Genomic DNA, 55255 nt, shown 5'->3' with positions numbered 1-55255 from the left:
TGATCCGGCGCTGGTACCACTTCGGCGCGTAGGCGCCCTCCGCGTACAGCCGCTCGTAACGGCGCACCAGGTGCGGGTGGTGGGCGGACAGCCAGGACATGAACCACTCACGGGCCCCGGGCCGCAGGTGCAGCACCAGCGGGGTGACGGAGGTGGCCCCGGCGGCCGCGATCGCCCGCACGGTGGCCCGCAGCTGGTCGGGATGGTCGCCGAGGAACGGGATCACCGGCGCCATCAGCACCCCGCAGCCGATGCCGTGCTCGCCGAGGGCCCGTACGACGTCCAGGCGGCGCTCGGGCGCGGGCGTGCCCGGCTCCACGGTCCGCCACAGGTCCTGGTCGGTGAAGCCGACGGAGACCGAGATGCCGACGTCCGTGACCCGCGCGGCCCGGGTGAGCAGGTCGAGGTCGCGCAGGATCAGCGTGCCCTTGGTCAGGATCGAGAAGGGGTTCGCGCGGTCGGTGAGGGCGGAGATGATCCCCGGCATCAGGCGGTAGCGGCCCTCGGCGCGCTGGTAGCAGTCGACGTTCGTGCCCATCGCGACGTGCTCGCCCTGCCAGCGGGGCGAGGCCAGCTGGTGGCGCAGCACCTCGGGGGCGTTCACCTTGACCACGATCTGGGTGTCGAAGCCGATGCCCGTGTCGAGGTCCAGGTAGCTGTGCGTCTTGCGGGCGAAGCAGTACACGCACGCGTGCGTGCAGCCCCGGTAGGGGTTCACCGTCCACTCGAAGGGCATGCGGGAGGCGCCCGGCACCCGGTTGAGGATGGAGCGGGCCCGGACCTCGTGGAAGGTGATCCCGGCGAACTCGGGCGTGTCGAACGTCCGCGTGGTGACCGCCTCGGCATCGAAGAGTGCGGTGTCGGCCCGGCCGTGCTCGGACTCGGCTGTGAGGTTCTCCCAGCGCATCAGGCCTCCTCGGTAGCGCTGAGCCCAGAATAGAACACCTGTTCCCATGATCGTGCAAGGGTGGTTTCCGACCGCGTGAAGACCGCATGACAACCGAGGGCAATCGATGACAACCGCATCGGACAGCCGCGGGCACCCCGATTTGGGTGGCCGGGGACCGGGGTGGTTGGCTTGCCCCGACCCCGAGAAACCCCGAGCACAGCAGGTCCTGGAGGAACGCAATGGCGCAGGTCGAGGCCACCACGGAGCGGATCGTCGCAGCGGACGCGGAGAAGGTGTTCGACGCCCTCGCCGACTACACCGGCACGCGCGAGCGACTGCTGCCCGAGCACTTCAGCGAGTACGAGGTCCGCGAGGGCGGCGACGGCGAGGGCACCCTCGTCCACTGGAAGCTCCAGGCCACCAGCAAGCGCGTGCGCGACTGCCTCCTCGAGGTCGGCGAGCCCACCGACGGTGAGCTGGTCGAGAAGGACCGCAACTCCTCCATGGTCACCACCTGGCGCGTCACCCCCGCCGGCGAGGGGAAGTCCCGGGTCGTCGTCACCACCGTCTGGAAGGGCGCCGGCGGCATCGGCGGCTTCTTCGAGAAGACCTTCGCCCCCAAGGGCCTCGCCCGCATCTACGACGCCCTCCTCGCCAAGCTCGCCGCCGAGGTCGAGAAGTGACCCGAGCCTGACTCACCGGTTCGAGTGGATGTCCACCCGGCCCGGTGCGGTGCCGTAACTCGTCGCGCTTGCTCGTAGTTGTCCCCGATGAGTGGTTACGCGGGGAATCGTGCGGCAGCGCGACGAGGGGAGCGGCACGTGGGCGGGACGATTCTGGTGCAGGACGAGCCGGCCGTGGCACCCGGCCGGCCGGCCGCCCCACCGCCCCCACCGGCCACCGCGCTCAGCCCCCGACGGGTGCGGCTGGTCTTCGCCGGGCTGATGCTCGCCCTGCTCCTCGCCGCCCTGGAGCAGATGATCGTCGCCACCGCGCTGCCGAGGATCGTCGGCGAACTGCACGGCCTGGACCGCATGCCCTGGGCGATCACCGCCTACCTGCTCACCTCCACCGTGGGACTGCCCGTCTACGGCAAGCTCGGCGACCTCCTCGGCCGCAAGGGCGTCTTCCAGTGCGCGATCCTCGTCTTCGTCGCCGGCTCCGCCCTCGCCGGGCGGGCGCAGACCATGGACCAGCTGATCGCCTTCCGCGCCGTGCAGGGCATCGGCGCAGGCGGACTCATGACCGGCGTGCAGGCGATCATCGCGGACATCGTGCCGCCCCGCAGGCGCGGCCGCTTCCTCGGCCTGATCGGCGCCGCCTTCGGCCTCGCCTCCGTCGCCGGACCCCTGCTCGGCGGCTACTTCACCGACCACCTCTCCTGGCGCTGGTGCTTCTACGTCAACGTGCCCTTCGGCCTGCTCACCCTGGCCGTCGTCACCGCCGTGCTCAAGCTGCCCAAGCCGCCCTCCCGGGGCCGCTTCGACCTGCTCGGCACACTGCTGCTTACGGCGGCCTCCACCTGCCTGGTGCTGCTGACCAGCTGGGGCGGCACCGAGTACGCCTGGGACTCGCGCGTCGTCCTCGGCCTCGGCGCCGGCGCGGTGGCGGCCACCGCCCTCTTCGTCCTCGCCGAGCACCGCGCCGCCGAACCCCTCATCCCGCTGCGGCTGTTCCGCGACTCCGTCTTCACCGTCACCGGCCTGATCGGACTCGTCGTCGGCGTCGCGCTGTTCGGCGCCGCCTGCTACCTGCCGACCTTCCTCCAGATGGCCGACGGCGCCTCCGCCACCGAGTCCGGCCTGCTCATGCTGCCCATGATGGGCGGCATCGTCGGCGCCTCCGTCATCGCCGGGCAGCTCATCAGCCGCACCGGCCGCTACAAGATCTACCCCGTGCTCGGCGGCGCCCTCTCCGTGGCCGGCATGTGGCTGCTGTCCCGGCTCCAGACCGACACGCCCCGGCTGCACTACAGCATCTGGATGGCCGTCCTCGGCGCGGGCATCGGCATGGTGATGCCCGTCCTCGTCCTCGCCGCGCAGAACTCGGCGCGCCCCGCCGACCTGGGCACCGCCACCAGCGCCAGCAACTACTTCCGGCAGATCGGCGGCTGCGTCGGCGCCGCGGTCTTCGGCACCCTCCTCGCCGACCGGCTCACCGACGCCCTGCACCGGCGCCTCCCCCCGCGCGCGGGTGCCCGCCTCCCCGACCCGGAGTCGCTCACCCCACGGCTCGTGCACGCGCTGCCGCCCGCGCTGCGCGACGCCTGCGTCGCCGCCTACGCCGACGCGATGCCCCGGATCTTCCTCTACCTGGTCCCGGTGCTGGTCCTCGGCCTGCTGCTCGCCTTCTTCCTCAAGGAGAAACCACTGGTGTCCCACAACGCCTTCGTCACCGACCAGGAGACCGCGCCGGTGACCGCCCCGATCCCGCACGCACGTTCGCCGTACACCGCCTCGATCCCGGTCTGCGGTACGGTGCAGCACCACGACGGGACCGTGGTGCCACGTGCGGCCCTCACCCTGATCGACGTCGCCGGGCAACAGGTCGGCCGGGGCGCCAGCGGCGAGGACGGACGGTACGCGCTGGCCACGCCCGGCCCCGGCTCGTACGTACTGATCGCCGCCGCGGGCGGCCACCAGCCCCAGGCCGTCTCCGTCACCGTCGGCGAACGCCCCGTCGAACTCGACGTCGTCCTCGGCGGCGCCGGACGCCTCGCCGGTGCGGTGCTCACCGCCGACGGCACTCCCGTACGGGACGCCACCGTCACCCTCACCAACGTGCACGGCGAGGTCGTCGCGAGCACCCGCAGCGGACGCGAGGGCGGCTACGTCATCACCGAACTCGTGGCCGGCGAGTACACCCTCGCCGCCAGCGCCCCCGCCTTCCGGCCCGCCGCGCTCCCCGTCACCGTCCAGGCCTCCCGGGAGACCCGGCAGGACGTCGAACTCGCCGGCGGCGCCCTGCTGCGCGGCACCGTCCGGGCCGGCGGCGGACGCCCCGTCGAGGACGCCCGCGTCACCCTGCTCGACGCCGCCGGCAACGTCGTCGACACCCTCACCACGGGAGGCGACGGGACGTTCCGGTTCGTCGACCTCGCCTCCGGTGAGTACACCGTCATCGCGGCGGGGTACCCGCCGGTGGCCACCGTGCTCCAGGTGGCGGGCGGCGGCAGGACGGAACGGGATCTCCAACTGGGGCACGAGGACTGACGCCCGAGACCGCTCGTACCGGTGCATAGCGTGCGCCGGGGCGTCGCGCACGGCAATTCACCAATTGCCGCACACACGCCGTGCGGCGGCCGTACCGTGGAGTAGGCAGCACAGATCATGACGTGGATCGTGCGGTGCCGACGGGGAGCCCGCGCAATCGAGGGGGAGAGGGTCGGGGCCATGGACCGTGGCACGGAAGTGGGCGCAGACCCTGGGGAGGGCGCCGCGCAATGGCCTGCGGGGGCCGGCCGGATTCCGCTCGCGGTGGTCGTCGTCGACCGCGAGGGCCTGGTGTCGCACTGGAGCATGGGCGCCCGGCGGCTGTTCGGCGTCGAACGTGAGGAGGCCGTGGGCCGGCCCGCCGCCGACCTGCTGCCGGTCTCCGGTGCCCTGCCCGACGGCATCGGAACCGAACCACCGCTCGACTCCTACGGCCCCTACGAGGCGTACGACGGGCTGGGTCCCGACCTCGAGGCCTCCCTCGGCGGCCGGACCGACTACCCGACGGCGGGCCGGGCCCGGCTCTCCGCACAACACACCGACGGGCCGGAGCAGCCGGAGACCGGCGGCGAACGACTCGACATCCTGTGGTGGGCCTACCCCCTCGTCGGCCCCGGACCCGCCCGCCTCCTGGTGCTCGCCGCCGACGCCACCCGGCTGCACCTGGAACGCGGCTACGACGACGAGACCGCCGAACGCATCGCCCCCGGCTTCGCCCGCCACACCGAACTCCCCGCCTCCGGCGAACTCGCCCGGCGACTGCCCGAGATCCTGCCCAACATGGGCCCCGGTCTCAGCGGCCGCATCGTCTCCCAGGTCCTCGAACTGGGCTACCCGGTGCTGGAGTTCAGCCAGTACGACCGGGTGCCCGTGACACCCGACTGGGGAGTGCCGCGCCGCGCGGGACGCCGCCCCGCCGAGACCGGCACCACCCCGCAGGGGCGGCCGGTGGCCGTCGTCCCCGTCCCCGTCGGCGCCGAGCACGACCTGGAGTACGCGGCCGTCCGCGAGCGGCTGGAATTCCTCAACGAGGTCAGCTCCGGCATCGGTACCTCGCTCGACCTCGGCGAGACCATCCGGGAGGTCACCAGCGCCGCCGTGCCGCGCTTCGCCGACTTCGCCGGCACCCACCTGCGCGCCGCCGTCCTCGCCGGCGAAGGCTTCCCGGACGGCCCGCCGGACGCGCACACCGTGATGCACCGCGTCTGGGTCGAGCACAACGACGAACCCGGCCGCTGGGACGACACCGTGCCGGTCGGCGAGACCTTCGCCTTCCCCGAGCACACCCCCTTCTACAAGTGCATGGTCACCGGCGAACCGGTCCTGATCCCGAGGGTCACCGAGGAACTGGCGGGCCGCATCTCCGGCGAGTTCGAGAAGCGCGACCTGAGGCCGCTCATCACCCACCGCTCCCTGCTGATCGTGCCGCTCAAGGCCCGCAACGTCGTCCTCGGCTTCATGGTGCTGATGCGCCGCCCCGACCGCCCGGCGTTCGACGACATGGACCGCACCACCGGCGCCGAACTCGCCGCCCGCGCAGGCCTCGTACTCGACAACGCCCGCATGTACACCTACCAGGAGAACGTCGCCGACACCCTCCAGGACAGCATGCTGCCGCAGGTCGCCCCGCGCATGCCCGGCTGTGACGTCGCCACCCGCTACCTGCCCGGCACCCGGCTCGGCCGGATCGGCGGCGACTGGTTCGACACCATCAAGCTGCCCGGCTCACGCACCGCCCTCGTCGTCGGCGACGTCATGGGACACGGACTGAACTCGGCCGCCATGATGGGCCAGTTGCGCACAGCCGTACAGACCATGGCCGCCATGGAGACCCCGCCCGCCCAACTCCTGCGCAACCTCGACGACCTGGCCCGCCGGCTCGGCGAGAACTACCTCGCCACCTGCCTGTACGCCGTGTACGACCCGATCCGCGGCGAGGTGCACCTCGCCAACGCCGGGCACATCCCGCCCGTCCTGGTGCGCGCCGCGGACGGCCGCAGCGAACTGCTCGACCTGCCGACCGGCGCCCCCATCGGCGTGGGCGGCGTCCCCTTCGAGTCCACCGCCGTCCGGGTCTCGCCCGGCGACCGGCTGGTGCTGTGCACGGACGGCCTGGTCGAGGTACGCGGAGCCGACATCGGCGACGGCCTCGCCGCGCTCTGCGAGTCCGCCGCGCACCCCGCGGCCTCCATGGACGACGCCTGCGACACGATCATCCGCGCCCTGAACACCCGCGGCGGACGCAAGGACGACGTCGCACTGCTCATGGCGCGCCTCAACGGCGTCCCCGCCGGGCACGTCGCCGAATGGCACCTCGCCCGCGAGCCGCGCGAGGTGGCCCGCGCCCGCCGGCTGATCCGCGCCCGGCTCCTCGACTGGGGGCTCGCCGACGCGGTGGACACGGCGGAACTGCTGGTCAGTGAGGTCGTCAGCAACGCCGTACAGTACGGGGACGGTGACCGGATCGGGCTGCGTCTGGTCCGCACCGACGCACTGCTGTGCGAGGTCACCGACGACGAACCCGCCCTTCCCGCCCTGCTCAGCGCCGGCACCCACGACGAGTCCGGCCGCGGCCTGCGCGTGGTCAGCCGCCTGGCCCGCGAATGGGGTGCCAGCGCCGCCGGGCACCGCAAGACGGTGTGGTTCGAACAGGCACTGACACCACCCCGCCGCCGGGACTGAGGCGACGCCAGGGGCGCACGATCCGCCTGCGTGTACCCCCGGTGTGCGCCGGCTCGAACAACTCGTGAAAGGTGACCCCCGCCCCTTGTCCGGCACCCCGTGACCGCGATACTCCGATCACGGAACCGACCTGGGGAGGGCGCATGAAAGTCTCGGAGAACTACCGCGACAACTGGGAGAGTTACTGGCGGGAGACGTCCGACGCACGGGGCGAGGCCATCTGGGACGCCGATCCGTCACTGACCGCCGCACCGCACAGCGAGCTGCTCCTGCCGTACGCGGACACCACACGCACCATCGTCGACCTCGGCTGTGGCAACGGCACCCAGACGCGGTACCTCGCCACCCGGTTCGCCCGCGCCGTGGGCGTCGACCTCTCGCACGCCGCCATCGAACACGCCCGCCGCGCCACGGACGGCGACTCCGTCGAATTCCAGCAACTCGACCTGACCGACACCGAGGCGATCCGCGCCCTGCACACCCGTCTCGGCGACAGCAACGTGTACATGCGCGCCGTCATCCACCAGAGCGAACCGGAAGCCCGTCCCTCGGTGGCCGCCGCGGTCGCCGAGATCACCGGCTCGCTGGGGCGGGCGTTCGTCGTCGAACTCACCTCCGGCTCCCGGCAGGTCCTGCGCCGCGCCTGCGCCGACCCGGACGGGCCGCCGCCCAAGCTGCGCCGGGTCTTCCAGTACGGGCTCAAACCCGCCGACGCGGACGACGAGGAGATCCCGAAGCTGCTGAACGAGGCGGGTCTTCAGATCCTCGCCGACGGCGAGACGACCCTCCCGCAGACCGAGCACATGGCGGACGGCACGCTCATCGACCTCCCCGCCCGCTGGTTCGTCCTCGCCCGCCGGGGCACGGCCGGCTGAGGGCCGCGCGCCGGAGCCGGACGCCGGGGCCGGACGCCGGAGCCGGACGCCGAGGGGTGCCCGGTCCTGGCCCGGGGGTTCCGCGACGCGTAGCGTGACGTCGTATGAAGATCCTCATCAGTGCGGACATGGAGGGCGCCACGGGGGTCACCTGGCCGGCCGACGTCCTGCCGGGGACACCGCAGTGGGAACGCTGCCGCGCGATGTTCACCTCGGACGTGGCCGCCGCCGCGCTCGGCTTCTTCGACGGCGGCGCAGAGCGTGTACTTGTCAACGAGGCGCACTGGACCATGCGGAACCTGCTCCTCGAACAGCTCGACGAGCGGGTGCAGCTGCTCACCGGGCGGCACAAGTCGCTGTCCATGGTCGAGGGCGTGCAGCACGGCGACGTCGACGGCATCGCCTTCGTCGGCTACCACGCGGGCGCCGGCATGGAGGGCGTCCTCGCGCACACCTACCTGGCCAACTCCATCACCGGAGTGTGGCTGAACGGCGAGCGGGCGAGCGAGGGCCTGCTCAACGCGCACGTCGTCGCCGAGTTCGGGGTGCCCGTCGTCCTCGTCACCGGCGACGACGTGGCCTGCGAGGACGCGCTCGGGTACGCGCCCGAGGCGCTCAAGGTCGCCGTCAAGGACCATGTGTCGCGCTACGCGGCCGTGTGCCGCACTCCAGCCAGGACGGCCGCGGACATCCGCGCCGCGGCGAAGGAGGCGGCTGCCCTGGCGGTCCGTCAGAAGCCGGTGCACGGCGGCCCGTTCACTGTCACCCTGGAGTTCGACGCCGAGCACCTCGCCCTGGCCGCGACCGTCGTGCCGGGCGTGGACCGGATCGGGGAGCGGAAGGTGGCGTACACCAGCGACACCATGTACGAGGGGATCCGTACCTTCAAGGCGGTCACCACGATCGTCTCGGCCGCGGTGGAGGAGCAGTATGGCTGACGAGCGGGCACTGGACGAGGTCGTCCGGTTCACCTCCGACCTGATCCGGATCGACACCACCAACCGGGGCGGCGGCGACTGCCGGGAACGCCCCGCCGCCGAGTACGCGGCCGAGCACCTCGCCGGGGCGGGGCTGGAGCCGGTGCTGCTGGAGCGGACTCCGGGGCGGACGAACGTCGTCGCCCGGATCGAGGGCACCGACCCGTCCGCCGACGCGCTCCTCGTCCACGGTCACCTGGACGTGGTGCCCGCCGAGGCCCGCGACTGGAGCGTCCACCCCTTCTCCGGCGAGGTCCGCGACGGTGTGGTGTGGGGGCGCGGGGCCGTCGACATGAAGAACATGGACGCGATGATCCTCGCCGTGGTGCGTTCCTGGGCCCGGGAGGGCGTACGGCCCCGGCGGGACCTCGTGGTGGCCTTCACCGCCGACGAGGAGGCCAGCGCCGAGGACGGCGCCGGGTTCCTCGCCGACCGGCACCCCGGGCTGTTCGAGGGCTGCACGGAGGCCGTCGGCGAGTCGGGTGCGTTCACCTTCCACGACGGCGGCGGACGGCAGCTGTATCCCATCGCCGCCGGAGAACGCGGCACCGCCTGGCTGAAGCTCACCGCGCGGGGACGCGCCGGACACGGCTCCAAGGTCAACGGGGAGAACGCGGTGACCCGGCTCGCCGCCGCCGTCACCCGGATCGGCGAGCACGAGTGGCCGCTGCGGATGACCCCGACCGTCCGCGCGGCCCTCACCGAACTCGCCGCCCTCTACGGCATCGACGCGAGTCTTCAGGACGTGGACCGGCTGCTGGAGAAGCTCGGCCCGGCCGCGAAGCTCGTGGAGGCCACCGTCCGCAACAGCGCCAACCCGACGGTGCTGGAAGCCGGTTACAAGGTCAACGTGATTCCGGGCGAGGCGGTCGCCTATGTCGACGGACGGTATCTGTTCGGCGGCGAGGACGAGTTCCGCGCCACCCTCGACCGGCTGACCGGGCCGGACGTGGACTGGGAGTTCCAGCACCGCGAAGTCGCCCTCCAGGCGCCGGTGGACTCCCCGACATACGCCCGCATGCGGGCCGCCGTCGAGGAGTTCGCGCCCGACGGGCACGTGGTGCCGTACTGCATGTCCGGCGGCACGGACGCCAAGCAGTTCTCCCGGCTGGGCATCACCGGCTACGGCTTCGCGCCGCTCAAGCTCCCCGAAGACCTCGACTACCAGGCGCTGTTCCACGGCGTCGACGAGCGGGTCCCCGTCGAGGCCCTCCACTTCGGCGTCCGCGTCCTCGACCGCTTCCTGCGGTCGGCCTAGGCGAGGGGAGACGGTGTGCGGACGTTTGCCTACGGTTCCTGGCCCTCGCCCATCGACGCGGCACTGGCCGCCGCGCACGACGGGCAGCCCGACTGGGTCGGCTGTGTCGGCGACGAGACCTGGTGGACGGAGCCCCGGCCGGGCGAGGGCGGCCGCCGCACGCTGGTGCGGCGACGCAATGAAGAGGTGGGGCACGAAGTGCCTCCTTGGAAGGGCGGCGGCGGGAGACGGGCGGGCGGCACCGAGGAGTCGGTGCTGCCCGCGCCGTGGAACGTCCGCAGCCGGGTGATCGAATACGGTGGACAGCCGTGGGCCGGAGCGGTCGACGACGGACAACCCCTCGTGGTGTTCACCCACTTCGACGACCAGCGGCTCTACCGGTACGAACCCGGCGCCGAGCCGCGCCCGCTGACCCCCGTCTCACCGGTGGGCGGCGGACTGCGCTGGGCCGAGCCGCAGCTTCTGCTGGAGCGTGGCGAAGTCTGGTGCGTGCTGGAGGAGTTCACCGGGGAGGGACCCGGCGACGTGCGGCGCGTACTGGCCGCCGTGCCGCTCGACGGTTCCGCCGCCGCGGACCGGGACGCGGTCCGTGAACTCACCGGCGAACGGCACCGGTTCGTCACCGGGCCGCGGCTGTCCCCCGACGGACGGCACGCCGCCTGGCTGGCCTGGGACCATCCGCGGATGCCGTGGGACGGCACGGAGCTGGTGCGCGCCGAGGTCGGCGCCGACGGCATGCTGCACACCGTACGCACGGTGGCCGGTGGCCCGGAGGAATCCGTCGCGCAGTGCGAATGGTCGACGGACGGCGGTCTGCTGTATGCGAGCGACCGCAGCGGCTGGTGGAACCTGTACCGCGACGGCGTCCCGCTGTGCCCCCGCGAGGAGGAGTTCGCCGGCCCGCTGTGGCGGCTCGGGCAGCGCTGGTTCGCGCCGCTGGCGAGCGGGCTGATCGCCGTCGTCCACGGTCGCGGGTCGACCGCACTCGGGATACTGGATCCCGAGACCGGTGAGGTCGTCGACGCGGCCGGCCCCTGGACCGAGTTCGCGCCCACCCTCGCGGTCCACGGGGACCGGGTGACGGCCGTCGGAGCCAGTCCGCGCAGCGCCTACGAGGTCGTCGAACTGAACGCCCGGACCGGCCACGCCCGGGTGATCGGCGCTCCGCACAGCGACCCCGTCGACCCCGCCCACTACCCCGAACCGCAGATCCGCACCTTCACCGGCCCGGACGGCCGCGAGGTGCACGCCCGCATCTACCCGCCCCACCACCCCGGCTGCGTCGCACCCGGCGGCGAACTGCCGCCGTACATCGTGTGGGCGCACGGCGGCCCCACCAGCCGGGCACCGCTCGTGCTCGACCTGGGCATCGCCTACTTCACCTCGCGCGGCATCGGCGTCGCCGAGGTCGACTACGGCGGCTCGACCGGGTACGGCCGCGCGTACCGGGACCGGCTGCGCGAGCAGTGGGGCGTGGTCGACGTCGAGGACTGCGCGGCCGTCGCCCTCGCCCTCGCCGACGAGGGCACCGCCGACCGCGACCGGCTCGCGATCCGGGGCGGCAGCGCGGGCGGCTGGACCGCCGCCGCCTCGTTGACCACCACCGGCGTCTACGCCTGCGGAACGATCGTCTACCCCGTCCTCGACCTCACGACCTGGGCATCGGGGGAGACCCACGACTTCGAATCACGCTACCTGGAGACCCTGGTCGGACCGCTCGCCGAGGTGCCCGGACGGTACGCCGAACGGTCGCCGGCCGAGCACGCCGACAAGATCACCGTCCCCTTCCTGCTGCTCCAGGGCCTCGATGACGTCATCTGCCCGCCCGCCCAGTGCGAACGCCTCCTCGCCCGGATCCGAGGACGCGGCGTACCCCACGCCTACCTCGCCTTCGAGGGCGAGGGGCACGGCTTCCGGCGGGCTCAGACGCTGGTCAGGGCGCTGGAGGCGGAGCTGTCTCTGTACGCTCAGGTGTTCGGCCTGCGCCCGGCCGGTGTCCCGACCCTGGAGCTCCACACATGAAGCAGCTGGTCCGTCCCACCCGCCTCGCCCCCGGCGCCAGGGTGGCCGTCGTCGCCCCCAGCGGCCCGGTGCCCGAGGAACGGCTCCAGGCCGGGCTGGACGTGCTGCGCGGCTGGGACCTCGACCCGGTCGTCGCGCCGCACGTCCTCGACCGGCACCCGGAGTTCGGCTACCTCGCGGGCACGGACGCGGACCGCGCCGCCGACCTGCAGAACGCCTGGTGCGACCCGGCCGTGGACGCCGTGCTGTGCGCCCGCGGCGGATACGGAGTCCAGCGGATCGCCGACCTCATCGACTGGGAGGCGATGCGGGCCGCCGGACCGAAGGTGTTCGTCGGCTTCAGCGACATCACCGCACTGCACGAGGCCTTCGCCACCCGGCTCGGGCTCGCCACGCTGCACGGCCCGATGGCGGCCGGCGTCGACTTCATCAAGAACACGCGGGCGCAGGAGCATCTGAGGGCCACCCTCTTCGCCCCGGAGACCGTCCGCACGATCCGCTCCGGTGGCCGCGCCCTGGTCCCCGGCCGGGCCCGGGGCGTCACCCTCGGCGGCTGCCTGTGCCTGCTCGCCGCGGAGCGCGGCACCCCGCACGCCCGGCCCTCGGCGCGCGGCGGGCTGCTGTGCCTGGAGGACGTGGGCGAGGAGACGTACCGCCTCGACCGCTACCTCACCCAGCTGCTGCGCGCCGGCTGGCTCGACGGGGTGCACGGGGTGCTGCTCGGGTCCTGGGAACAGTGCGAGGCCTACGACGGTGTGCGCGCCCTGCTCGCCGACCGGCTCGGCGCCCTCGGCGGTGTCCCCGTCGTGGAGGAGTTCGGATTCGGCCACTGCGAGGGGGCGCTGACGATCCCGTTCGGGCTGGCCGCGGAACTCGACGCGGACGCGGGCACGTTGACGCTCGACGAACCCGCGCTGCGCTGACCGCGCGCGGGCTCCCCGTGTCCACGAGACGCCGGGCCGAGGGCGTCGTAGTCTGACGGGATGCCCCATGCCGCGTCCCGATACCTCGCCGAAGGCCCCCGCGTGGGCATACGTCACTTCACCTACGCGGACGGCCCCGAGTTCTCCGCCCGCGCCCGGGAGAGCAAGGACCTGCACCAACCCTGGCTGTTCCCGCCGACCACCGAAGAGGCGTACCAGGTGTACGCGGGGCGGCTGATCGAGGACCCGACGAAGGCCGGATTCCTGGTCTGCGAGAAGGACGACGGGGCCATCGCCGGGTTCATCAACATCAACAACATCGTCGGCGGCGGTTTCCAGTGCGGCGCCCTCGGCTACGGCGTCTTCGCCCACGCCGCCGGGCGCGGGCTGATGCGCGAGGGCCTCGGCCTGGTGGTGGGCCACGCGTTCGGGCCGATGCGGCTGCACCGGCTGGAGATCAACGCGCAGCCCCGCAACACCGCGTCCATCGCCCTCGCCCGAAGCGCCGGCTTCCGCCTGGAGGGCTTCGCACCGAACATGATCTACATCGACGGGGCCTGGCGGGACCACGAACGGTGGGCGATCACCGCCGAGATGCGGGCTTGAAGTTGACCTTCATGGTGTCGAGGTCCGTGACGGTCGACCTGAGGCCGGTGAAACCGTGGCCGAGACCGCGCAGCGTGGTCTCCGCCCTGTCCTCGGCGATCGCCGCCGCCATCTCCTCGCCGTCCGCCGCGTCCGAGACCACCACGTACCGCATGGAGAAATGCTTGAGCGGCGACGGCTCGTACGACAGCGAGCCCTCCTCGGTGAACCGCATGCTCGTCATCCCGTGGTCGGCAGCCTCCGCCAGCAGCCGCGCCCGCGACTCCTCGGTCAGCCCGTCCCAGGTGCCCCGGACGATGACCCGGTAGGTGTGCTGCTCGCTCATCCGCCGTCGTGTCCCTTCGTATACGTGTCGCGTGTATACGTCGCGTGTATGCGATCTGTGCATACGATCCGCGCCGAACGCCGACTGTATGCCGCAGACGACGCGTCGCACGCGGATTTTCGTCCCGGCGGGCTCGGGCACCGCTCAGCCCGCCTGGTCCACGTACTCGAACACCGCTCCGTCCGGATGCATCGCGATCAGATTGCGGCCCACCGGCGTCACGAGGGGGCCCGCGATGATCCGGGCGCCGAGGCCGGTGAGGACCCGGTGGGCCTCCTCGACGTCCTTCACGGCGATGGTCGCGGTCACCTTGCGCAGCAGCTCCAGTTCCGCCTCGGGCCCGCTCATCAGCAGGAAGGAACCGACGGCGGCGACCTGCACCCCGCCGCGGGCGAAACTCATCGCCGCAGCGCCGGTCAGGCGCTCGTAGAAGGGGATCGCGCTTTCGAGGTCGTCGACGTAGATGCGCAGTGCGGCGCCCTGAATCTCCATGGGGACGAGCCTAGTTGGCGGCGGCCGGGGGAGGAGATCCTTCACCCGATCCCCTCCGCCCGGCCGCACGTCCGGTCAGTCCATGGCCTTGCGCACGACGTCCCGGGTGCGGTCGATCACGGCCGCGACAGGGCCCACCACCGCGTTCTTCAGGGCGGTGTCGGTGCCCGGGTGCGGCCGGGTCGGTGCGAGTGCCTCGGCCGCCCGCACCGCGCGGGCCAGGGTCTGAAGTGTGCCGCGGTCGGCGACGCGGTCGAAGTGCGCGAACTCGTACCGCTCCTCGTTCTCGGCGTGCGCCAGCACGTCCTGGCGCAGCGCCGCGATCCGGTCGAGGAACTCCGCGAGTCGGGATCGATGTCGTCCAGGGCGGAGAGGACCTGCTTGGCCCTCTCCTCCTCAGCGATCCGGTCCTCGACGACCTGCTCGCCGCCGTCGAGATGCCGACGGGCGAAGGGATGGACGACCTCCTCCTCGGCGGTCTCGTGCACCGCGAGGAGACGGACGAGATCATGGAAGTTCTGCTTCCGCTCCTCGCCCTTCGTATGCGCCACCTCGGCGAACAGGTGCCGGATCTGAGCGTGCTGCTCCTTGAGCAGTTCCACCACATCGGTGCGTTCGGCGGTCATCCTCGTTTCTTCCTCCTGACGGACCTGGCAGAGGGGTGCGGGCCGGGCGGGTACCCGGCGGCCGAGGGCTCACGCGCCGGTGCGGCGGTGTCGCGGACCCTGTTATCCGTACGTGTGTGCGGGTACCCGCGGGCTATGGACCGCTTGGATCATTTGGAGCACCTGGACAAGGATCTGGTCGACGAGCTGGCGCAGGTGGCACGCGAAACCGTGCGCGACGAACTGCGCGAGCAGAGCCGCAAGCAGCGCCGCACGGCCATGCTGTACGCGGCGTCCGGCGCCGTCGCCCTGTACGCGGGCGGTGCGCTCGCGCTGGCCGTGGGCCTGGCCCTCGCCATCGGCCTGCCGGGCTGGGCGGCAGCGCTGATCACCGCCGTGATCCTGGGCGTCGTGGCCTACGCACTGCGCGGCGCGGCCCGCCCGAAGCACCCGGACCACTCGGCGGCCTCCGGTCACGCGGCCGGCGGCACCCCGCCCGTCGCACCTCCCGGCGGCCTCGGCATGCCGTACCCGCCGATGCCGCCCAACGCGCCGGGCGCACCGGCACCGGGCATGCGTGAGCCGGAGCCCCCGCGCCCCGGCGACACCGACCCCGGGGGACCGCACCACCGGGCCTGACCCGGCACCGCACCACCCCAACGGGCCCGACCGGCACCCGCCGGCCGGGCCCTTCCCGGCTCACCCTCCGCTTCCCCCTCGTCTTCGTGCTCCCGTCAGCTCCCCGTCAGCTGCGGCAGCACCTTCGTACGGTAGAAGTCGAAGAAGCCGCGCTGGTCGGGGCCGATCTGGTTGACGTACACCCGGTCGAACCCGGCGTCGGCGAACGCGGCCAGGGCGGAGACGTGTTCGTCGACGTCGTCGCCGCAGACCCGGCTCTCGCGGACCTTGTCCTCGGTGATCAGCGGCTGCAACTGCTCGAAGTGCCGCGGGGTGGGCAGGATCTGGCCCATCTCGCCGGGCAGCAGCTCGTTGGCCCACAGTTCGTGGGCCCGGCGGACGGCCTCGTCGCGGTCGGTGCCGTAGCAGACCTTCGTACCGCCGCTGACCAGTTTGGTGCTGCCACCGCCGCCCTTGCGGAACTGGGTGACCATTTCCTCCTCCGGCATCATCGTGATGTAGCCGTCGCCCACCCGGGCCGCGAGCTGGGTGGCCTTGGGACCGAAGCCGGAGATGTCGATCGGGACCGGTTCGTCGGGGACGGTGTAGAGACGGGCGTTCTCCACGGTGTAGTGCGTGCCGTGGTGGTTGACCTCCTCGCCGGTGAACAGCCGGCGCATGACCTGGATGGCCTCCTCCAGCATCTCCAGCCGGATGTGCAGCGGCGGCCAGGCGTCGCCGAGGATGTGCTCGTTGAGGGCCTCGCCGGTGCCCACGCCGAGCCGGAAGCGCCCGCCCGTCATCACCGCGCTGGTCGCCGCGGCCTGCGCCACCACCGCCGGATGGATCCGAACGGTGGGGCTGGTCACCGCCGTCTCGATCGGCAGAGACACCGCCTCCGACAGCGCGCCGATGACCGACCAGACGAACGGACTCTGGCCCTGCGCGCCGTTCCACGGGTGGTAGTGGTCCGAGATCCACAGCGCCTGGAAACCGGCCTGTTCGGCCATCCGGGCCTGCTCCACGAGCTCGGCGGGACCGTGTTCCTCGGTCGACAGGAAATAGCCGTACTCAGGCATGGGGGGTACCTCCGCGACACGAGCGGTCGTGTCTGCTGGGACGGGGTCGGGTGGGGGTCGCGGGCCGGGTAACCGGACGGGGTCGGGGCGAAACGCTCCGCCGCCGGGGCGTTTGGCGGCCCTGACCAGGGGGACGCGGTAGCCCTCGGACGAGCCACACTGCCGGAGGCGCACCGTGAGTCGACCCCGCATCGTGATCGTCGGCGCCGGCTTCGCCGGATACCGGGCTGCCCGCACCCTCTCCCGGCTGACCCGGCACCGCGCCCCCATCACCCTGCTGAACCCGACCGACTACTTCCTGTACCTGCCCCTGCTGCCCCAGGTCTCCGCCGGAATCCTGGAACCCCGACGCGTCGCCGTCTCCCTCTCCGGCACCCTGCCCGGGGTGCACCCGGTGCTCGGCGAGGCCGACGGCATCGACCTGGACGGGCGCGCCGTGCACTACACCGACCCCGAGGGCGGCACCGGCACGCTGTCCTACGACCGTCTCGTGCTGGCCGTCGGCAGCGTCAACAAGCTGCTGCCCATCCCCGGCGTCGCCGAGCACGCGCACGGCTTCCGCGGCCTGCCCGAGGCGCTGTACCTGCGCGACCACGTCACCCGGCAGGTGGAGCTCGCCGTCGGGTCCGACGACCCCAAGACCCGGGCCGCCCGGTGCACCTTCGTGGTGGTCGGCGCCGGGTACACCGGCACCGAAGTGGCCGCGCACATGCAGATGTTCACCGACCGGCTGGCCCGCACCCAGCCGCGGCGGCTGGGCCTGCGGCCCCGCTGGATGCTGCTGGACATCGCGCCGCGTGTGATGCCGGAGATGGACGAACGTCTGTCGCATACAGCCGACCGTGTACTGCGTGAGCGCGGTGTCGACGTGCGGATGGGCACCTCCGTGAAGGAGGCCACCCACGACGGCGTCCTGCTCACCGACGGCGAGTTCGTCGAGACCCGCAGCCTCGTCTGGTGCGTCGGCGTCCGGCCCGACCCGCTCGTGGAGAGCACCGGACAGCCCCTGGAACGGGGACGCCTCCTCGTCGACCCGTACCTCCAGGTCCCGGGCAGGCCCGAGGTGTTCGCGTGCGGGGACGCGGCCGCCGTGCCCGACCTCGGCGACCCGGGGAAGTACACGCCGATGACGGCCCAGCACGCCTGGCGGCACGGCAAGACCGCCGCGCACAACGTGGCCGCGTCGCTCGGCCTCGGTGAACGCCGCCCCTACCGCCACCGCGACCTCGGCTTCGTCGTCGACCTGGGCGGCGTCAAGGCCGCCGCCAACCCGTTCGGCGTATCGCTGTCCGGTCCGCCCGCCGGTGTCGTCACCCGCGGCTACCACCTCGCCGCGATGCCCGGCAACCGCGTCCGGGTCGCCGCCGACTGGCTCCTGGACGCCGTACTGCCGCGCCAGGGCGTCCAGTTGGGCCTCGTACGCTCCTGGTCCGTGCCGCTGGACACGGCCTCCCCGGAACTGGCGCGCGTACCCGGCGGACGCGAGCAGCCGGCCGGCACCGGACCGGGCGCGGCCCTGGCCGCGGACACCGGCGGCGAACCCGGCAAGAACCAGCCGGGCGGCGAACCCGGCAAGAAGCAGCCCGGCGGTGAACCCGCGAAGAACCAGCCGGGCGGCGAACCCGCCAAGAACCAGCCGGGCGGCGAACCCGCCGAGGACCGGCCCGGCTCCAGGCCCGCGGGCGACCACCCCGCCCCGGGCCCCGTCAAGCGACCCGACATCCCGTCGGAAGGAGACTCATGAACAGCGCCGAACTCGTCGAACTGGGGCAGCAGCTGCGCGTGGACAGCGTGCGGGCCGCCGCGGCCGCGGGATCAGGGCATCCGACGTCCTCGATGTCCGCCGCGGACCTGATGGCGGTGCTCCTCGCCCGCCACCTCCGCTACGACTTCGAGCGCCCCGACCACCCCGGCAACGACCGCTTCGTACTCTCCAAGGGGCACGCCTCGCCCCTGCTGTACGCCGCCTACAAGGCAGCCGGCGCGATCGAGGACGGCGAACTGGCGACCTTCCGCAAGCTCGGCAGCAGGCTGGAAGGCCACCCCACCCCGCGGCGGCTGCCCTGGGTGGAGACGGCCACCGGCTCGCTCGGCCAGGGCCTGCCCGTCGGCGTCGGCATCGCGCTCGCCGGCAAGCGCCTGGAACGCACCGGCTACCGCGTGTGGGTGCTGTGCGGCGACAGCGAACTCGCCGAGGGCTCCATCTGGGAGGCCGCCGAGCACGCCGCGTACGAGCACCTCGACAACCTGACGGCGATCGTCGACGTCAACCGCCTCGGCCAGCGCGGCCCCACCCGCCACGGCCACGACCTCGACGCCTACGCCCGCCGCTTCCAGGCGTTCGGCTGGCACACCATCGAGACCGACGGCCACGACGTGGACGCCATCGACCGCGCCTACGGCGAGGCCACCTCGACGACCGGGCAGCCCACCGTGATCCTCGCCCGCACCCTCAAGGGCAAGGGCGTCACCTCCGTCGAGGACCGCGAGGGCCTGCACGGCAAGCCGCTGCCGGACGCGGAGGAGGCGATCGCCGAACTGGGCGGGCCGCGCGACCTCGTCGTCCGGGTGCAGGAGCCGCCGGCCGCCCGCCTGCTGCACGCCGTGCCCGACGGTTCCCTGGAGCTCCCCACCTACGACAAGGGCGAGAAGGTGGCCACCCGCAACGCCTTCGGCGCGGCCCTCGCCGCGCTCGGCACCGCCCGCGGCGACGTCGTCGCCCTGGACGGCGAGGTCGGTGACTCGACCCGCACCGAGCAGTTCGCCAAGGAGCACCCCGACCGGTACTTCGAGTGCTACATCGCCGAACAGCAGCTCGTCGCCTCGGCCGTCGGCATGGCCGTACGCGGCCACGTGCCCTACGCCGCGACCTTCGCCGCCTTCCTCACCCGCGCCCACGACTTCGCGCGCATGGCCTCGATCAGCGGCTCGGGCATCAACCTCGTCGGCTCCCACGCGGGCGTCGCGATCGGCCAGGACGGCCCCTCGCAGATGGGCCTGGAGGACCTGGCGATGTTCCGGGCGGTGTACGGCTCGACCGTGCTGTACCCGTGCGACGCCAACCAGACCGCCCAGCTGGTCGCGGCCATGGCCGACCTCGACGGCATCCGCTACCTGCGCACCTCCCGCGGCGAGACCCCCGTGATCTACGGCCCCGAGGAGCGGTTCCCCGTCGGCGGCAGCAAGGTGCTGCGCTCCTCCGGCGAGGACCGGCTGACCGTCGTCGCGGCCGGGGTGACCGTGCCCGAGGCGCTGGCCGCCGCCGACGCCCTCCAGGAGGAGGGCATCCGCGTCCGGGTCGTGGACCTGTACTCGGTCAAGCCCGTGGACCGGGAGACGCTCAGGCAGGCCGCCGAGGAGACCGGCTGCCTGCTCACCGTCGAGGACCATCGCGAGGAGGGCGGCCTCGGCGACGCAGTCCTCGACGCCTTCACCGACGGCAGGCCCGTGCCCCGGCTGGTCCGGCTCGCCGTGCGCACGATGCCGGGCTCGGCCGCACCCGACGAGCAGCTGCACGCCGCGGGCATCGACGCGACGGCGATCGCCGCGGCCGGGCGGCTGCTCGTCGAGGAGGCGGTCGTGCGATGACCGACGACGTGCGGACGGTACGGGCGGGCCGCCGCACGGTCGGGGTGCACCGCTTCGGCAAGGTGCTCTTCCCCGGCGGGGACGGCGCGAAGGAGTACACCAAGGGCGACCTCGTCGACTACTACCGCTCCGTCGCGCCGTACATGCTGCCGCACCTGCGCGGCCGCCCACTGATGCTGGAGCGGTACCCGGACGGCCTCGACGGCCCGAGGTTCATGCAGAAGAACACCCCGGACCACTACCCGGACTGGATCACCCGGGCCGAGGTCGCCAAGGAGGACGGCACGGTCACGCACGCCGTCTGCGACGACACCGCCACCCTGGTCTTCCTCGCCGACCAGGCCTGCCTCACCCTGCACCGGTGGCTCTCCCGCACCGACCGCGGCCACGACGCCGGCCACCCGGACCGGATGGTCCTCGACCTCGACCCCCCGGGCGACACGGCCCGCGACTTCGCGGCCGTACGGGAGGCGGCCCGCCTCGCGGGCGGCCTGCTGGACGAGCTGCGGCTGCCCTCGGCGCTGATGACCACCGGCTCGCGCGGACTGCACATCGTCGTGCCCCTGAGCGGTCGGCACGACGTCGACGAGGTCCGTGCCTTCGCCCGGGACGCCGCCGAGCTGCTGGCCGCCGAGAACCCCGACCGGCTCACCACCGCCGCCCGCAAACAGGACCGCGGCGACCGGCTCTACCTGGACGTACAGCGCAACGCCTACGCCCAGACCGCCGTCGCGCCCTTCACCGTCCGTGCGCGGCCCGGCGCCCCCGTCGCCGTCCCCGTCTCCTGGGAGCAGCTCGACGACCCCGGCCTCGGCCCGCGCCGCTGGACCCTCGAGGACGCCGTAGGGCAGGCCCGCACGGATCCCTGGGCGGGCCTGCCCGCCCGCGGACGCGCTCTGGGCCCGGCCCGGCGCCGGCTCGACGCACTGCGTGGCTGATGCACATACCGTCTCTGTGCAGGCCCGACGGCCCGCGGCGACGACGCATGCCCTGATCAATGTTTGGCCAACGCCCTTCCGGCCACACGGAGGGAGAGGTGGCCATGTCGAACACAAAGAACACACCGGATTCGCAGGGTTCACAGAAAACCCGTGAATCGCAGGAACCCCAGAACTCACAGGAGCCACAGCAGTCACAGGAGGACACGGACCGGCACACGGCGGACGAGCACCGGCCGAGCCCGATGGAGGTGCTGCGCCAGGCGCGCGCCCAGCTCGCGGAGCTCACCGGCCTCGCCCCCGAGCAGGTCTCGTCCTTCGAACAGACGGAAGACGGCTGGGCGTTGGAGGTGGAGGTCCTCGAACTCGCCAGGGTTCCCGACACGATGAGCCTGATGGCGAGTTACCAGGTCGAACTCGACCCGCGAGGACAGCTCACCGGATACCGGCGCGTGCGCCGTTACGAGCGCGGTCGGGCCGACGCACGCGGCCGCTAGGCCGCGGTCCCCACGCCCGCACACATGACACAGACTCACACAGACAAGGAGGCGCGGTCGGCATGACCGTAGTCCCGGCACAGCAGTCCGGCGGTGGAGGCGGCAGCAGCGGCCTCTATGACGTACTGGAGCTCGTCCTCGACCGGGGGCTCGTCATCGACGCGTTCGTGCGGGTCTCCCTGGTCGGCATCGAGATCCTCAAGATCGACGTACGGGTCGTCGTCGCGAGCGTCGACACCTATCTGCGCTTCGCCGAGGCGTGCAACCGGCTCGACCTGGAGGCCGGCCCCCGCAAGAGCCCGGGCCTGCCCGACATCGTCGGCGAGATGACGGAGTCCGGCGCCCGCGGCAAGTCCAAGGGAGCGCTGTCCGGCGCCGCCGAGACCATCTCGGGCGCCTTCAAACAGGCACGCGACGAAGGTGACGAACGCGAGTCCAGGCCGCGGCCCCGCAAGACCACGGCCGCCCGCAGGAAGGAGGAGCAGGAGTGAGCACCTACGTCTACGCCATCACCGCGAGCTCCCACCCCGCGCTCCCCGACGGCATGGGCGGCGTGGGGGAGCCGCCGCTGCCCGTGCGGATCCTGAAGGAGGGCGACCTGGCCGCGATCGTCAGCGACGCCCCCGAGGGGCTGCGCCCCAAGCGCCGGGACCTGCTCGCGCACCAGAGCGTGCTCGCCGAGGCGGGTGCCGCCGGCTGTGTGCTGCCCATGCGGTTCGGCAGCGTCGCCCCGGACGACGGCGCGGTCACCGGTGTGCTCGCCGAACGCGCCACGCACTACAAGGAGCGCCTCCAGGCGCTGGACGGCAAGGTCGAGTACAACGTCAAGGCCTCTCATGTGGAGGAGGCCGTCCTGCACCGCGTGATGGCCGAGAGCCCCGAGCTGCGCGCGCTCGCCGAGGCCAACCGCACGTCGGGCGGCGGCAGTTACGACGACAAGATCCGTCTCGGCGAGATGGTGGCCGCCGCGGTCAAGGCCAAGGAGGCCGAGGACGCCACCGAGGTGCAGCGGCTGCTGGCACCGCTCACCGACGCGGTGAGCGTGGGCCCCGAGTCCACGGGCTGGCTGGTCAACGTGTCGTTCCTGGTGGACCGCGGCGCGGCGGAGAGCTTCCTGGCCGTCGTGGAGCGGGCCCGCCAGTCCCTCGCCCACGTCGAACTGCGCGTCAACGGGCCGCTGCCGCCGTACAGCTTCGTCGAGCCCGGCCCCGCCGAGCCCGCGGGCACCAAGGCCGGCGCGGACGCGGGAGCGGAGTAGCACCCCGCGTACAGCGGAGGGAGTAGCGGATGGGACTGATCGGTGAGGTGCTGCTGCTGCCGTTCGCGCCGGTGCGCGGCAGCGCGTGGGTGATCGAACAGGTGGTCCACGAAGCGGAGCGGATCTACTACGACCCCTCCACCGTACGGGCCGAACTCGCCCGCCTCGAGGAACAGCTGGAGGCGGGCGAGATCACCGAGGAGGAGTTCGACCTGCGCGAGGACGAACTCCTCGACCGGCTGGAGCACGGGATGGGCTCCGGCGAGACGACGGGCAACTGGACGTGACGATGAACCGAACGGCACTGGGCCTCGCGATAGGGGCCGGATACGTCCTCGGACGTACCAAGAAGATGAAGATGGCCCTCGCGGTCGGCTCCCTCGTGGCAGGCAAGAAGCTGAACCTCGGCCCGAAGGCGCTCGCGGACCTGGTGAACCAGCAGCTGCGGGACAACCCGCAGTTCAAGGAGATCGGCGACCAGCTGCGCGGGGACCTGCGGGGCGTCGGCAAGGCCGCGTCGGGCGCGATGGCCGAGCGGCAGATGAACGCCCTCGCCGACCGGCTGCACGGCCGCACGGCCCAGGTGCGCGACCGGCTGTCGGGCGTGGTGCCCGACACCGGGGCCGAGGACTCCGGGGACGCCGAGCAGGCGCACGAGGAGCCGGAGGAGCGCGAGGAGCCGGAGGACCGGCAGGAGGACGCGGAAGCGGAGGCCGAGGACGAGGCCCCGGCGCCCAGGAAGCGGGCGGCCGGGAAGGCGCCGGCCAAGAAGGCGGCCCCCGCGAAGAAGGCGGCGGCGAAGAAGGCTCCGGCCAGGACGGCGCCCGCCAAGAAGACGGCGAAGAAGACCCAGGGCGCGGCCCGGAAGACGGCCGCGAAGAAGACGGCCGCGGCCGGCGGTGCCACCCGGCCCCGGCAGTCGAAGGGTGGCGACGAAGAATGACCGAGACCCTCGGATCGGCGACGTCCGCGGCGGGCAAGGCGGCGGGCGGCGCCACCGGCGCGGCGAAGGACAATCCCCTGACCGACCTGGCCCACAGCGAGGCCGCCGACCGCCTCAAGGCGGAGGTCCAGGAATATCTGGCGGCTCAGGCCCAGCGCATGCTGACCGGAGTCGGCCGCAAGCTCGGCGAGACCACGGTGAAGCTCAACGACATCGCCGAGGGCAACAGCCCGGGGTTCGCCAAGCTGGCCCTCGAAGGCGGGCGCAAGCTCGCCGAGGGCAAGGGCCCGCTGCGCTCGGCGCTGGAGCTCGGCGGCTCCAGAATCAAGGAGAACGTCATGGGCAAGGTGAAGGGCCTGTTCGGCGGTGGCAAGGGCAAGCGCAAGGGCAGCGGCAACAAGCCGATCGTCATCGTCGAGTCCATGGACGTCGGCGTGCCGGTGCGCACCGCCTACGACCAGTGGACCCAGTACCAGGACTTCGGCACCTTCGCCAAGGGCGTGAAGAGCGCGAGCCGTGCGGACGACACGAACTCCGACTGGCAGGGCAAGATCTGGTGGTCCAGCCGCAGCTGGAAGGCCCACACGGTCGAGCAGATCCCCGACTACAAGATCCAGTGGACGTCGGAAGGTGCCAAGGGCACCAACAAGGGCGTCGTCACCTTCCACCGGCTCGACGACAACCTCACCCGGATCCTGCTGGTCATGGAGTACTACCCCAGCGGCTTCTTCGAGAAGACCGCGAACATCTGGCGGGCCGCGGGCCGCCGGGTGCGCCTCGACTTCAAGAACTTCGACCGCTACATCACCTTCAAGGGCGAGGCGGAGGACAGCTGGCGCGGCGAGATCCGCGACGGCGAGGTCGTGCGCAGCCACGAGGACGCCGTGGCCGAGGAGGAGTCCGAGGCCGAGGAGGAGTCTGCGGAGGAGCCCGAGGAGCCGTACGAGGCCGAGGAGGGCGAGGAAGCCGAGGAGGGCGAGGAAGAGGAGCCCTACGAGGCCGAGGAGGGCGAGGAAGAGGAGCCGTACGAGGCCGAGGAGGAGGGCGAGTACGAGCCCGAGGGCGAGTACGAGGAAGGCGAGGAAGAAGGCGCAGAGGCTGAAGAGGAAGAAGAAGAGGAGCCCGAGTACGCGGCGGGCGGGAGCCGCCGATGACGACGCCCCGCCGGCTCCCCGAGCCCTATTCCGGCCAGGGCGGGGGCGCCAACCTCGCCGACATCCTTGAGCGCGTGCTCGACAAGGGTGTCGTCATCGCGGGCGACATCAAGATCAACCTGCTCGACATCGAACTGCTCACCGTGAAACTGCGGCTCATCGTCTGCTCCGTCGACAAGGCGAAGGAGATGGGCATCGACTGGTGGGAGACCGACCCCGCCCTGTCCTCCCGCGCCCGCCGCGACGAACTCGGCCGTGAGAACGCCGAGTTGCGCGAACGGCTGGCGCGTCTGGAGGAACTGGAGCTGGAGCCCGGGCCCGAGCGCAAGCCCCGCCGCGCACACAGGGAGGAATCATGACCGGACTGCGGTACGTGTACGCCGTCTGCCGCCCTCTCGGCGCGCCGCTCCAGGCCCAGTTGACGGGCATCGGGGGCGCTCCGCCCGCGCTGCTGCACCACCACGGACTGGTCGCGGTCGTCAGTACCGTCCCCGAGGCCGACTTCGCCGAGGGCGCCCTGCGTGCCCGCCTGGAGGACATGGACTGGCTGACCGCGACCGCTCGCGCCCATCAGGGCGTGATCGACGCGCTCACCACCGTCACCACCCCGCTGCCGCTGCGCCTGGCCACCGTCTTCCGGGACGACAGCGGGGTGCGGACGATGATGGAGGCCCGGGAGGCGGAGTTCCTGCGCACCCTGGACCGGCTGGAGGGCCGGGTGGAATGGGGGGTGAAGGTGTACGCCGACCCCGCGCCGGCCCAGGTGGAACAGCCCGCGGCCAAACCCGCGTCGGGCCGTGACTATCTGCGGCAGCGACGCGCGCAGACCCGGTCGCACGAGGACATGTGGCAGAAAGCGGAATCGTTCGCGGAACACCTGCACAGTGCCCTTTCCGAATGGGCGGAGGATTCCCGTCTGCACGCCCCGCAGAATCCCGCCCTTTCCGGGGCCTCGGGGCGGAACGTACTCAACGCGGCCTATCTCGTGCAGCGTGCGGATTCCGAGGAATTCGTGGAAATCGTGGACAGTGCGAAGGACGAGACACCCGGGCTGCGTGTGGAACTCACCGGCCCCTGGGCTCCCTACTCCTTCACCGGCGACAACCCGGCCGAGGTGCCGGAAGAGGGTGGGGAAGGCGCGTGACCGTCATAGAACGCCGCGAGGTCGCCCTGGTGGACCTGCTGGACCGGCTGCTCGCCGGCGGGGTGGTGATCACGGGCGACGTCACCCTGCGCATCGCGGACGTCGATCTCGTCCGCATCGACCTGAACGCGCTGATCAGCTCGGTGAACGCGCAGGTGCCGTCACCGTTCGAGGAGCTGTCATGACGACCCCGCGCCGACCCCGCAACCATCTGGACCTCGAGCCCGACACCGTCGAGCGCGACCTGGTGAAACTCGTCCTGACCGTCGTGGAGCTGCTGCGGCAGCTGATGGAGCGGCAGGCGCTGCGCCGCTTCGACGTGGGCGACCTGACCGAGGAGCAGGAGGAGCGGATCGGGCTCACCCTGATGCTCCTGGAGGACCGGATGGCCGAGCTGCGCGACCGTTACGGGCTGCGGCCCGAGGACCTGAACCTGGACCTCGGGCCGCTCGGACCTCTGCTGCCCCGGGAATGACGGCACCCCCGGGGTCAGTTCACCACCTGTACCAGCGGCCCCTGCCGCCACTCGCCGCCGTTCCGCGGAACAGGAAACCCAGCAGCCATACGACGAGAACTGCCAGGGCGATCCACCAGAGCAACTTCACCGCGAATCCGGCGCCGAAGAGAATGAGCACCAGAAGCAGTACCAGCAGGATGGGAACCATGATGTGAACCTCCTGTGTTCCGGGTTTCCCGGAACACAGGAATCACGCTCATTTCCGGCACAGAATCTCTCCGTGCAGGACGGCGAACCAGCCGTCCTCCCGCTCGCCCCACTCCCGCCACGCCCGTGCCACCGCCGTGAGCTGCTCGGCGGTCGCGTGCCCGCCCTCGATGGCGCGGCCGGCGTAGGAGGAGGCGACGGTACGGTCCGCCCACAGCCCGCTCCACCAGGCCCGCTCCTCGGCCGTGGCGAAGGTCCAGGTGGCGGAGGTGGCCGTGATGTCGGTGAGCCCGGCGGCCAGCGCCCACGACTTCAGCCGGCGCCCGGCGTCCGGCTCGCCGCCGTTCGCCCGGGCCACCCGCCGGTACAGCGCGAGCCAGTCGTCCAGGCCGGGCACCGCCGGGTACCAGGTCATCGCCGAGTAGTCCGAGTCGCGGACGGCGATGAAGCCGCCGGGCTTCGTGACCCGGCGCATCTCGCGCAGCGCCTGCACCGGGTCACCGACGTGCTGCAGCACCTGATGGGCGTGCACGACGCAGAAGGTGTCGTCCGGGTGGTCCAGGGCGTGCACGTCGGCGACCGCGAAGTCGACGTTCGCGAGGCCCCGCCCGGCGGCCGTGGCCCGGGCCTGCTCCAGGACGCCCGGCGCGTGGTCGACGCCGGTGACGTGCCCGTCGGGGACCAGCGCCGCCAGGTCGGCGGTGATGGTCCCCGGGCCGCAGCCGATGTCCAGGATCCGCATGTGCGGCTTGATCGAACCAAGCAGGTACGCCGCGGAGTTGGCGGCGGTCCGCCAGGTGTGCGAGCGCAGCACCGACTCGTGGTGTCCGTGCGTGTATACGGCGGTCTCCTGCGGCTTCGGCATCGCTGTACCCCCTGTGTCGTCGGTGACGTCACCGTACGCCCGCATGCCGCAATGTGAGATACACGTTTTGAAATATGGACTAACGGGGCGTTAGTTCTGGGGCAGCGGGCGGTACACCGTCAGCGCCTCGGGCAGCTTCTCCAGCGTCACCTCGCCCGACACCTCGGTGACCTCGCCGTCGTACGCCAGCGGCGTGCCGGGCTCCACCCCGGCCAGCCGCAGCCGGCCCACCTGCACCGCCGCATGCGCCGGGGAGCGGGTCAGCGGACCCGCCGCGGCGGCGGCGAGCAGACGCAGCGCGGGCCTGCGGCTGCCGTGCACCACCCGGACGTCCAGCAGCCCGTCCGCCAGGTCGGCACGGCGGCCGGGCGCCAGGCCCCTGCGGTGGTAGACGCCGTTGCCGACGAACAGCAGCCACAGCGGCCGGGTCTCGCCGCCGACCTCCACCGCCAGCGGGTGCCGGTCGGCACGCAGCACGCGCAGCGCCCCGAGCACTCCGGCCGACCAGCCGCCGATCCGGCCCGACCAGCGCTCCCGCTCGCGCACCAGCTCCGGGTACACGCCCAGGCTGAGGGTGTTGAGGAAGACGCCCTCGCGGTCGCGGGCGCGGAACCGGCCGATGTCCACCCGCACCGCCTCGCCCTGCCGGACGGCCCCGGCGAGGTCCCGTACGTCCTCCACACCGAGGTCGTAGGCGAAGTGGTTGAGCGTGCCGCCCGGCAGCACCGCGAGCGGCAGACCGTGCCTGAGGGCGACCCCGGCGGCCGCGTTCACCGTGCCGTCGCCGCCGCACACCCCGAGCACCCGGGCCCGCGCGGCCGCCTTCTCCAGCTCGGCCGGCACCTCGCCCGGCTCGCACTCCACTACCTCCGCCATGGGCAGGGCGTCCCGCAGCGCGCGGGCCCGGTCGGCGGTGCCTGAGCCGCTGTTGGCGACGACCACCAGACCGTCGCCCGATTCCAGCGCCGGCGCCTCGGTCCGGGGCCGGGCCGGCGGGCTGCTCTGCGCCCGGGTCGGCACCAGGCCACGGACGGCGTACGCGGCGCCCGCGCCGAGAGCGGCGCCCGCGAGGACGTCGCTCGGGAAGTGCGCACCGGTGTAGACGCGGGACATGGCGACGGAGAACGCCACCGGCGCCACCACCGCACCCCAGCCCGGCGACTCCAGCGCCACCCCGGTGGCGAACGCGGCCGCCGACGCGGAGTGACCCGACGGGAAGGACGTGGTGATCGGCTGCCGCTTCAGCTGTCGCACCAGCGGCACCGGGTCCAGTACCGGCCGCGGCCGGCGCACCGAGCGCTTGCCTAGGGTGTTGACGGTCAGGGAGGCCAGGCTCAGCGAGGCCAGGCCCCGGACGGCGGCCCGGCGGGCGCGCGGGGTGCGGACGGCGGCCATGGCGGCGGCGGTCGCGAACCACAGCACTCCGTGGTTGGCACCGCGGCTCAGCCGCGGCAGCACCCGCTCGGCGCCGGGCCAGTGCCGCTCGGCGGCCACCTCGAACAGCCGGCAGTCCAGGCCGAGCAGCTTGTCACGCAGGACGTGCCTGCCGGGCAGGGGGACGGTGAGGTCGACGTCTGGGCTCATGTGGGTCCGGATACCCTGAAGTGGCCGTTTCTTGTCGGCCCACGGTGCGCCCGAGACCGCCCGACGCGGAAGGACCCCTGCATGCGCCTGCTCCTCATCCGGCACGGCCAGACCCCGACCAACGTCGATTTCCTGCTGGACACCGCCGTACCCGGCCCGGGGCTGACCGAGCTCGGCGAGCGGCAGGCCGCCGCCCTCCCCGAGGCCCTCGCGGGCGAGGACATCGGGGCCGTCTACGCCTCCACCCTCGTCCGCACCCGGCTCACGGCCACCCCGCTGGCCGCCGCCCGCGGCCTGGAGGTGATCGTCCGCGACGGCATCCGCGAGGTGTCGGCGGGCGACCTGGAGATGCTGCCCGGCCACTCCCCGCGGGGCGAGCTGTACATGCGCACGGTGTTCGCGTGGGCGGCCGGGGACACCGCGCCGCGCATACCGGGCGGGGAGAGCGGCACCGAGGCGCTGGCCCGGTACGACGCCGTCGTCGCCGAGGCCGCGGACAGCGGCGCCGGCACCGTCGCCCTGGTCAGCCACGGCGCGGCCATCCGCATGTGGACCGCCGCCCGCGCGGACAACGTGGACGTGCCCTTCGCCGCCGCCCGCCCGCTGGACAACACCGGCGTGGTGGTGCTGGAGGGCTCCCCGTCCGACGGCTGGAAGGCACTGACCTGGCAGGGCACGGTCGTCGCCCCGGCGGGGGAGAGCGGACCGGCCGGGCAGCCCGTCGACGCGGCCGGATAAGCGTTTGCCCCAGGTCGCGGGCGCACCGCAGAATGCCTGGTCATGGGACACCTGGAAGCCGCGCACCTCGAATACCACCTCCCCGACGGGAGGACCCTGCTGGGGGACGTGTCCTTCCGGGTCGGCGAAGGCGCCGCCGTCGCCCTGGTCGGCCCCAACGGCGCCGGCAAGACCACCCTGCTCCGGCTGATCTCCGGCGAGCTGAAACCGCACGGCGGCACCGTCACCGTCAGCGGCGGCCTGGGCGTGATGCGCCAGTTCGTGGGCTCCGTACGGGACGAGACGACCGTGCGCGACCTGCTCGTCTCCGTCGCACCGCCCCGCATCCGGCAGGCCGCGCGGGCCGTCGACAAGGCCGAGCACGCCGTGATGACCGTCGACGACGAGGCCGCCCAGCTGGCCTACGCCCAAGCCCTCGCCGACTGGGCCGAAGCACGCGGGTACGAGGCGGAGACGCTGTGGGACATGTGCACCACGGCCGCGCTCGGCATCCCCTACGAGCGGGCGCAGTGGCGGCAGGTGCGGACCCTCTCCGGCGGCGAGCAGAAGCGGCTGGTCCTCGAGGCGCTGCTGCGCGGCACCGACGAGGTGCTGCTGCTGGACGAGCCGGACAACTACCTGGACGTGCCCGGCAAGCGCTGGCTGGAAGAACGGCTGAAGGAGACCCGCAAGACGGTCCTGTTCGTCTCCCACGACCGTGAACTGCTCGCCCGCGCCGCCGAGAAGATCGTGTCCGTGGAGCCCGGCCCGGCCGGCGCCGACGCCTGGGTGCACGGCGGTGGCTTCGGCACCTACCACGAGGCCCGCCGCGAACGCTTCGCCCGCTTCGAGGAACTGCGCCGCCGCTGGGACGAGAAGCACGCCCAGCTGAAGAAGCTCGTCCTCAACCTCCGCCAGGCGGCCTCCATCAGCCACGAGCTGGCCTCCCGCTACCAGGCGGCGCAGACCAGGCTGCGCAAGTTCGAGGAGGCCGGGCCGCCGCCCGAGCCGCCGCGCGAGCAGGACATCCGTATGCGCCTGAAGGGCGGCCGCACCGGCGTCCGGGCCGTCACCTGCGAAGGCCTCGAACTGACCGGTCTGATGAAACCGTTCGACCTGGAGGTCTTCTACGGCGAACGGGTCGCCGTCCTCGGCTCCAACGGCTCGGGCAAGTCGCACTTCCTGCGCCTGCTGGCCGGCGGCGACGTCGCCCACACGGGCCAGTGGAAGCTGGGGGCGCGGGTCGTGCCCGGGCACTTTGCGCAGACGCACGCCCACCCGGAGCTGGAAGGCCGCACCCTGCTCGACATCCTGTGGAAGGAACACTCCCAGGACCGGGGCGCGGCCATGTCCCGGCTGCGCCGCTACGAGCTCACCCAGCAGGCCGAGCAGTCCTTCGACCGGCTCTCCGGCGGCCAGCAGGCCCGCTTCCAGATCCTCCTGCTGGAACTGGCCGGCGTCACCGCGCTGCTCCTGGACGAGCCGACCGACAACCTGGACCTGGAGTCCGCCGAAGCCCTCCAGGAGGGCCTGGAGGCCTTCGACGGCACCGTCCTCGCGGTCACCCACGACCGCTGGTTCGCCCGTTCCTTCGACCGTTATCTGGTCTTCGGCAGCGACGGCCGGGTCCGCGAGACGCCCGAGCCGGTGTGGGACGAGCGCAGGGTGGAGCGGGCCCGGTAGCCGCGCTCGCCGCTGTCACTTCCAGCGCAGCAGCGTGCCCAGGCCGCCCGCCGGGGTGTCGTCCCCCGTGCCCTCCAGCACCGCCGCCAGGGACAGCGCGGCGGCGTCCGTCGTCACGGCGGAGCGCAGCAGCGCGTCGTCGGCGCGCGCGGACCACGAGTTCTGCTCGCCGAGGATCTGCAGCTCGGTACGGCGCACCGCCAGCTGGTCGGGGTCCTCGCCGATCCACACCTCGCGGTGGGCGTCGGGCCCGTCCGGCCTGATCAGCAGCTCCTCCAGACGGTGCTCCCGGGCGGCCTCCACCAGCTCGGGCACCCCCTCGGCGGCGCCGACGCGGCCCTGGCCGTCCGGGGCGCGCGCGGCACGGAACCGGTCGAGCTCCGCCTCGATCCGGTGGTGCACATGGTCGACGCGCACCTGCTCCACCTCGTCGTCCAGCAGCCTCGAGCCGGTGCCGTGCGCGGACTCCACCACGCGCCCGTGCAGACGCTTCGGCAGCCGCTCGTGCACCTCGCGCCGCTCCCGCTCGTCACCGACCAGGATCAGCAGGTCCGCCCCGGTCTCGTCCTGGCAGACGGCGAGCGCGTCGGCGATCTCCGCCGCGTTGTGCTCCCAGGTGTTCTCCACCTTCAGCTGGAAGTGCCGCTCCGACCAGTCGGCGCTGGACGTGCGGTGGATCGGATGCTGCCGGCCCACGACCGCACCCGCCTTCCGCCGGCCCAGCGCGCTGCGCAGTTCGAAGTCGGCGCCGCGGCGGTCGATGTACGACACGATCGCCAGCGGGTCCTCACCGGCCAGGTCCAGCAGCGGGGCCACCCGAGGCAGCGGCGCCCACACCGCACGGTCGCCCGGCGGGGTGTGCGCCAGGACCGGGTCGAGGGCCACTTCGCCGTGCCGCGCGAACAGGGCCCTGCCATGCTGGTCGGGGGAGTGGCCCAGCGCTTCGATCGCCTCCTCCACCGCCCGGCACGTGGCGTCGTCCGAACCCTGCTCCCCCAGCTCGCGCCCCATCGCCTGGGCGGTCAGGTGCAACTGGTGCGGCGTGTCCTCCGTATGCCGGGAAGTGTCGACGTACACGGAGGCCCAAGGGCCGGACTGTTCGTAGAGTGGATTGAGAAACGCGAGATCCATGGCTCCCTCCCGGATGCCGCTCGGGGGTACTGCGTCCCGGGCGGGTACCCGTACCGCATGAACGAACACGACGAGCGGGACATCACGATGACCGGAGTCGACCCCAGCCGCCTGGACGACCAACAGCTCATGAAGGAGCTGGAGACGATCCACCGCACGCGCCACGACACCCTGCTGTACGGCTCGAACGACGCGCTGCGGGCCCACAACGAACGCATGGCCCAGCTCGAGGGCGAGTACCTGCGCCGCAATCCGCGCCGTCTGGTCGCCGCGGGCCGCACCCGGGAGGGCGCCCGGGAACGCGGCTGCGCTCAGACGGCGACGCCCGACGGTGCCGGCACCTGAAGAAGGGGCTCCCCGCGCGGGGAGCCCCAAGAGGATCGGTGCCGGCCGGCGCTCAGCAGCGCAGCGGAGGCCGCCCCCAGTGCCGGTGGGCCGCGATCGAGGCCACGAACGCCCGGACGAAGTCCGTGTGCGCGGCCCCGGGAGCGGTGTCCGTGACCACGCCCCGGTCGCTGATCATGTGGTGGAACTCCGTCGACACCCTCAGGCCCTCCGGCTCGAGCGCCGACAGGATCCCGACGCCCGACCCGAGCGCGCCGATGGGCTTGCCGTGCCGGTACGCGGAACGGACGAAACGCATCGCGTCCGGGTCGCCGGTGACCGCGGGGGTGCCGGTGGGCCCGCCGGGCAGCAGCACGGCGTCATACAGGACGGAGGCGACCGTAGGCAATGAGCGGTCGACTGTATACGATCGACCGTCCGCCCCCGTCACCGGTTCCTCCGTCGCCGCCAGCGCCTCCACGTTCGCCCCCTCGGCCACCAGCGCCTCCCGTACCGACGCCAGCTGCACGGCGTCCACACCGTCGGCGACCAGCACGGCGATCTGCCGGGTCCGGATCGAACCGTCGCCCCGCAGCGACTCCAGGCTCAGCGCGGGCGAGACCTGCTTGACCTGCGCCGCGCCCTCGGCCGACGGCTCGGGCAACCCGATACCGCGCGCCACCTGCGCCGCCAGATCGCCGTCCACCCTGGCCAGCTGCTCGACCGTCCGCGCCCGCACCGCGCGCGCGTCGACCTTGCCCAGCTCGAACCGGAACGCGGCGACGATGTGCTGCTTCTCCCAGTCGGACATGCTGTGCCAGAACAGCGCGGCCTGACTCCAGTGGTCCTGGAAACTGGGGCTGCGCCGGCGGATCGTCGCACCGTCCACCCGCTCGGCGTAGTGCGTGAACGCCGACCCGCCGGCCCCGGCGTGCGCGGGGCAGCCGCCGCCGAGGGAGTTCGGGAAGTAGTTCGTGCCCCGGTGGATCGCGCCCTGGTGGTAGCCGTCGCGGTGGTTGGTGCGCACCGGCGCCACCGGCCGGTTCACCGGGATCTGCGTGAAGTTGGGGCCGCCCAGCCGGATCAGCTGTGTGTCCAGGTAGGAGAAGTTCCTCGCCTGGAGCAGCGGGTCGTTGGTGAAGTCGATGCCGGGCACCACGTTCGCCGTGTGGAAGGCGACCTGCTCGGTCTCCGCGAAGAAGTTCTCCGGGTTGCGGTCCAGCACCATCCGGCCGATCGGCCGGACCGGCACCTGCTCCTCCGGAATGACCTTCGTCGCGTCCAGCAGGTCGAAGTCGAACGCGAACTCGTCCTCCTCCGGCACCAGTTGGACGCCCAGCTCCCACTCCGGGCACTCGCCCGCCTCGATCGCGAGCCACAGGTCCCGCCGGTTGAAGTCCGGATCGCGGCCCTGGCACTCCTGCGCCTCGTCCCACACCAGGGAATGCGCGCCCAGCTTCGGCTTCCAGTGGAACTTCACGAACGTCCCGCGCCCCTCGGCGTCGACGAACCGGAAGGTGTGCACGCCGAAGCCCTGCATCATCCGGTAGCTGCGCGGGATCGCCCGGTCCGACATCAGCCACATGATCGCGTGCAGCGTCTCCGGCTGCAGCGACACGAAGTCCCACAGGGTGTCGTGCGCCGACGCGCCCGTGGGGATGTCGTTGTGCGGCTCCGGCTTCACCGCGTGCACGAAGTCCGGGAACTTGATGCCGTCCTGGATGAAGAAGACCGGGAAGTTGTTCCCCACCAGGTCGTAATTGCCCTCGGACGTATAGAACTTCGTGGCGAAGCCCCGCACGTCCCGCACCGTGTCCGCCGACCCCTTCGGGCCCTGCACGGTGGAGAACCGCACGAACACCGGCGTTCGCACGGACGGGTCCTGAAGGAACGCGGCCCGTGTGAACTCGGCACAGGACTCGTACGGTTCGAAGAACCCGTACGCGCCCGCACCGCGCGCGTGCACCACCCGTTCCGGGATCCGCTCATGGTCGAAGTGGGTGAGCTTCTCCCGGAAGTGGAAGTCCTCCATCAACGTCGGCCCGCGCTCGCCGACCGTCAGCGAGTCGTCGGTGTGGTCGACGTCGACGCCCTGGTCGGTGGTGAGCGGGCCCGATGCCGGATCCTCGGCGTGATACGCCTCGCGCTGCCGCTGTTTGCCGTCGGAGGGAGTGCCCATCAGCCGGCCTCCCCGGCGAACACATGCAGGAACGCGTCGCAGAACGCCTTCAGGTCGTCCGGCTTGCGGCTGGTGATCAGCTGGTTGGAGCCGGCGTCGCAGATCTTCACCTGCTCGTCCACCCAGGTGCCGCCCGCGTTGCGGATGTCGGTCCGCAGGCTCGGCCACGAGGTCAGCGTCCGGCCCCGTACGACATCCGCCTCGACCAGCGTCCACGGGGCGTGGCAGATCGCGGCGACCGGACGGCGCTGGTCGAAGAAGTCCTTCACGAACGCGACGGCCTTCTCGTCCATCCTGAGGAAGTCCGGGTTGGCCACCCCGCCGGGCAGGACGAGCGCCCCGAACGAGCCGGCCGACGCCTCGCCGACCACCTCGTCCACGGGGAACGTGTCCCCCTTGTCCAGATGGTTGAATGCCTGAATCTTCCCGGACTTCGTCGACACCAGCACCGGCTCGTGCCCGGCCTCCGAAGCCGCCTTCCACGGCTCGGTCAGCTCGACCTGCTCGACCCCCTCGGGAGCCACCAGGAACGCGATACGCATGGCCGGCCTCCTTTCCGTATACGCAATTGCAACGTCTCCGTATTGCGACGTCTTCGAATGGCGACGTCGCAGCCTTGCGACGTCTCAGTCCTCGTCGGTCGCCCGCCACCGGGCGCTGTCGTCCCGGTGGAGCTTCTTCCTCGCCCGGGCCGCCCGACGGCAGCGCAGCAGCTCCTCGCCGTACGGCAGCACACACGCGCCGATCCCGACGCCGATGGCCGCCAGACAGCCGGGCGACAGCGGCCGCCGGCGCGGCACCGGACGCCACGCGTCCGGATCGCCCCGGCCACCGCGCAGCAACGACCGCACCTGGTCGGCGTGCAGGCACATCAGCGCGCTCAGCCCGGCGAACGGCAGCGACTCCAGGAAACTGTGGATGTGCTGCTCGACCGGCTTGACCTCACGGTCGCTGTCCACCGCCGTCCGCACGTCCCACAGTGCCGTCGCCTCATGCACGGCGGCCGCCCCGAGCTGCACCGACAGCAGCAACGGGTTGACCTCGTAGCGCAGGGTCAGCGCGATCGGCAGACCCACCTCGGCCATCATCAGGGTTGGGGGTACCTCCCACGCCCTTAAGGCAGTGGGGGAGGATCAGGGACTCCTTCGTCCCGGCCGTGTCCTCGATGCGGGTGCGCCGGTGCATCACCCAGTCGGCCAGACCCGGTACGAACCAGCCGGGCAGCAGCCCGTACAGCAGGTACCGGGTGGTGGCGTCACCGACATCGACGGTGACGCCCGAGGCGGCGATCTCCGCCGCCTGGCCCCGGCTCATCCGCGGCCCACCAGAGCCTCGGCCAGCTCCTGCACAGTGGTGAACTGATCCTGCCGCGGCAGCCGCGCCACCGCCTCGATCATGGCGTCCGGCGCGTTCTTGCGACGCAGGGTCCGCGCCAGGTCGGCCGGCCCCGCCGGGAACGCGTGGCGCCCCAGAATCCGGGCCAGCTCGAACCGGACCGTCTCCAGCGTGGCACCGGAGCGCCCCGGTACCACCGGGCCGCCCCAGACCTCGGGGTCGTCCTCGGCGGTCGGCTCCGGGTCGTGCCACTCCTCCGTGCGCGTGGGGTGCCCGGACCGGAGCAGGCCCTGGAGCTCGTGTTTCATCTCTTCGTCCCGGTGGACGCTCAGCCGGTCACTGCCTCGCTGCATGTGTCCCTCCAGATCTTCGGGGGTCCGCACCGCGTACCCGGGGACCGCACGCCGACACGGGATCCACCGGGTGAAAACGCGCCGGAAACGACAGCCGCGGCTACTTCCCGTCGTGCCCCGGCAGGAACTCCTGCACCTTCGCCTTGAAACCCCGCTTGATCATCGCCCCGCGGTCCGCGTCGCCCTTGAGGATCGACTCGGCCGTCGCCTCCATCTGCTCCCAGGAGGCGTGCGGCGGAATCGGCGGCACCGCGGGGTCGGTGAGGAACTCCACCACCGAAGGCCCGTCCGCCTCCAGCGCCGCACGCCAGCCCGCCTCCACGTCCTGAGGCTTCTCCACCCGGATCCCGGTCAGCCCCAGGGAACGCGCGAACGCCGCGTACTGCACGTCCGGCAGCTCCTGCGAGGGCAGGAAGGACGGAGCACCCTCCATCGCGCGCATCTCCCAGGTGACCTGGTTGAGGTCCTGGTTGTTCCACACCGCGAACACCAGCCGCGGATCCGTCCACCGGTCCCGGTACTTCGCCGCGGTGATCACCTCGGCCAGCCCGTTCATCTGCATCGCACCGTCACCGACCAGCGCGACCACCGGCCGGTCCGGATGCGCGAACTTCGCTCCGATCGCATACGGCACCCCGGCGCCCATCGTCGCCAGCGTCCCGGACAGCGAACCGCGCATCCCCGGCCGCATGGTGATGTGCCGCGCGTACCAGTTGGCCACCGAACCCGAGTCCGAGGTGAGGATCGCGTTCTGAGGCAGCAGCGGGTCCAGCGCCCGCGCCACGTACTCCGGGTTGATCGGGTCGGCCGACAGATGCGCCCGCCGCTCCATCGTCTCGTGCCAGCGCCGCACGTTCGCGGACACCGTGTCGGCCCACTCCCGGTCCTCGGGCCGGCCCCCGCGGTCGGCCTCCAGCAGCGGGATCAGCCGCTGCAGGGTCGCCTTGGCGTCGCCGACGAGGTTCACCTCGTACGGATAACGCATCCCGACCATGTGCGGATCGAGATCGATCTGCACGCCCCGCGCCTTGCCGAACTCCGGCATGAACTGCGTGTACGGGAACGAGGAGCCGATCGTCAGCAGCGTGTCGCAGTCCCTCATCAGCTCGTACGACGGACGCGTGCCCAGCAGACCGATCGAACCGGTGACGTACGGCAGCTCGTCGCTGAGCACGTCCTTGCCCAGCAGAGCCTTGGCGACGCCCGCGCCGAGCAGCTCCGCGATCCGCTGCACCTCCGCGACCGCCCCGGCGGCGCCCTGCCCGATCAGGATGGCCGGCTTGTCACCGGCGTTCAGGATCTCCGCGGCCCTGCGCAGCGCGTCGTCGGTCGGGATCGCCGTCGACTCGCTCATGCCCAGGCTGGAGGGCACCATCTTGAACTCGTGCGTGGGCGCCGAGTACTCCAGTTCCTGCACGTCGCCCGGGACGATGATCGCCGTGGGGCAGCGACGGGCGTACGCGGTGCGGATCGCCCGGTCCAGTACGTTGGGCAGCTGCTCGGGGACGGTCACCGTCTCCAGGAACTCGGAGGCGACGTCCTTGAACAGCGTGTGCAGGTCGACTTCCTGCTGGTAGGAGCCGCCCATCGCGGTCCGGTGCGTCTGGCCGACGATCGCCAGCACCGGCACATGGTCCAGCTTGGCGTCGTACAGCCCGTTGAGGAGGTGGATGGCCCCCGGCCCCGAAGTCGCCGCGCACACCCCGAGACGCCCGGAGAACTTGGCGTAGCCGACCGCCTGGAAGGCGGACATCTCCTCGTGCCGGGACTGGATGAACCGCGGCTGGTCGTCGGCCCGTCCCCAGGCCGCGAGCAGGCCGTTGATACCGTCGCCGGGATAGCCGAAGACCTGCTCCACACCCCATTCGCGCAGCCGCGCGAGGATGTGGTCGGAGACCTGCGTGCTCATGGAGACACCCTCCAGGTGGTGAGGAAGCGGACGACCCGGTCAGCGGTTTCCGAGTCACCCCACGGGCATGCGGAAAACCTGTGCGGGCCCAGCGGGCCGTCGGAGGGGCGCCGGACGGGTGCCGGACGGGTGTTTGCCCCATCGGGCCGGGGGCAGGCGCAGCAGCACAGTGCTTCGGACAGGAGGCACACCTCCGTGGGAGCGGCGAATCGTCGCCATGGGTGCGTCTGTCCGGACCGGATGCGCTCCCACGGTGACCGTCGAACCCAGCACGTCAGGGGAGTTGCGACGCACCATGCCGAACCGAGCGAGCACGAAGCACCACCCCCACCACGACGCCCCCGACACCGCGGACGCCTTCCGCCGCCTCACCGCCCTCGCGCCCGGAGCCGAACGCGACGCCCTGCGCGACGAGATCGTCGAGGCCTGGCTGCCCATGGCCGAACGGATCGCGGGACGGTTCCGCAACCGCGGCGAGAGCTACGAGGATCTGCGGCAGGTCGCCGCCCTCGGCCTGGTCAAGGCTGTCGACCGGTACGACCCCGAACGCGGCAACGCCTTCGAGAGCTACGCCGTGCCCACCGTCACCGGCGAGATCAAGCGGCACTTCCGCGACCACATGTGGACCCTGCACGTGCCCCGCCGGGTCCAGGACCTGCGCAACCGGGTACGGTTCGCCGGCCAGGACCTCTCCCAGACCATCCCCGGCCGCCGTCCCACCGTCGCGGAGATCGCCCAGCACGCCAACATGACCGAGGAGGACGTCCGGGTCGGCCTGGAGGCACTGGAGAGCTTCTCCGCGCTGTCCCTGGACGCCGAACTGCCGGGCAGCGACGACGGCTACTCCCTCAGCGACGCCCTCGGCGCCCCCGACCCCGCGCTCGACACCGTCGTCGACCGAGAGGCCGTCAAACCCCGGCTGGCCGCTCTGCCCGAGCGCGAGCGGGCCATCCTGTACATGCGGTTCTTCCGTGACATGACCCAGAGCCGGATCGCCGAGCAGATGGGCATCTCCCAGATGCACGTCTCCCGGCTGATCAGCCGCTGCTGCGACCGGCTGCGCGAGCAGGTGATGAGGGACGTGGCGTAGGACGGCAAGGACGGCGCCGGACGTGAGGTGAGACCCGCGGGACCGAAACCCGCCGGACCGCCGCATCACCCGGAAGGCCCCCGGGCGTCCCGCCAATGGGCTCCGGCCGCGCGCGGCGCGCGGTGCGGCGGGCTGTGATGGCAAGCGAGGACGCGCAGGCCGCGCCCGTCGCAGCCGCCGTCGCAGCCGTCGTTCCGAGGAGCCCGTACCATGCGCCGCACCGCACGCGCCCTGTCCGTCGCCGTCCTCGCCGCGGCCGCGTTCGCCGTCGCGCCGGACGCGTACGCGAAACCCGTCTCCGCGTCCTGTCCGGGTGGTGCCGCGGTCACCGGCACCGACGGCCGGTCCGATGCCGTCGGCCCCGACGCCACCCGTGCGAGTACCACCGGTCCGGACGCCAAGCCCTGCATGGCCGGGCAGGACGAGGGCGGACGGGATGACGGCGCGTGGGACGCCGGCGGACAGGATGCCGGCGGACAGAACGCCGGGGGACAGGACACCGGGGGACAGAACGCCGGGGGACAGAACGCCGGCGGACAGGACACCGGTGGCCGGGACGAAGGCGCGTGGGACACCGGAGGACAGGATGCCGGCGGACAGGACACCGGTGGGCGGGGCGACGCCGGCCACGACTGCGCCGAGTTCCCCGGTGACCCCTCCTGCGCCCCGCCCACCGTCCCGCACGGCGCGCACGCGGGCGAGGGCGGCACCTTCGACGCGTCCGTGCCCGCGCTGGCGGCCGGCGCGGTGCTGATCGCGGCGGCGGGCGCGGGCGCGGTGTACCGGATGCACCGGCGCACCTCTGGGTACCCGTGGCACTGGAGAGTCCCCGGAGCCCCCGGAGCATCACGACACAGCGATGGCCCGTGACGGCAACGGGGACAGGACGGGCCAGGACACGACCGGACACGGCACACGGACTGCGCGGAGGCGGACATGCGGCGGACGGACCCGGAAGGCGACGGCTCCGTCCGTTCCGACCCGGGCACCGGCGGCCGGAACGCCGGTGCCCACAGCCCCACGGGCCACAGTCCCGAACGCCCTGCCCCCGAAGGCCACGGCCCGGTGCGCTACGGCCCGGCCCTGCCCGGCGACGGACTGCCCGTCCTGCCCGAACTGTCCGCCGTACTTGCCGCCGCCGCGGGCCGCGCCGAGGGCCAGCCGGCCGGTGGCGGCCCGGCGCTGCTGGAGGCGGCGTGCGGCTACTGGACGCGGCGCGGCCTGCCCACGCAGCCCGGCCAGGCGGCGGCCGGCCCCGGCGCGCCGTCGCTGCTGCTCGCGCTGACCGCCGCGCAGGGCGGCGACGTTCTCGTGCCCCGGCCCTGCGCCGCCTGGTGGGCACCGTACGCGCGCCTGCTCGGCAGGCCCGCCTTCCACGTCGCCACCCCCGCCGAATCCGGCGGCGTGCCCGACCCGTACGCGCTGCTGGAGACCGTACGCCGCGTGCGTGCCGAAGGCGGCGACCCGCGGCTGCTCGTGCTCTCCGTCGCCGACGACCCCACCGCCACCGTCACACCGCCCGAACTGCTGCACGAGACCCTCGAGGCCGCCGTCGGCGAGGGACTGCACCTGGTCAGTGACGAGACCTGGCGCGACACCCTGCACGCCCCGCACGACACCGTGCTGCTCAGCCCGGCCGAGATGCTGCCCGACCACGTCACCGTCGTCTCCGACCTGGCCGGCTCCCTGCTGCCGCCCGGCTGGCCCGCCGCCGTCGCCCGCTTCCCCGCCTCGGACACCGGAGCGGCGCTCCACGCGCGCGTGCTCGACGTCCTGACCGCGCTGGGCGCGAGCGTCGCCGGGCCGGTGGCGGCCGCCGCCGGGTACGCGCTGGACGAACCCGAGCCCGTCGTCGAACGCCGTGCCGCCGCCGTACGGCTGCACGCGCGCGTGGCCGCCGCCGCGCACGCCGTCGTCACCGCCGCGGGCGCCCTGGCCCGGCCGCCGCAGGCCGGCCGGCACCTGTACGCCGATCTCGAACCGCTGCGCACCGCGCTCGCCGCGCAAGGCGTCGGCGACGCGCAGGAACTGGAGGACTTCCTCACCGCCCGGCTCGGCATGCCCGCGCCCGGCGGCCACCGCTTCGGCGACGACCTGCCGGCGCTGCGCGTGCGTCTGGCCACCGGGCCGCTGCTGGGCGGCACGGACGAGCAACGCACGGAATGCCTCACGGCCCCCGCGCCGTGGGAACTGCCACATGTGCAACGCGCGTTGATCTCCTTGAGGTCGGTCTTCGACGATCTCCGCGACGACGCTCAGCGATGGGAGCCTCCTCGATGACGCAGCAGTCCGAGTCGACCACCACCACCGCCACCGCCGCCCTCACCACGGCCACCACCACCGCCACGGAAGCCGGCGAACCGACGGCCACGTCCCCCCTCGCGCCCCCCTGTCCGCCGCTCGCCGCGCCCCGCCCCCTGGGCGAGACCCGGGTGTGGCCACGGACCTTCCACGACCGGCTGACCGCCCCGCTGCCCGGCCTCAAGGCCATCGCCCGCTTCGCCCGCGAAGGCGCCGTGCGTCCCGGCAAGGAGGGCCTCGCCGACATCCCCCGGCTGCCCTGCACCCCCGGCCCGCCGCCCCGCGTGGACTCCCGCACCGTCGCCGTCACCTGGGCGGGGCACGCCAGTTGGGTGGTGTCCATCGGCGGGCTGACCGTCCTGACCGACCCCGTCTGGTCCCGCCGTATCCTCGGCACCCCCGCCCGCATCACCCCCGTGGGCGTCGCCTGGGAGGAACTGCCCCGCGTCGACGCGGTGGTCATCAGCCACAACCACTACGACCACCTGGACGCCCCCACCCTGCGCCGACTCCCGCGCGACACCCCCGTGTTCGTGCCCGCCGGCCTCGGCAGCTGGTTCCGCCGCCGCAAGTTCACCGCCATCACCGAGCTCGACTGGTGGGAGGCGGCCGAACTGTCCGGCGTCCGCTTCGACTTCGTGCCCGCCCACCACTGGTCCAAGCGCACCCTCACCGACACCTGCCACAGCCTGTGGGGCGGCTGGATCCTCACCGCCCCCGACGGACAGCGCGTCCACTTCGCCGGCGACACCGGGTACGGCCACTGGTTCTCCCGCATAGGCCGCCGCTACCCCGGCATAGACCTCGCTCTTCTGCCCATCGGCGCCTACGACCCGCGCTGGTGGCTCAGCGACGTCCACTGCGACCCGGAGGAGGCGGTGCAGGCCGCCCTGGACCTGGGAGCCCGGCGCATGGCCCCCATGCACTGGGGCACGTTCGTCCTGTCGGCGGAGCCGGTCCTGGAACCGCTCACGCGCGTACAGGCGGCCTGGGAGAAGGCGGGCCTGGAGCGGGAGGACCTGTGGGACCTGCCGGTGGGAGGCTCACGGACCCTGCCGTGACCGCCCGTCGTACGCTCAAGCCCTGACGGCCCGCCGGGCCCGGCGCCACACGCTCGGTATCACGCTGACCAGCACGGTCAGCGCGACCGCCGCGACCACGCCCTCCCACGGGCGGGGAAACAGCGATCCGCCGAGGATCCCGATCACCTGGTACGTCGCCGCCCAGGCAAGGCACGCGGGCAGATTGCCCCGCGCGAACCGTAGAAGCGGCCACTCGGCCATCAGACAGGCCAGCATCACCGGGATCCGCCCCGCCGGCACCAGCCGGGACAGCACCAGCACCGCCACACTGTGCTCGTCGAGCTTCCCCTGGGCCTGCGTCAGCCGGTCCTCCGGCGCCCGCGCCCGGATCGCCGCCAGCCACCGCGACCCGTTCTTCGACCCCAGTCCGCGCCGCCCGAGCCAGTACAGCGCCGCATCCCCGAGGAACGCCGCCAGCGACGCCGTCACGAACACCAGCGCCAACGAGAACGGCGCCGTCTGATGGAACGCCACCACCGCGGCGGTACTCACCAGCGCCCCCGTCGGCACGACGGGCACCAGCGCTCCGATCAGCACCAGCAGGAACAGCGACGGGTACCCGATGGCCTGCCGGGTCGACTCGGCCGGCACGACAGTCACGACGGCGGCGAGCCGTATCACCGGGCGACCTCCGGGCGCACGCTCTCCCCGTGCCCGAGCCGGTGCACCACCACGCCCGGCGCGTGCGCCGCCGCAAGCCGCACGAACTCGTCACCCGGCGCGTGGAACTCGTGCGGGCGCACCGCGTCCATGCCGATCGGCCAGTACGTCCCGTAGTGCACCGGCACCGCGACCCGCGGCGCCAGCCCGGCCAGCGCGCGCGCCGCCCGCCCCGCGTCCAGATGCCCCTCACCCAGGTACGGGCCCCAGCCGCCCACCGGCAGCAGCGCCACGTCCACCCGCCCGACCTCCTCGGCCATCGAATCGAACAGGCCAGTGTCCCCGGCGAAGTACGTCCGCGCCTCGCCCTCGACGACATACCCGAGCGCGGGGGAGCGGTGCGGACCCACCGGCAGTCGCCGCCCGTCGTGCCGCGCGGACACCACCCGCACCACCAGCGGACCCACCTCCACCCGGTCCCCGGGCACCACCTCGGTGATCCGCAGCCCGTCGAGCCGGCGCAGCCCCGGCACCGCACGGGGCGCGCCCCGGGGCACGAGCAGGCGCGTGCCCGGCGCGAGCCGCGCCAGCGAGGGCACATGCAGATGGTCGGCGTGCAGATGCGACACCAGCACCACGTCCGCGTGCCACGCCCCCGGCGGCGGCAGCGCACCCCGGCGCCGGCGCAGATGCGCGAGCCGGCGGGCGAACAGAGGATCGGTGAGCACGCGCGTGTTCGAGTCCTCGACCGTGCAGGTGGCGTGACCCCACCAGGTGATCTCCACCGGCACCGCTTTGCCTCCTTCGCGCGACTCCCCGAAGCCTACGGGCAGGAGTAGGGTCGGCGGGAAAACCCGGAGGTGAGGGGGGGACGCCATGGGACAGGTACGGGTTGCCTCCGGCAGGGCCGCGCTGGTACGGGTCACCGCGATCGCCAGCCTGACTCCCCTGGAGGAGCTGGAGATCGACCCCTTCCTCGTCGACTCCCGCAGCCAGCACGCGATGTGCGCCCGCTGGGCCGCCGAGCACGGCTACGTCGTCGCCCGCGAACTCCTCGTACGACGGCTGCGCCACGACCACACGGCGCTCTGGGACGGTGTCCGCCCCGGACACGACCTGTTCGTCGCCCCCAGCCGCCGCGTCCTGGAGTCCGCGCTCTCCTCCGTCGAGGAGTTCACCGCCGAAGCGAGCCGGCGCGGAGTGCGCGTGGAGACCGTCGGACGGGAAGAACCCCGCTACGACGCCCAGATGAAGGCACAGGTGCACCGCAGACTGTCGATGCCCACCGCCGGCTACGACGGGCGGTAGACCCTGTCGCGGGGAGCCGGGCGGTCGAACGGCTCGTATGACAGGGTGGGGGGAATCGAACACCCGCGACGGCCGCGGGCCGGGGACGTCGGGACATCTGTCGGGACAGCGAAGGGGTGCGGGGCGTGCGTGGCTGGCGGTGGCGGCGGATCGCCGGTCAGATCGGGCGGAGCATCGCGGTGTGGGTGGTCTCCACCCTCACCATGCTCGTTCTCGCCGGTCTCCTGCCCGACTTCCAACTGCAGTCCACCGACAGCGACAGCGCCACCCGCATCGCCGTCACCGCCGCGTTCGGCGCCGGCGCCTTCGGCGTCCTGTCGGCCGTCGTCTGGCCCCTCCTCGTACGGCTGCTGCTGCTCGTGCCCGCCCTCGTCCTCGGCCTGCTGGTCTTCTTCCTCAACGGCTCGCTGCTGCTGCTCGCCCTGCGGATCAACCCCTCCGGCGACAGCGAGGCCGCACCAGAGACCGCCGTCATCGTCGCCGCCGTGATGTCCGCCGTCGCCTCGGCCACCGGCGCCGCCCTCACCGTCCGCGACGACGACGCCTACCGGCGCAGGCTGCGCCGGCTCGCCGACCGCCGCCGAAGAACCCACCCGCCCTGCCCGGCCGGCCCCGGCACCGTCTTCGTCCAGCTGGACGGCGTAGGCCACGACATCCTCACCGACGCCGTCGCCAAGGGAGTGATGCCCACCGTCGGCCGCTGGCTCGCCGCCGGCGACGGCGCGCGGCCCACCCACCGGCTCACCCCCTGGCGCACCGACTGGTCCAGCCAGACCGGCGCCAGCCAGCTCGGCATCCTGCACGGCAGCACCTTCGACATCCCCGCCTTCCGCTGGTACGAGAAGGACCGGGGCGAGGTGATGGTATGCAATCGACCGACGAGTGCCGCCGAACTGCAAGCCCGTGCGATATCGCATACAGGCGACGGCGGACTGCTCACCGTGGACGGCGCCAGCCGCGGCAACCTCTTCAGCGGCGGCGCCGACGAACAGGCCCTCGTCCTGTCCATCGCCACCCGCCGCCGCGGCCGTGAGAACCGCTCGCGGGCCGGCTACTTCGCCTACTTCTCCGACCCCGCCAACGCCGTCCGCACCGCCCTGTCCTTCGTCGCCGAGGTCGCCCGCGAGATCGGCCAGTCCACCCACGCCCGGCTGCGCAAGCACCGCCCGCGGGTGGGCCGCGGCGGCCTGTACCCGTTCGTGCGCGCCTTCGCGACCGTCGTCGAACGGGACGTCGTCGTCACCGCCGTCATGGGCGACATGCTCGCCGGCCGCACCGCCGTCTACGCCGACCTCGTCGCCTACGACGAGGTCGCCCACCACTCCGGGCCGCACAGCCGGGACGCCGCGAAGGTCCTGGCCCGGCTGGACCGCTCACTCGCCCTGATCGAGAACGTCGCCGAACACGCCCCCCGCCCCTATCGGATCGTCGTCCTGTCCGACCACGGCCAGAGCCCCGGCGAAACCTTCCGCGCCCGCTACGGCCTCACCCTCGCCGACCTCGTCCGCGCCGGCTGCGGCCTGCCCGTCCCGCGCAAGGCCGAACGCACCCACAGCGGTGCCGAGGCCCGGGCCGCCGTCCGCGCCGCCCTGCGCCGCCCGGCCGAGACCCGCGGCGAACGCAACCACCCCGCCCGCCACTCGGAGCCGATCGTGCTCGCCTCCGGCAACCTCGGCCTGATCTCCTTCCCGGACGTCCCGCACCGCATGACCAAGGAGGAGATCGACGCCCGCCACCCCGCCCTCCTCGCCACCCTCGCCAACCATCCCGGCGTCGGTTTCCTGCTGGTCCGCAGCGCCGGACACGACGGCGTGGTGCTAGGCGCGTACGGCGCCGAGATCCCCCTCGAACGACTCGACGACGAACCCGGTCCGCTGGCCGTCTTCGGCCCCGGCGCCGCCGACGCCGTCCGCCGCGCCCACTCCTTCCCGCACACCGCCGACATCATGGTCAACTCCTTCTACGACCCCGCCGACGGCGAAGTCCTCGCCTTCGAGGAGCAGATCGGCTCCCACGGCGGCCTCGGCGGCGCCCAGGCCCGCCCCTTCCTGCTGTCCCCGCTCACGCTGTCCCCGCCCGCCGACGACAGCGAGCGGATCACCGGCGCCGAGCAGGTGCACCGCGTCCTGCGCCGCTGGCTGCGCGAGTCCAACGGACCCGAGGTACCGGTCACGGACGCCGACGCGGAGACGGAGCGGGACAGGAGAGCCGCCTGAGCGCCGCTCGCCGTTCACCCGGGGTGAACCGGGTCCTGCGGGTACGACGGGCCGGAATGTGATCGGATGGGAGCGACGGAACCCGGACAACGGATTCGGACAAGGGAAGCCGGACCACGGACCCGGACTACGGATCCCGGACACGGAAACACACGCGAAAGGACACACCGTGGCAACCACGCGCACCGCACACACCGCCTGGGAAGGCAACCTGCTCGAGGGCAACGGCGTCGTCACCTTCGACTCCTCCGGCATCGGCGATCAGCCGGTGTCGTGGCCGTCGCGCGCCGAAAAGGCGAACGGCAAGACCAGCCCCGAGGAGCTGATCGCCGCCGCCCACTCCAGCTGCTTCTCCATGGCGCTGTCGCACGGCCTGACCGGCGCCGGCACCCCGCCCACCAAGCTCGTCACCTCCGCCGACGTCACCTTCCAGCCGGGCGAGGGCATCACCGGCATCCACCTCACCGTCGAGGGCACCGTTCCCGGCCTCGACAACGACGCGTTCGTCGCCGCCGCCGAGGACGCCAAGAAGAACTGCCCCGTCAGCCAGGCCCTCACCGGCACCACCATCACCCTGTCGGCGAAGCTCGCCTGACTCCTGCCGCCGGACCTGTGCCGCGCCCCGCGATCGAGGGCGCGGCACCGTCTTGCCCGCCGCCCCGGGGGTACCCGCCATTGACAACGGCCCACTCGCATCCTGTGCTGGGAAGGCGGAACGAGCCGGCGCCCTGGCGGAAGGGGAGAGCAGATGGCACGCGCGGTGGGAATCGATCTCGGGACCACGAACTCGGTGGTGGCCGTCCTGGAAGGCGGTGAGCCCACCGTCGTCGCCAACGCCGAGGGTGCGCGGACCACACCGTCGGTCGTCGCCTTCGCCAAGAACGGCGAGGTACTCGTCGGCGAGGTCGCCAAACGGCAGGCCGTCACCAACGTCGACCGCACCGCCCGCTCGGTGAAACGGCACATGGGCGAGGTCGACTGGCGCTTCCCCGAACAGGGCTCCGTCGACGGCACCCGCTACCGCGCCCAGGAACTGTCGGCACGGGTGCTGCAGAAACTCAAGCGGGACGCGGAGGCCTACCTCGGCGAGGACGTCACCGACGCGGTGATCACCGTACCGGCGTACTTCGACGACGCCCAGCGGCAGGCCACCAAGGAGGCCGGGGAGATCGCCGGCCTGAAGGTCCTCAGGATCATCAACGAGCCGACGGCCGCCGCCCTCGCCTACGGCCTCGACCGCGGCGAGGAGCAGACCGTCCTCGTCTTCGACCTCGGCGGCGGCACCTTCGACGTCTCCCTCCTGGAGATCGGCGACGGCGTCATCGAGGTGAAGGCCACCAATGGCGACACCCACCTCGGCGGTGACGACTGGGACCAGCGGGTCGTCGAACACCTCGCCGGGCGCTTCAAGGGGCAGTACGGCATCGATCTCACCGGTGACAAGATGGCCGTGCAGCGACTGCGCGAGGCCGCCGAGAAAGCCAAGATCGAACTGTCGTCGTCCTCCGAGACAGGCATCAACCTGCCCTACATCACCGCCTCCGCCGAGGGCCCGCTGCACTTGGAGGAAAAACTGACGAGAGCTCAGTTCCAGGAACTGACCGCCGACTTGCTCGACCGGTGCAGAACCCCCTTCCACCAGGCGGTCACGGACGCCGGCGTCCAGCTCTCCGCGGTCGACCACGTCATCCTCGTCGGCGGCTCCACCCGCATGCCCGCGGTCACCGACCTCGTCAAGGAACTCACCGGCAAGGACCCGCACAAGGGCGTCAACCCCGACGAGGTGGTCGCCGTCGGCGCCACCCTCCAGGCGGGCGTCATCCGCGGCGACGTCAAGGACGTACTCCTCCTCGACGTCACCCCGCTGTCCCTGGGCATCGAGACCAAGGGCGGCATCATGACCAAACTGATCGAACGCAACACCACGATCCCCACCCGCCGTTCGGAGATCTTCACCACCGCCACCGACAACCAGCCCTCGGTCGGCATCCAGGTCTACCAGGGCGAACGCGAGATCGCCGCCTACAACAAGAAGCTCGGCGTCTTCGACCTCACCGGCCTGCCGCCCGCCCCGCGCGGCATCCCACAGATCGAGGTCGCCTTCGACATCGACGCCAACGGGATCATGCACGTCTCCGCGAAGGACCTCGCCACCGGCCGCGAACAGAAGATGACCGTCACCGGAGGCTCGGCCCTGCCCAAGGACGACATCGACCGCATGATGCGGGAGGCCGAACAGTACGCCGAGGAGGACCGCGCTCGCCGCGAGGCCGCCGAGACCCGCAACCAGGCCGAACAACTCGTCTACCAGACCGAGAAGTTCCTCCGCGACAACGGCGACAGGATCCCGGCCGACACGAAACCCGAGGTCGAGTCCGCGTGCGCGGAGGTCAAGAGCCTCCTGAAGGAGAACGCCGAGACCAGCGCCCTGCGCACCGGCGTCGAGAAACTCGCCACCGTAAGTCAGAAGATGGGGCAGGCCATGTACGCCCAGGCCCAGCAGACCCCCACGGACACCGACGGACAGCACACCGCGCCGCAGGACGACGATGGCGTGGTGGACGCGGAGATCGTCGACGACGACAAGAACACCAAGGGCGGAGCTGCCTAGGCTCAGGGCTTGCGGGCCACCCCCGCGTACACCGGCACGATGCCCTCCGCCTGGACCGCCACGTCCTCGGGCTCCGGCCGCCAGCCGGTGACCGGGATGACTCCGGGGCCCAGCAGCTCCAGCCCGTCGAAGAAACGGGAGAACTCGGCGAGCGCCCGTGGGTGGAACGGCGTGCCGTTGCGGCGGAACAGGCCGGCGGCCTTCTCGATGGCCTCCGGGTTCAGATCGGGGGTGACCTGGGACAGGATCAGACAACTGCCGGGAGCGAGGGCGTCGACGTACCGCTTGAGCAGGCCGTGCACGTCGTCACCGTCGGCCGCGTCACCGAGATAGTGCGTCAGCGCGACCAGCGACAGCGCGACGGGCCGGGAGAAGTCCAGGGACGCGGCGGCCAGTTGGAGAATGGTGTCGAGGTCGCGGACGTCCGCGTGCACATAGTCGGTGCTGCCCTCGGCGGAGCCGTGCAGCAGCGCCTGGGCGTGCCGCAGCACGATCGGGTCGTTGTCGGCATACACGACCCTCGACTCCGGAGCCACCCGCTGCGCCACCTGGTGCAGGTTCGGCTCGGTGGGGATGCCGGTACCGATGTCGAGGAACTGCCGTATCCCCGCCTCGGCGACCGCGCGGGTGGCCCGCTGCATGAACCGGCGGTTGGCGCGCGCCCCGCGCACCACGGTGCCGTCCACGGCGAGGATCTTCCGCGCCAGCTCCTCGTCCACCGGGTAGTTGTCCTTGCCGCCCAGCCACCAGTCGTACACGCGAGCCGGATGGGGCCGGCTGGTGTCTATACGGGGGGCGGCGGCATCGGATCCGGTCATGCGGTGTGTGCTCCTCGGCGTAAGCCGGCTGAACCGGCGGGCATGTGCGTTGAGGCGGGGATTCGCGTTGACAGGACGGTGCGCGGTGCGGGTGCCGGATCAGTACATCGCACGGCACTCCTTCAGGATCTTCCGGGTCCGCTGCACCGACGCGGCGCGCGCCGTCATATGGTCGAGGACCTCCAGATGCGCGGAGACCTCCTTGCGGGAGTCCAGATACAGGGCGCCGGTCAGATACTCGGTGTAGACCATGTCCGGCAACTCCGGTTCGGCGAAACGGAACAGCGAGAACGGCGCGTACGTCCCCGGGTGCGGCCCGCTGGCGAACTCGGCGACCTGGATCGTGACGCGGTCCCGCTCGGCGTACTCCAGCAGCTTGTCCAACTGGTCGCGCAGCACCTCGGCGTGCGCGCTCACCGGCCGCCGCAGCACCGTCTCGTCCATGATCACCCACAGGTGCGGCGGATCCTCCCGCTCCAGCAGCCCCTGCCGGGTCATCCGCAGGGACACATGGCGCTCGATCGTCTGCGGCCCGGCCTGGCCGATGGTGCCCGCCTCCATCACCGCCCGCGCGTACTCCTCCGTCTGCAGCAGACCGGGCACGAAGTGCGGCTCGTAGGAGCGGATGACCTGGGCGGCGCCCTCCAGGCTCACATACATGCTGAACCAGTCCGGGAGCACATCGTGGAACCGCTGCCACCAGCCGGGCTGGTTCGCCTCCTCGGCCAGCGTCACGAACGCCGTGGCCTCCTCCTCGGGCACACCGTACGTCTCGAGCAGCACCTGCACATACGGGATCTTCAGCGCGACCTCGGCCATCTCCATCCGCCGCACGGTCGCCGACGCCACCCGCAGCACCCGGGCCGCTTCGTCACGCCCCAGCCCGGCCGCCTCTCGCAACTCCTGCAACCGTTTGCCGAGCACCACCTGGCCCACGGTGGGCGCAGCCCGCCGCTCACTCACGCCACGTCCTCCCCTACGCGCCCAAGTACGCGAGCAGTGTGCCACGCGAGACGGGCTCGCACACCAGGTCGACGCCGAAAGGGATGCCGGACCTCCGGTCAACCCACCAGCGAATGCAAGTACTTCGCCGTCGCCGGATCCGCCGGCAGGAACGTCTCGATCGCCAGCTCGGCGACCGTCACGTCCATCGGCGTGTTGAAGGTGGAGATCGAGGACACGAACGACAGGATCCGGCCCTCGTGCTCGATCCGCATCGGCAACGCGAAGTACGCCACCGGGTCCGCCGGTTCGCCCGCGTGCCCCTCCGCGTGCCCCTCCGCGTGCCCCACCTCGTGACCCTCTTCGGGGACCGGATAGGCGGCCACTTCCTCGTACAGCGCACGCAGCGCGTCCGAGCGGTGCAGCGCGATCTGCCGCTCCATCTGGTGCAGCAGATGCCCGCGCCACTCCCTCAGGTTACGGATGCGCGGCGCGAGCCCCTCCGGGTGCAGTGTCAGCCGCATCGCGTTCGGAGCCGGCGCCAGCAGCGACTCGGGGACGCCGTCCAGCAGCATCGCGATGCCCCGGTTGGCGACGACGACCGTGTACGTCGCGTCGACCACCAGCGCCGGATACGGCTCATAGCCCCCGATCAGCCGCTCCATTCCGTCCCGCAACGCGTCCAACCCCGGGCCGTTCAAAGGGGTTTCCGGGTAGTGAGGGGCGTAACCGGCCGCCAGCAGCAGCGCGTTGCGCTCCCGCACCGGCACGTCCAGATGTTCGGCCAGCCGCAGCACCATCTCCTCGCTCGGCCGCGACCGGCCCGTCTCCACGAAACTGATGTGCCGTGCGGAGGAGTCGGCACGCAGCGCCAGCTCCAGCTGGCTGATCCGCCGCCGCTCCCGCCAGGACCGCAACAGCGGCCCCACCCCCTTGTCGGCGGGGATCACAGCGGTCGCGGCGCCGGACACGGCAGGGGGCCCGGCCGGGGCGGCGGGACGTGAGGACACAATGGTCATACGTACGACCGTAGTCGAGGAGTGCGCGCAGAAACGACCCCTGGAAGCTGCCCTGGGAGGGCCACGGCGCCGGACCACCACCGCCCTGACCCGGGCCCTCGACCCGACCGCCGGGGGGCGACGGGTGAGGGCGCCCGACGGTCGACTCTCTACACCGACGGTCGATTGTCGACGATGATTGTCTGCGATCATCGTCCACGGTGGACAATCACCACTCCGAACCCACCCCGAACCCACTCCGAACTCCGACACCACCCCACAGCACCCTCCTGACCAGCGCCCCGACGCCCTGCCTGTGGCAGGCTGAACGGGTACCCGACACCCAGGAAGGGAGCCAGGGATGGCCGTCGAACCGCTGTCGCAGAAGGAGATCGAGGACCGGCTGGCCGAACTGCCCGGCTGGTCCCTCGACGGCGACCGCATCGCCCGCTCCTACCGGCTCGGCTCGCACTTCGCGGCGACGGCGATGGTCGTGCACATCGCCCAGGTCCAGGACGAACTCGACCACCACTCCGACCTCACCCTCGGCTACAACACGGTCTCGCTCACCGTGAACACGCACAGTGCGGGCGGCGTCGTCACCGAGAAGGACTTCGAACTCGCCCGCCGGGTGGAGGAACTCGCCCCAGGCCACGGGGCACACTGAGGCCCGTGCTCGACTACGACAAGGAAGCCGACGCCTACGACGCGACGCGCGGCGGGGAGGGCCGTGCCGCGGCGGCCGCCGAGGCCGTCCTCGGGCTGATACCCGACGGCGCCCACCGCCTCCTCGACATCGCTTGCGGCACGGGCATCGTCACCCGGCGGCTGGCCGCGGCCCGGCCCGGCATGCGGGTCACCGGAGCGGACCTGGCCCAGGGCATGACCCGGATGGCCGCCGCCCGGCTGCCCGGCGCGGTGGTCCGGGCCGACAGCCGCCGGCTGCCCTTCCCCGACGGCACCTTCGACGCGGTGACCAGCGTGTGGCTGCTGCACCTGCTGCGGGACGCCGCCGACGCCGACCGTGTCGTCGCCGAGTGCGTCCGCGTCCTCAGACCCGGCGGTGTCTACGTCACCACCGTCGACAAGGCCGCCGCACACGACGTCGGCAGCGACATCGACGCCGTCCTCGCCCCGCGCCCGCGCCGTCCCGCCCGGGACGCCGCCGACGCCGTCGCCGCCCATGCCGCCCGGCACGGCCTGCGGCCGGCGGGGCGGGCGTCCTTCCCCGGCCTCGGACAGGGCCGCAGCCCCCGCGGCACGATCGCCAACCTCCGCCGCGGCTGGTTCACGGTGATGCCGCCCGGCGACCCGCTGACCGAACGGTTCGCCGAGCGGCTGGCGGCTCTCCCGGACCAGGACCGGCCCCGTGCCGACCCCTGTTTCAGTGTGCGGTCGTTCCGGAAGGCTCCGGCCGGGTGAATTCCATGACCCAGTTGGTCACCCAGGTCTCCCCGCCGTCCGCCGAGAAGGCCTGCTCCCACCGGGCGGTGGCGGGGGAGACCCCCGACCACACGAACCGCACCCGCACGTCCTTCCCGTCGTGCGTGTCGTCTCCGTAGAACTCGCCCCGGTCGCCCGCGAACCGGCCGACGACCGGCGGAAACAGCTTCCCGCTGCGGCTCGAGGACCAGTTCAGCGACCAGTGACGGCTCTCCTGGTCGAACAGCCGCAGGGTCAGCCCCTTGGAGCCCAGATGCGGGATGTCGACCTCGTCGATGTTCGCGGCCCCGTCGAACAGGGACCAGCAGCGGCTCGTCGCCCCGAACTCCTCCCAGCCGCTGTCCGGATCGAGGAAGTCCGTACGGCGGCGATGGAGGACGGTCCATTCGCCGTGGAAGAAGTCGAAGTCGTGTGCGCTGCTCATGAGCGGTCTCCTGTGGTTCCTTCGGGCAGGGTGTCGGCCAGGTAGGCGGCCAGGTCCGGGCGTTCGGGCGCGAGCATGTGGCGCACCCATGCGTCGCGTTCGTGCAGGATCGGCGGCAGTTCCCAGACGCAGCCGATCCACGGCGGGCCGGGCCGGACGAAGTGCGTCGGGTCGTGGTCGGGACAGCCGAGCACCGGCTGGCCGGCCGCCGCGCCGCCGAAGTGCAGCACGTTGTCCCACACCCAGCTGTATGCGTTCAGATAGGCGCCGTCGTCCCCTCCCCGGTGGAGGACGACGAACGTCGCCGGCGGCGTGCCGTCCGGCTCCGGCAGCAGCTCCGGCAGGATCGCGTACGCCGCCTTCTCCACCTCGGGCGCGATGCCCGCCGGGTCGGCGGTGACGTGGTAGCGCTTGACGCGCCGCCCGGCCACCTCGACCGGCGGCAGCACGGTCAGCAGTTTCTCCGTGAAGACCATGCCCGGACGCTAGGACGGCTTCCCTGACATCCTGTGTCAGTGAAGTCCCAAGACAGGGAGGTCGCTGAACAGGGGAGACACCCCACCCAAAAGATCATCTGGGAGAGCAGTGGGAAA

At 72.3% G+C, this 55255-nt stretch carries 57 protein-coding genes and 1 pseudogene (1 of these 58 cut by a window edge); 36 read left to right on the top strand and 22 right to left on the bottom strand.

The genetic code is table 11. From position 1 onward, the window contains the following. Positions 1-907: the 5' portion of an Rv2578c family radical SAM protein gene (locus ACH45E_RS23180; RefSeq protein WP_361439324.1), read on the bottom strand. 146 nt of this gene lie to the left of the window's left edge; the window shows 907 of its 1053 coding nt (coding positions 1-907); the start codon lies at positions 905-907; its stop codon lies beyond the left edge, outside the window. A gap of 221 nt (positions 908-1128) precedes the next feature. On the opposite strand from ACH45E_RS23180, the gene ACH45E_RS23175 reads away from it, so the two are divergent. From ACH45E_RS23175 to ACH45E_RS23135, 9 genes are all read left to right on the top strand, one after another. Further along, a complete protein-coding gene (locus ACH45E_RS23175; protein ID WP_361439322.1) occupies positions 1129-1572 on the top strand; it encodes an SRPBCC family protein in 444 nt (147 codons plus the stop codon). Positions 1573-1710: 138 nt separating this feature from the next. Next, positions 1711-4101 (top strand): MFS transporter, encoded by a 2391-nt coding sequence (locus tag ACH45E_RS23170; RefSeq protein WP_361439320.1) that lies wholly within the window; start codon positions 1711-1713, stop codon positions 4099-4101. A 180-nt stretch (positions 4102-4281) separates the two neighbouring features. Next, positions 4282-6783: a SpoIIE family protein phosphatase gene (locus ACH45E_RS23165; protein WP_361439318.1), complete on the top strand. Its 2502-nt coding sequence runs from the start codon at positions 4282-4284 to the stop codon at positions 6781-6783. A 143-nt stretch (positions 6784-6926) separates the two neighbouring features. Further along, entirely contained in the window at positions 6927-7658 is a 732-nt protein-coding gene (locus ACH45E_RS23160; RefSeq protein WP_361439316.1) for a methyltransferase domain-containing protein, read from the top strand. A 104-nt stretch (positions 7659-7762) separates the two neighbouring features. Continuing rightward, the gene (locus ACH45E_RS23155; protein WP_361439314.1) at positions 7763-8596 is read left to right on the top strand and encodes a M55 family metallopeptidase; all 834 of its coding nucleotides are present in this window, start codon (positions 7763-7765) and stop codon (positions 8594-8596) included. Continuing rightward, positions 8589-9893, top strand: a complete 1305-nt coding sequence (locus tag ACH45E_RS23150) for a M20/M25/M40 family metallo-hydrolase (protein WP_361439312.1) — start codon at positions 8589-8591, stop codon at positions 9891-9893. Before ACH45E_RS23155 ends, ACH45E_RS23150 begins: the two co-directional genes overlap by 8 nt. Positions 9894-9908: 15 nt before the next feature. Then, positions 9909-11915, top strand: coding sequence for a prolyl oligopeptidase family serine peptidase (locus ACH45E_RS23145; RefSeq protein WP_361439310.1), 2007 nt, complete (start codon positions 9909-9911; stop codon positions 11913-11915). Then, positions 11912-12838, top strand: coding sequence for an LD-carboxypeptidase (locus ACH45E_RS23140; RefSeq protein WP_361439308.1), 927 nt, complete (start codon positions 11912-11914; stop codon positions 12836-12838). The genes ACH45E_RS23145 and ACH45E_RS23140 overlap by 4 nt, the downstream gene beginning before the upstream one ends. Positions 12839-12898: 60 nt before the next feature. Then, the gene (locus ACH45E_RS23135) at positions 12899-13444 is read left to right on the top strand and encodes a GNAT family N-acetyltransferase (RefSeq protein WP_361439307.1); all 546 of its coding nucleotides are present in this window, start codon (positions 12899-12901) and stop codon (positions 13442-13444) included. On the opposite strand, the gene ACH45E_RS23130 is transcribed toward ACH45E_RS23135, so the two are convergent. The 4 genes and pseudogenes from ACH45E_RS23130 to ACH45E_RS23115 form a co-directional block, all read right to left on the bottom strand. Next, positions 13422-13769: a DUF6204 family protein gene (locus ACH45E_RS23130; RefSeq protein ID WP_361439305.1), complete on the bottom strand. Its 348-nt coding sequence runs from the start codon at positions 13767-13769 to the stop codon at positions 13422-13424. The two genes, ACH45E_RS23135 and ACH45E_RS23130, sit on opposite strands and share 23 nt — an antisense overlap. A gap of 144 nt (positions 13770-13913) precedes the next feature. Then, the gene (locus tag ACH45E_RS23125; RefSeq protein ID WP_361439303.1) at positions 13914-14261 is read right to left on the bottom strand and encodes a VOC family protein; all 348 of its coding nucleotides are present in this window, start codon (positions 14259-14261) and stop codon (positions 13914-13916) included. A gap of 75 nt (positions 14262-14336) precedes the next feature. Next, a complete protein-coding gene (locus ACH45E_RS23120; RefSeq protein ID WP_361440284.1) occupies positions 14337-14564 on the bottom strand; it encodes a hypothetical protein in 228 nt (75 codons plus the stop codon). Positions 14565-14659: 95 nt separating this feature from the next. Next, a pseudogene (locus ACH45E_RS23115) lies at positions 14660-14887 on the bottom strand (hemerythrin domain-containing protein); the annotation flags it as partial. A 135-nt stretch (positions 14888-15022) separates the two neighbouring features. Between ACH45E_RS23115 and ACH45E_RS23110 the strand changes: the two are divergent. Continuing rightward, positions 15023-15505: a phage holin family protein gene (locus ACH45E_RS23110; protein ID WP_361439301.1), complete on the top strand. Its 483-nt coding sequence runs from the start codon at positions 15023-15025 to the stop codon at positions 15503-15505. Positions 15506-15600: 95 nt separating this feature from the next. Here the strand turns inward: ACH45E_RS23110 and ACH45E_RS23105 are convergent, their stop codons facing one another. Beyond that, complete coding sequence (locus ACH45E_RS23105) at positions 15601-16563, bottom strand: LLM class F420-dependent oxidoreductase (RefSeq protein ID WP_361439299.1); 963 nt, start codon at positions 16561-16563, stop codon at positions 15601-15603. Positions 16564-16738: 175 nt separating this feature from the next. Between ACH45E_RS23105 and ACH45E_RS23100 the strand changes: the two genes are divergently transcribed. The 13 genes from ACH45E_RS23100 to ACH45E_RS23040 all read left to right on the top strand — a co-directional run bounded on the left by ACH45E_RS23100 (position 16739) and on the right by ACH45E_RS23040 (position 26560). Then, positions 16739-18307 (top strand): FAD-dependent oxidoreductase, encoded by a 1569-nt coding sequence (locus tag ACH45E_RS23100; protein ID WP_361439297.1) that lies wholly within the window; start codon positions 16739-16741, stop codon positions 18305-18307. Continuing rightward, on the top strand, positions 18304-20151 hold the full coding sequence (locus tag ACH45E_RS23095) for a transketolase (protein WP_361439296.1): 1848 nt from the start codon (positions 18304-18306) through the stop codon (positions 20149-20151). Before ACH45E_RS23100 ends, ACH45E_RS23095 begins: the two co-directional genes overlap by 4 nt. Further along, positions 20148-21089, top strand: coding sequence for a non-homologous end-joining DNA ligase (ligD, locus tag ACH45E_RS23090; RefSeq protein WP_361439294.1), 942 nt, complete (start codon positions 20148-20150; stop codon positions 21087-21089). Before ACH45E_RS23095 ends, ligD begins: the two co-directional genes overlap by 4 nt. A gap of 104 nt (positions 21090-21193) precedes the next feature. Beyond that, on the top strand, positions 21194-21586 hold the full coding sequence (locus ACH45E_RS23085) for a gas vesicle protein (protein WP_361439292.1): 393 nt from the start codon (positions 21194-21196) through the stop codon (positions 21584-21586). Positions 21587-21648: 62 nt separating this feature from the next. Continuing rightward, on the top strand, positions 21649-22077 hold the full coding sequence (locus ACH45E_RS23080; RefSeq protein WP_361439291.1) for a gas vesicle structural protein GvpA: 429 nt from the start codon (positions 21649-21651) through the stop codon (positions 22075-22077). After that, entirely contained in the window at positions 22074-22844 is a 771-nt protein-coding gene (locus ACH45E_RS23075; RefSeq protein ID WP_361439289.1) for a GvpL/GvpF family gas vesicle protein, read from the top strand. Before ACH45E_RS23080 ends, ACH45E_RS23075 begins: the two co-directional genes overlap by 4 nt. Before the next feature lie 29 nt (positions 22845-22873). Next, positions 22874-23131, top strand: a complete 258-nt coding sequence (locus ACH45E_RS23070; RefSeq protein WP_361439287.1) for a gas vesicle protein GvpG — start codon at positions 22874-22876, stop codon at positions 23129-23131. A 2-nt stretch (positions 23132-23133) separates the two neighbouring features. Then, a complete protein-coding gene (locus tag ACH45E_RS23065; RefSeq protein ID WP_361439285.1) occupies positions 23134-23787 on the top strand; it encodes a DNA primase in 654 nt (217 codons plus the stop codon). Beyond that, positions 23784-24941 carry an SRPBCC family protein gene (locus ACH45E_RS23060; RefSeq protein ID WP_361439284.1) on the top strand — a complete coding sequence of 386 codons (1158 nt, stop codon included), beginning with the start codon at positions 23784-23786 and terminating at the stop codon, positions 24939-24941. Before ACH45E_RS23065 ends, ACH45E_RS23060 begins: the two co-directional genes overlap by 4 nt. Further along, positions 24938-25300 (top strand): gas vesicle protein, encoded by a 363-nt coding sequence (locus tag ACH45E_RS23055; protein ID WP_361439282.1) that lies wholly within the window; start codon positions 24938-24940, stop codon positions 25298-25300. Before ACH45E_RS23060 ends, ACH45E_RS23055 begins: the two co-directional genes overlap by 4 nt. Beyond that, complete coding sequence (locus tag ACH45E_RS23050; RefSeq protein WP_361439280.1) at positions 25297-26085, top strand: GvpL/GvpF family gas vesicle protein; 789 nt, start codon at positions 25297-25299, stop codon at positions 26083-26085. The genes ACH45E_RS23055 and ACH45E_RS23050 overlap by 4 nt, the downstream gene beginning before the upstream one ends. Next, positions 26082-26270 carry a gas vesicle protein gene (locus ACH45E_RS23045; RefSeq protein ID WP_361439278.1) on the top strand — a complete coding sequence of 63 codons (189 nt, stop codon included), beginning with the start codon at positions 26082-26084 and terminating at the stop codon, positions 26268-26270. Before ACH45E_RS23050 ends, ACH45E_RS23045 begins: the two co-directional genes overlap by 4 nt. Beyond that, entirely contained in the window at positions 26267-26560 is a 294-nt protein-coding gene (locus ACH45E_RS23040; RefSeq protein WP_361439276.1) for a gas vesicle protein K, read from the top strand. The genes ACH45E_RS23045 and ACH45E_RS23040 overlap by 4 nt, the downstream gene beginning before the upstream one ends. 19 nt (positions 26561-26579) lie before the next feature. Here the strand turns inward: ACH45E_RS23040 and ACH45E_RS23035 are convergent, their stop codons facing one another. The 3 genes from ACH45E_RS23035 to ACH45E_RS23025 all read right to left on the bottom strand — a co-directional run bounded on the left by ACH45E_RS23035 (position 26580) and on the right by ACH45E_RS23025 (position 29198). Continuing rightward, the gene (locus tag ACH45E_RS23035) at positions 26580-26750 is read right to left on the bottom strand and encodes a hydrophobic protein (protein WP_132850155.1); all 171 of its coding nucleotides are present in this window, start codon (positions 26748-26750) and stop codon (positions 26580-26582) included. A 48-nt stretch (positions 26751-26798) separates the two neighbouring features. Beyond that, a complete protein-coding gene (locus ACH45E_RS23030; protein ID WP_361439274.1) occupies positions 26799-27614 on the bottom strand; it encodes a class I SAM-dependent methyltransferase in 816 nt (271 codons plus the stop codon). Positions 27615-27704: 90 nt separating this feature from the next. Then, a complete protein-coding gene (locus tag ACH45E_RS23025) occupies positions 27705-29198 on the bottom strand; it encodes a phosphatase PAP2 family protein (protein ID WP_361439272.1) in 1494 nt (497 codons plus the stop codon). Between the two features lie 81 nt (positions 29199-29279). Between ACH45E_RS23025 and ACH45E_RS23020 the strand changes: the two genes are divergently transcribed. Both ACH45E_RS23020 and ACH45E_RS23015 read left to right on the top strand, forming a co-directional pair. Then, the gene (locus ACH45E_RS23020) at positions 29280-29936 is read left to right on the top strand and encodes a histidine phosphatase family protein (RefSeq protein WP_361439270.1); all 657 of its coding nucleotides are present in this window, start codon (positions 29280-29282) and stop codon (positions 29934-29936) included. Between the two features lie 42 nt (positions 29937-29978). Beyond that, the gene (locus tag ACH45E_RS23015; protein ID WP_361439268.1) at positions 29979-31598 is read left to right on the top strand and encodes an ATP-binding cassette domain-containing protein; all 1620 of its coding nucleotides are present in this window, start codon (positions 29979-29981) and stop codon (positions 31596-31598) included. A gap of 15 nt (positions 31599-31613) precedes the next feature. Here ACH45E_RS23015 and ACH45E_RS23010 read toward each other — a convergent pair whose 3' ends face one another. Next, complete coding sequence (locus ACH45E_RS23010) at positions 31614-32729, bottom strand: Vms1/Ankzf1 family peptidyl-tRNA hydrolase (RefSeq protein WP_361439266.1); 1116 nt, start codon at positions 32727-32729, stop codon at positions 31614-31616. Positions 32730-32786: 57 nt separating this feature from the next. Between ACH45E_RS23010 and ACH45E_RS23005 the strand changes: the two genes are divergently transcribed. Beyond that, positions 32787-33074, top strand: a complete 288-nt coding sequence (locus tag ACH45E_RS23005; RefSeq protein WP_361439264.1) for a DUF6158 family protein — start codon at positions 32787-32789, stop codon at positions 33072-33074. Positions 33075-33126: 52 nt separating this feature from the next. Here the strand turns inward: ACH45E_RS23005 and ACH45E_RS23000 are convergent, their stop codons facing one another. The 5 genes from ACH45E_RS23000 to ACH45E_RS22980 all read right to left on the bottom strand — a co-directional run bounded on the left by ACH45E_RS23000 (position 33127) and on the right by ACH45E_RS22980 (position 38829). Further along, complete coding sequence (locus ACH45E_RS23000) at positions 33127-35232, bottom strand: catalase (protein WP_361439262.1); 2106 nt, start codon at positions 35230-35232, stop codon at positions 33127-33129. Further along, complete coding sequence (locus ACH45E_RS22995; RefSeq protein ID WP_361439260.1) at positions 35232-35774, bottom strand: type 1 glutamine amidotransferase domain-containing protein; 543 nt, start codon at positions 35772-35774, stop codon at positions 35232-35234. Before ACH45E_RS22995 ends, ACH45E_RS23000 begins: the two co-directional genes overlap by 1 nt. A gap of 84 nt (positions 35775-35858) precedes the next feature. After that, positions 35859-36308, bottom strand: a complete 450-nt coding sequence (locus ACH45E_RS22990) for a hypothetical protein (protein ID WP_399041333.1) — start codon at positions 36306-36308, stop codon at positions 35859-35861. Between the two features lie 234 nt (positions 36309-36542). Further along, the gene (locus tag ACH45E_RS22985) at positions 36543-36920 is read right to left on the bottom strand and encodes a DUF2795 domain-containing protein (RefSeq protein ID WP_361439258.1); all 378 of its coding nucleotides are present in this window, start codon (positions 36918-36920) and stop codon (positions 36543-36545) included. 100 nt (positions 36921-37020) lie between these two features. After that, complete coding sequence (locus tag ACH45E_RS22980; protein WP_361439256.1) at positions 37021-38829, bottom strand: thiamine pyrophosphate-requiring protein; 1809 nt, start codon at positions 38827-38829, stop codon at positions 37021-37023. Positions 38830-39124: 295 nt separating this feature from the next. Here ACH45E_RS22980 and ACH45E_RS22975 point away from each other — a divergent pair, with 295 nt between their 5' ends. From ACH45E_RS22975 to ACH45E_RS22960, 4 genes are all read left to right on the top strand, one after another. Next, positions 39125-39919, top strand: coding sequence for an RNA polymerase sigma factor SigF (locus ACH45E_RS22975; protein ID WP_361439254.1), 795 nt, complete (start codon positions 39125-39127; stop codon positions 39917-39919). 210 nt (positions 39920-40129) lie between these two features. Beyond that, a complete protein-coding gene (locus ACH45E_RS22970; RefSeq protein ID WP_361439252.1) occupies positions 40130-40789 on the top strand; it encodes a hypothetical protein in 660 nt (219 codons plus the stop codon). A gap of 66 nt (positions 40790-40855) precedes the next feature. Then, positions 40856-42199, top strand: coding sequence for an aminotransferase class I/II-fold pyridoxal phosphate-dependent enzyme (locus tag ACH45E_RS22965; RefSeq protein ID WP_361439250.1), 1344 nt, complete (start codon positions 40856-40858; stop codon positions 42197-42199). Continuing rightward, the gene (locus ACH45E_RS22960) at positions 42196-43281 is read left to right on the top strand and encodes an MBL fold metallo-hydrolase (RefSeq protein ID WP_361439248.1); all 1086 of its coding nucleotides are present in this window, start codon (positions 42196-42198) and stop codon (positions 43279-43281) included. Before ACH45E_RS22965 ends, ACH45E_RS22960 begins: the two co-directional genes overlap by 4 nt. Before the next feature lie 15 nt (positions 43282-43296). On the opposite strand, the gene ACH45E_RS22955 is transcribed toward ACH45E_RS22960, so the two are convergent. Beyond that, a complete protein-coding gene (locus ACH45E_RS22955) occupies positions 43297-43923 on the bottom strand; it encodes a VTT domain-containing protein (protein WP_361439246.1) in 627 nt (208 codons plus the stop codon). Beyond that, positions 43920-44693 (bottom strand): MBL fold metallo-hydrolase, encoded by a 774-nt coding sequence (locus tag ACH45E_RS22950; RefSeq protein ID WP_361439244.1) that lies wholly within the window; start codon positions 44691-44693, stop codon positions 43920-43922. Before ACH45E_RS22950 ends, ACH45E_RS22955 begins: the two co-directional genes overlap by 4 nt. An 85-nt stretch (positions 44694-44778) precedes the next feature. On the opposite strand from ACH45E_RS22950, the gene ACH45E_RS22945 reads away from it, so the two are divergent. The 4 genes from ACH45E_RS22945 (at position 44779) to dnaK (ending at position 50037) form a co-directional block, all read left to right on the top strand. Continuing rightward, entirely contained in the window at positions 44779-45210 is a 432-nt protein-coding gene (locus ACH45E_RS22945) for a hypothetical protein (protein ID WP_361439242.1), read from the top strand. 125 nt (positions 45211-45335) lie between these two features. After that, complete coding sequence (locus tag ACH45E_RS22940; protein WP_361439240.1) at positions 45336-47426, top strand: phage holin family protein; 2091 nt, start codon at positions 45336-45338, stop codon at positions 47424-47426. 169 nt (positions 47427-47595) lie between these two features. Beyond that, positions 47596-48021: an OsmC family protein gene (locus ACH45E_RS22935; RefSeq protein WP_361439238.1), complete on the top strand. Its 426-nt coding sequence runs from the start codon at positions 47596-47598 to the stop codon at positions 48019-48021. 153 nt (positions 48022-48174) lie between these two features. Then, positions 48175-50037 (top strand): molecular chaperone DnaK, encoded by a 1863-nt coding sequence (gene dnaK / locus ACH45E_RS22930; RefSeq protein WP_361439236.1) that lies wholly within the window; start codon positions 48175-48177, stop codon positions 50035-50037. 2 nt (positions 50038-50039) lie between these two features. Here the strand turns inward: dnaK and ACH45E_RS22925 are convergent, their stop codons facing one another. The 3 genes from ACH45E_RS22925 to ACH45E_RS22915 all read right to left on the bottom strand — a co-directional run bounded on the left by ACH45E_RS22925 (position 50040) and on the right by ACH45E_RS22915 (position 52816). Continuing rightward, a complete protein-coding gene (locus tag ACH45E_RS22925) occupies positions 50040-50855 on the bottom strand; it encodes an SAM-dependent methyltransferase (protein ID WP_361439234.1) in 816 nt (271 codons plus the stop codon). A 99-nt stretch (positions 50856-50954) separates the two neighbouring features. After that, on the bottom strand, positions 50955-51818 hold the full coding sequence (locus ACH45E_RS22920) for a helix-turn-helix transcriptional regulator (RefSeq protein ID WP_361439232.1): 864 nt from the start codon (positions 51816-51818) through the stop codon (positions 50955-50957). A gap of 98 nt (positions 51819-51916) precedes the next feature. Next, a complete protein-coding gene (locus ACH45E_RS22915) occupies positions 51917-52816 on the bottom strand; it encodes a helix-turn-helix transcriptional regulator (protein WP_361439230.1) in 900 nt (299 codons plus the stop codon). A 340-nt stretch (positions 52817-53156) separates the two neighbouring features. Here ACH45E_RS22915 and ACH45E_RS22910 point away from each other — a divergent pair, with 340 nt between their 5' ends. Together ACH45E_RS22910 and ACH45E_RS22905 are read left to right on the top strand one after the other, a co-directional pair. Continuing rightward, positions 53157-53462 (top strand): 4a-hydroxytetrahydrobiopterin dehydratase, encoded by a 306-nt coding sequence (locus tag ACH45E_RS22910; RefSeq protein ID WP_361439228.1) that lies wholly within the window; start codon positions 53157-53159, stop codon positions 53460-53462. A gap of 5 nt (positions 53463-53467) precedes the next feature. Further along, a complete protein-coding gene (locus ACH45E_RS22905) occupies positions 53468-54217 on the top strand; it encodes a class I SAM-dependent methyltransferase (protein ID WP_361439226.1) in 750 nt (249 codons plus the stop codon). Here the strand turns inward: ACH45E_RS22905 and ACH45E_RS22900 are convergent. After that, the gene (locus tag ACH45E_RS22900) at positions 54180-54662 is read right to left on the bottom strand and encodes a hypothetical protein (protein ID WP_361439224.1); all 483 of its coding nucleotides are present in this window, start codon (positions 54660-54662) and stop codon (positions 54180-54182) included. The two genes, ACH45E_RS22905 and ACH45E_RS22900, sit on opposite strands and share 38 nt — an antisense overlap. After that, positions 54659-55138, bottom strand: a complete 480-nt coding sequence (locus tag ACH45E_RS22895; protein ID WP_361439222.1) for a hypothetical protein — start codon at positions 55136-55138, stop codon at positions 54659-54661. Before ACH45E_RS22895 ends, ACH45E_RS22900 begins: the two co-directional genes overlap by 4 nt. Positions 55139-55255: the final 117 nt, after the last annotated feature.

The organism is Streptomyces sp. NPDC020299 (assembly GCF_044387825.1).
In the GTDB taxonomy this organism is placed as follows: domain Bacteria; phylum Actinomycetota; class Actinomycetes; order Streptomycetales; family Streptomycetaceae; genus Streptomyces.
Note: the sequence above shows the minus strand (reverse complement) of the source record. Positions and strands in the feature narration are given on the sequence as shown.

Excerpts from the sequence above, each read along its gene's own strand:
- ACH45E_RS23005 (WP_361439264.1), top strand. The coding sequence starts at position 32,787 with ATGAACGAACACGACGAGCGGGACATCACGATGACCGGAGTCGACCCC.
- ACH45E_RS23080 (WP_361439291.1), top strand. The coding sequence starts at position 21,649 with ATGACCGTAGTCCCGGCACAGCAGTCCGGCGGTGGAGGCGGCAGCAGC.
- ACH45E_RS23060 (WP_361439284.1), top strand. The coding sequence starts at position 23,784 with ATGACCGAGACCCTCGGATCGGCGACGTCCGCGGCGGGCAAGGCGGCG.
- ACH45E_RS23035 (WP_132850155.1), bottom strand. The coding sequence starts at position 26,750 with ATGGTTCCCATCCTGCTGGTACTGCTTCTGGTGCTCATTCTCTTCGGC.
- ACH45E_RS23055 (WP_361439282.1), top strand. The coding sequence starts at position 24,938 with ATGACGACGCCCCGCCGGCTCCCCGAGCCCTATTCCGGCCAGGGCGGG.
- ACH45E_RS23000 (WP_361439262.1), bottom strand. The coding sequence starts at position 35,232 with ATGGGCACTCCCTCCGACGGCAAACAGCGGCAGCGCGAGGCGTATCAC.
- ACH45E_RS22975 (WP_361439254.1), top strand. The coding sequence starts at position 39,125 with ATGCCGAACCGAGCGAGCACGAAGCACCACCCCCACCACGACGCCCCC.
- ACH45E_RS23140 (WP_361439308.1), top strand. The coding sequence starts at position 11,912 with ATGAAGCAGCTGGTCCGTCCCACCCGCCTCGCCCCCGGCGCCAGGGTG.
- dnaK (WP_361439236.1), top strand. The coding sequence starts at position 48,175 with ATGGCACGCGCGGTGGGAATCGATCTCGGGACCACGAACTCGGTGGTG.
- ACH45E_RS23070 (WP_361439287.1), top strand. The coding sequence starts at position 22,874 with ATGGGACTGATCGGTGAGGTGCTGCTGCTGCCGTTCGCGCCGGTGCGC.
- ACH45E_RS23085 (WP_361439292.1), top strand. The coding sequence starts at position 21,194 with ATGTCGAACACAAAGAACACACCGGATTCGCAGGGTTCACAGAAAACC.
- ACH45E_RS23050 (WP_361439280.1), top strand. The coding sequence starts at position 25,297 with ATGACCGGACTGCGGTACGTGTACGCCGTCTGCCGCCCTCTCGGCGCG.
- ligD (WP_361439294.1), top strand. The coding sequence starts at position 20,148 with ATGACCGACGACGTGCGGACGGTACGGGCGGGCCGCCGCACGGTCGGG.
- ACH45E_RS23065 (WP_361439285.1), top strand. The coding sequence starts at position 23,134 with ATGAACCGAACGGCACTGGGCCTCGCGATAGGGGCCGGATACGTCCTC.
- ACH45E_RS22915 (WP_361439230.1), bottom strand. The coding sequence starts at position 52,816 with ATGACCATTGTGTCCTCACGTCCCGCCGCCCCGGCCGGGCCCCCTGCC.
- ACH45E_RS23155 (WP_361439314.1), top strand. The coding sequence starts at position 7,763 with ATGAAGATCCTCATCAGTGCGGACATGGAGGGCGCCACGGGGGTCACC.
- ACH45E_RS23020 (WP_361439270.1), top strand. The coding sequence starts at position 29,280 with ATGCGCCTGCTCCTCATCCGGCACGGCCAGACCCCGACCAACGTCGAT.
- ACH45E_RS22895 (WP_361439222.1), bottom strand. The coding sequence starts at position 55,138 with ATGGTCTTCACGGAGAAACTGCTGACCGTGCTGCCGCCGGTCGAGGTG.
- ACH45E_RS23105 (WP_361439299.1), bottom strand. The coding sequence starts at position 16,563 with ATGCCTGAGTACGGCTATTTCCTGTCGACCGAGGAACACGGTCCCGCC.
- ACH45E_RS23160 (WP_361439316.1), top strand. The coding sequence starts at position 6,927 with ATGAAAGTCTCGGAGAACTACCGCGACAACTGGGAGAGTTACTGGCGG.
- ACH45E_RS23150 (WP_361439312.1), top strand. The coding sequence starts at position 8,589 with ATGGCTGACGAGCGGGCACTGGACGAGGTCGTCCGGTTCACCTCCGAC.
- ACH45E_RS22985 (WP_361439258.1), bottom strand. The coding sequence starts at position 36,920 with ATGCAGCGAGGCAGTGACCGGCTGAGCGTCCACCGGGACGAAGAGATG.
- ACH45E_RS22960 (WP_361439248.1), top strand. The coding sequence starts at position 42,196 with ATGACGCAGCAGTCCGAGTCGACCACCACCACCGCCACCGCCGCCCTC.
- ACH45E_RS23010 (WP_361439266.1), bottom strand. The coding sequence starts at position 32,729 with ATGGATCTCGCGTTTCTCAATCCACTCTACGAACAGTCCGGCCCTTGG.
- ACH45E_RS23165 (WP_361439318.1), top strand. The coding sequence starts at position 4,282 with ATGGACCGTGGCACGGAAGTGGGCGCAGACCCTGGGGAGGGCGCCGCG.
- ACH45E_RS23125 (WP_361439303.1), bottom strand. The coding sequence starts at position 14,261 with ATGGAGATTCAGGGCGCCGCACTGCGCATCTACGTCGACGACCTCGAA.
- ACH45E_RS22995 (WP_361439260.1), bottom strand. The coding sequence starts at position 35,774 with ATGCGTATCGCGTTCCTGGTGGCTCCCGAGGGGGTCGAGCAGGTCGAG.
- ACH45E_RS22910 (WP_361439228.1), top strand. The coding sequence starts at position 53,157 with ATGGCCGTCGAACCGCTGTCGCAGAAGGAGATCGAGGACCGGCTGGCC.
- ACH45E_RS22900 (WP_361439224.1), bottom strand. The coding sequence starts at position 54,662 with ATGAGCAGCGCACACGACTTCGACTTCTTCCACGGCGAATGGACCGTC.
- ACH45E_RS23025 (WP_361439272.1), bottom strand. The coding sequence starts at position 29,198 with ATGAGCCCAGACGTCGACCTCACCGTCCCCCTGCCCGGCAGGCACGTC.
- ACH45E_RS22925 (WP_361439234.1), bottom strand. The coding sequence starts at position 50,855 with ATGACCGGATCCGATGCCGCCGCCCCCCGTATAGACACCAGCCGGCCC.
- ACH45E_RS22980 (WP_361439256.1), bottom strand. The coding sequence starts at position 38,829 with ATGAGCACGCAGGTCTCCGACCACATCCTCGCGCGGCTGCGCGAATGG.
- ACH45E_RS23130 (WP_361439305.1), bottom strand. The coding sequence starts at position 13,769 with ATGAGCGAGCAGCACACCTACCGGGTCATCGTCCGGGGCACCTGGGAC.
- ACH45E_RS23175 (WP_361439322.1), top strand. The coding sequence starts at position 1,129 with ATGGCGCAGGTCGAGGCCACCACGGAGCGGATCGTCGCAGCGGACGCG.
- ACH45E_RS23040 (WP_361439276.1), top strand. The coding sequence starts at position 26,267 with ATGACGACCCCGCGCCGACCCCGCAACCATCTGGACCTCGAGCCCGAC.
- ACH45E_RS22945 (WP_361439242.1), top strand. The coding sequence starts at position 44,779 with ATGGGACAGGTACGGGTTGCCTCCGGCAGGGCCGCGCTGGTACGGGTC.
- ACH45E_RS22965 (WP_361439250.1), top strand. The coding sequence starts at position 40,856 with ATGCGGCGGACGGACCCGGAAGGCGACGGCTCCGTCCGTTCCGACCCG.
- ACH45E_RS23110 (WP_361439301.1), top strand. The coding sequence starts at position 15,023 with ATGGACCGCTTGGATCATTTGGAGCACCTGGACAAGGATCTGGTCGAC.
- ACH45E_RS23015 (WP_361439268.1), top strand. The coding sequence starts at position 29,979 with ATGGGACACCTGGAAGCCGCGCACCTCGAATACCACCTCCCCGACGGG.
- ACH45E_RS23095 (WP_361439296.1), top strand. The coding sequence starts at position 18,304 with ATGAACAGCGCCGAACTCGTCGAACTGGGGCAGCAGCTGCGCGTGGAC.
- ACH45E_RS23135 (WP_361439307.1), top strand. The coding sequence starts at position 12,899 with ATGCCCCATGCCGCGTCCCGATACCTCGCCGAAGGCCCCCGCGTGGGC.
- ACH45E_RS22970 (WP_361439252.1), top strand. The coding sequence starts at position 40,130 with ATGCGCCGCACCGCACGCGCCCTGTCCGTCGCCGTCCTCGCCGCGGCC.
- ACH45E_RS23030 (WP_361439274.1), bottom strand. The coding sequence starts at position 27,614 with ATGCCGAAGCCGCAGGAGACCGCCGTATACACGCACGGACACCACGAG.